Origin of the sequence: Azonexus caeni (assembly GCF_048146105.1) — a bacterium.
In the GTDB taxonomy this organism is placed as follows: domain Bacteria; phylum Pseudomonadota; class Gammaproteobacteria; order Burkholderiales; family Rhodocyclaceae; genus Azonexus; species Azonexus aromaticus_B.
Genome location: NZ_JBKJAD010000006.1, coordinates 110,802 through 166,933, shown reverse-complemented (window position 1 = coordinate 166,933; position 56,132 = coordinate 110,802). Strand labels below are relative to the sequence as shown.

Sequence of the window (56,132 nt, the reverse complement as noted above, 5' to 3'; positions counted from 1 at the left end):
CGTCGCCGACGTAGGGCGCGTACTTGCCGGCGTTGAATTCGGAGCGCTTGATCACGGTCCAGGCGTTGGCGCCGATGACGTTCTTCTTCAGCATCGGATGCGGCGCCGCCTTGAAGTCGGTGACGGTCAGCGTTACCGGCTTGGTGACGCCTTTGATCGTCAGCTGGCCTTCGATTTTGGCCGGCTTGTCGCCGTCGAAGACGACCTTGGTCGACTTGAAGGTGGCGGTCGGGAACTTGGCAGTGTCGAGGAAATCCTCGCCCTGGATGTGTTCGTTGAAGGTGGCGTAGCCGGTATCGACGGATTTTGCGTCGATCACGATGTCGACCGTGCCGGTTTTCGCAGCAGCGTCATAGACGACTTTGCCGCTGGTGCTGTTGAAGCGCGAGAGCTGGGTCGAGTAGCCAAAGTGGCTGTACGAGAAGCGCGGGAAGGTGTGGGTGCCGTCGACCGTGTAGGTTTCCGGCGCGGCGAGGACAGGGCTGGCGGCGGCGAGGGCGAGGACGAGGCTGGCGAGTTGCTTTTTCATGGGTTTTCTCCTTGGGGTTGAGGGTTACTTGCCGCTGGCGGCGATACGGAACTTGAGGCGGACGTCGTTGGCGACGATGTCGAACTTGGCCCAGCTGCCTTCACCGATGGCAAAATCGGCGCGGCGCAGCGTGAAGGCGCCTTCGAAGACGCCGCCGGTGCCCTGCGCGGTGAAGGTGGCGGGGACGATCACATCCTGGGTGCGGCCCTTGATCGTCAGCTTGCCGGCGACTTCGTAGCGGTTGCCACCGATTGCCTTGACGCCGCTGGAAACGAAGCGGGCGACCGGGAAGGCGGCGGTGTTGAACCACGGCTTGCCGGCGACTTCGGCGTCGCCTTCCGGGGCGCCGGTGTCGACGCTGGCCAGCTCGACGTCGAAGCTGACGCGGGCGGCGGTCGGCTTGGCCGGGTCGAAGGAGAGCTGGCCGGAAAACTTGCGGAACTGGCCGTCGACTGCGACGCCCATCTGCTGGTAGGTAAAGGCGACGCTGCTCTTGGCCGGCAGCACCTGGTTGTATTCGACAGCGCTGGCGTTCAGCGGCGACAGCGCTGCGAGCAGGGCGAGGGTGGGGAGGGTGCGTTTCATGTTATTTCTCCGTGGGGCGGGCGGGCAGCATCCGGGTCAGGATGTCGTCGCGGTCGATGAAGTGGTGTTTGAGGGCGGCGGCGACGTGGCCGACGAGGATCAGGACGAAGAGCACAGCCAGCGTTGCATGCACGTTCTGCAGCAGGTCGCCCAGCGCCTTGTCCTTGGCCAGCAGGTCGGGGATCGGCAACAGGCCGAACCAGACGGTCTGGAAACCCTTGGCCGAACTCATCAGCCAGCCGGACAGCGGCATCGCCAGCATCAGCCCGTAGAGCGCCAGGTGGCCGCCGTGCGCCGCCAGTTGCAGCGGCTTCGGCATGCTCGCCGGCAGGGGTGGCGGGCGGTGCCCGGCGCGCCAGGCGAGGCGGACGAGGACGAGCAGGAAGGCGATGACGCCGGCCCACTTGTGCCAGGAATAGAGCTTCAGTTTGTCGGGCGACAGCGGCAGGTCCTGCATGTAGAAGCCGAGGGCGAGCAGGCCGATGATGAGGACTGCCATGACCCAGTGCAGGGATTTGGCGGTGGCGGTGTAGTGGTTTTTCATGGTCAAGCTCCTTGACGGGGCAAAAACTGATAAGCATCCATCGCCAGCACGTAGTCGTCGATGCCGGCATGGAAACGTTCGTAGTCGGCGTCATCGCCGGCGGCGGCGAGGGCGACGAAGAGCGGCAGCAGGTGCTCCTCGGTCGGTTGCGCCTGAACGGCGCCGGGGGCTAGCTGGCGATAGTCGAGCAGGGCGTCGCGATTGCCGGCTGCCAGTTGCGCGTCGAGCCAGTCGGCGAATTCGCGCACGTAAGCCGGCGTCTGGCCGCCAGCGGCGTAGGCGCGCTGGAAGTCGCGCAGGTTGTGGGTGATGTTGCCCGAGGCGACGACCAGGAAGCCGCGCCCGACCAGCGGCGCCAATGCTCGGCCTAGTTGCCAGGCCTGTTGAGGCCCGCCGCGGCTCTGCAGCGACAGCGGAATGACCGGGATCTGTGCGTCCGGGAACATCAGGCGCAGCGGCACCCAGGCGCCGTGGTCGAGGCCACGGTTGCGGTCGATGTCGACCGCCAGGCCGGCGGCCGTCAGTGCGGTGGCGACTTCAGTGGCGGCCTCGGGGCAGCCGCTGGCCGGGTAGTTCAGCGCGTACAGTTCGCGCGGAAAGCCCCAGAAATCGTGGATGGTTTCCAGCCGCTTTGCGCTGCCGACGGTGGCGACGGCGGTATCCCAGTGCGGGCTGACGACGATGATCGCCCGCGGCAAGGGCAGCGTTGCCGCGTGGCGGGCCAGCGCGGCGCCGGCGGCGCCCGGCTGGAGCGCGAAGGTCGGCGCACCGTGCGGAACGAAAAGCGTGGGAAGCGATGTGTTCATGGCGATGACTCCTGTGCGATGGACGTACTTTATTCGCCATCGTTCGAGCGAAATAGCCGACAATGCGCAAATAATTATTGCTGGAGTTGCAACAATGGATCGTCTCGATGCGATGCGCCTGTTCGTCCGGGTCGCCGAACTCGGCAGTTTTTCCGCCGTCGCCCAGCAGCTTGACGTCGCCCGTTCGGTGGTGACGCGCCAGGTTGCCGGGTTGGAGAGTCGCCTCGGCGTCAAGCTGATGGCGCGCAGCACGCGGCGGCTGTCGCTGACCGCCGCCGGCGCCGCCTACCTGGAGAAATGCCGGGTCATTCTCAACCTGGTCGAGGCGGCGGAAAGCGAATTGAGCGATGAAAACCAGGCTCCGCGCGGTCATCTGCGCGTCAGCGTGCCGCTCAGTTTCGGCCTCAATCGGGTGGCACCGCTCCTGCTCGACTTCGCCCGGCGCTACCCGGAGGTGACGCTGGACATGGACTACAGTGACCGCCCGGTGAAACTGATTGAAGAGGGGATTGACCTCTCGCTACGTATCACGCGCCAGTTGGCCGGTGGCGATGTCGCCCGCCGCATCGGCAGCATCCGCCTGCACGCGGTAGCGGCGCCGGATTACCTGGCCCGCCACGGCCGGCCGCGCCATCCGGGCGAATTGTTGCACCACGAATGCCTTGCCTACGCGGCAGGTGGCAATACCCAGCAATGGCTGTTCACGGTTGACGGTCAGTTACGGGCATTTCCCGTGCGCAGCCGGATCCAGGCCAACAATGGCGATGTGCTGGTCGAGGCGGCGGCGCAAGGCCTGGGCATTACGCTGCAGCCGGATTTCATCGTCGAGGCGGCGCTCGCCGCCGGCCGCATCGAGACCGTGCTGGAGGATTTTCCGCAACCGGAACTCGGCATTTACGCACTGCTTCCCGGCAACCGCCATGTGCCGCACCGGGTCCGCGTGCTGATGGACTACCTGGCTGGCGGATTCAGACCGTTGGTGGCGCCTTGATCCCATTGCGCACGAAGCTGACGATCAGCGTGATCACCGTCAGCGGCAATACGTAACCCAGCATCGCCGACGAGAATGCCGGCAGGCTGGCGTGCTGCGTTGCCGAAAGCACCAGATAGAGCGTGTAGGCGATGTAGTAGGCGAGGAAGACGCCGCCTTCCCAGCGTGCGATTTCGCGGCCGGTTACAACGATGGGCAGGCAGGCGAAGGCGACCGCGAGCATGACCCAAAGATCGAAATTGCGCGCCGCTTCCGAGACAACGATGCCGCCGTCGGCGATCAGGCTGGAGAAGCCGAGAACTGCGAAGATGTTGAAGATGTTGCTGCCGACGACGTTGCCGACAGCAATATCGCGTTCGCCGCGCCAGGCGGCGACCAGCGAGGTGGCGATTTCCGGCATCGAGGTGCCGACCGCGACCACGGTCAGGCCGATGACGAGGTCGCTGACGCCGAAGGCTCGGGCGACCGCGACTGCCGCATCGACCAGCCAGTCGGCACCAAGGACAAGCAAACCAAGCCCGCCGGCAACCAGCAGCAACTGGACGCTCCAGTGCGCGTCCCAGCGGCTGGTGGTATCAGGCATTTCGTCGGCGAATTCGGCTTCGACCGCCTTGCTGGCCCGGCGCGACTGGACGACCAGGAAAATCGTGTAGGCAATCACCAGCGCGAACAGTAGCGCACCCTCGCCACGGCTCAGGCCGCCGTCGAGCGCCAGGACCAGGAAGAGCAGGCTGGCGCCGACCATGATCGGGATTTCCTGGCGGATCAGTTGTTCATTCACCGCCAGCGGCACGATCAGCGCCGACAGGCCGAGGATCAGCAGGACGTTGGCGATGTTGCTGCCGACCACGTTGCCGATCGCCAGATCACCGGCACCGCTCAGTGCGGCGCCGGCGGAAACCGCCATTTCGGGGGCGCTGGTGCCGAAGGCGACGATGGTCAGGCCGACGACCAGCGGCGAGATGCCGAAGGTCAGCGCCAGACGGGCGGCGCCGCGAACCATCAGTTCGGCGCCCAGGGTCAGGGCGGCGAGGCCGAGGATGAAAAACAGGAGATGTTCCAACATGGGTCTGGTCTGTGCAAAAAGGCGCCGGAAAGCTGGCGAAGTGGCTGCGGTATACTACGCCCCCGCTTTGCCGCCGCGCCTCGGACAATGACTTCGGAAAATCCTGCTGACTCCTCATTTCCCGCTCTGGGCGACGAATATTTCATGCGCGAGGCGATCTCGCTGGCGCAGGCCGCCGAATGTCTGGGCGAAGTCCCGGTCGGCGCGGTCGTTGTCCTTGATGGAAAGATCGTCGGCCGCGGCTTCAACTCGCCGATCGGCGAACACGACCCGACCGCCCACGCCGAGATTGCTGCTCTGCGCGATGCCGCCCGCAACCTCGGCAACTACCGTCTCCCCGGTTGCGAACTCTATGTGACGCTCGAGCCCTGCGCGATGTGCGCCGGGGCGATCATGCATGCGCGGATCAGCCGGGTCATCTACGGCGCCCGCGATGCCAAGACCGGCGTCCACGGCAGTGTCGTCGACCTGTTCGGCGTCGAGCGCCTGAACCACCATGCGACGGTCGAGGGGGGCGTGCTCGCCGACGAATGCAGCCGCCTGCTGTCCGCCTTCTTTGCCGGTCGCCGCCGGAAAGCGCCATGAAGCTGCTGGTTTCGATTGCCCGCCAGGCGCTGCAGATTCTCGACGAGAATGGCGCTGTGTTGCGCGAATACCCGGTGTCGACCGCCAAGGCCGGGGTCGGTGAAATCTCCGGCAGCTTTCAGACGCCACGCGGTCGCCACATCATCCGCGCCAAGATCGGCGCCGGCATGCCGGCCAACACGGTTTTCGTCCGCCGCCGGCCGACCGGCGAAATCTGGACGCCGCAACTCGCCGAACAATTCCCCGGGCGGGACTGGATCCTCACCCGCATCCTCTGGCTATCCGGCTGCCAACCCGGTCACAACCGCCTCGGCTGCGTCGATACCATGCGCCGCTACGTCTATATCCACGGCTCGCCGGACAACGCGGAAATGGGGGTTCCCGGATCGCATGGCTGCGTGCGCATGCGCAACGCCGACATCGTCGAGTTGTTCGACTACGTGCCCTGCTATTCTGAAGTTGAAATCACTGAAGATTGAATCACTTGTCCGTCAGAGTTAAAGTTTTTCTCGAACATCGTGATTGATCCGTCCTTGCCGCGCAGCAGCACACTCGAGGCGCGCGTGCCGTAATCCGCAGACTGCACGAAGACCGCCGAAAGCAGACGCTCCCAGGGTAGGGGTACGCCGGTGGCGGGCAAGCTTTCATCGGGCTCGATGGCCCGATCGGCGAGCAGCTCGAAGCAGGCATCGGGATCGGGCAGATGGCCGAGCGCTGCGGCAAAGTGCTGGCGGGCCTTGAGTAGTTTGGGCCAGGGCGTGTCGAGGCGATGGTTCGACACGCCGTAGATGCCGGGTGCCAGCGGGCGTGGTTCGGCGTCGCGGTTGGAGAGGTAGAGCAAGCTGTCGTTGTCGGCGAGCAGCAGGTTGAAGCCGGCGTAATCGTCGAGGACGAGGTTGGCCGCGTAGTCGGCGGGCGAGCTGGCCGACCGCAGGAACTCTGCCGTCAGGGCGCCGCGCGAGCGTCGGCCGGACGGTTGGCTTGGTTCGCGAACATTGGTGACGGCGGCGAAGTGGCCGCTGCGCGTTGCGCCCAGCCAGGTGCCACCGGCTTCGAGGTCGCGGCCGCCGAGAATGTCCGGCTCTCCTGGCCAGAAGCCGGCAGCGGCGCTTGGCCGGGCATGAAACTCGTCACGATTGGCGGCGACTACCAGCGGATAATCGGCATGCACCCGCCAGCCGACGACGATCAGGCACATGCCCGGCGCTCAGGCCGGATTGACGGCGATCGCCGAGACCGGTTCCCCTTCGCGCGAGCCGAGCCGCAGGTTGGCCGCGAAATTGGACTGCACGACGGCCAGCGCGACGTGGCCGCCAGTCGCCGACGGCGCCGCGGTCATCACCTTGCCGGCCGCCTGTTCCAGGTTGTCGGGCGAGAACAGGTCGTCGCCGGCTTTGAGCGGCACGTCGGCGCTGAGACGGTAGAGATGGCGCTTGACCTTGCCCAGGTACTGGGTGCGGGCGACGACTTCCTGGCCCGGGTAGCAGCCCTTGTGGAAGCTGACGCCGCCGATCTTCTCGAAGTCGGCCATCTGCGGCACGAATTCTTCCTTGGTCGCCAGCGTCACCAGCGGGAAGGCGGCCTGCACGTCGAGCCAGCGCCAGGCCGGCACGCCGGCCGGTCGCGCCTTGCCGCCGAGCTGCTGCCAGAGCGCCGGGGCGGCAGCGAGCGGGGCGGCGACGATGTAGCGCTGGGGTTCAATTTGCAGGACGGTGACGTTGCCGCTGACGGCGATTGCCAGCGGCGCTTCGGGCAAGGCCAGACCGGCGTCGCCCAGCGCCTCGCCGGCCTGGGCGCCGGCCAGGCCGAGCAGTACCGTGTCGTCGCCGGCAGCGAGTTTGACCTTGTCGCGCAGCACGAACATCTGCAGCCGCTTGCGCGTGGCTTCCAGGAGGTCGGCGGCAAGCACCATGTCGTAGCGGCCGGCACTGTGCCAGACGACGAAACTGGCCTGCATCCGCCCCTTGGCGGTGCACCAGCCGGCGTGCTGCGCCTTGCCGTCGGCCAGGTGGTTGATGTCGTTGGTCAGCTGGTTGTGCAGGAAGCGTTTGGCATCTTCGCCTTCGGCGCTGAGCAGGGCGAGGTGGGTGAGGGGAACGAGAACGGTCTGCCGGCCGGCGGCAAGTAGTTCGCCGGAAGCGTCGCCAAAGTCGAGAACGTCGGTCGCGTCGGCGGCGAAGTTCGCTTCGGCCGATTCGAGAAAGCTGCGCCAGTTGGGATTCATGGGGGGCTCCTTGAGGTTTGGGCTATTATATCGCCCGTTTTGCCAGCCGCCCGATGCGCCTTGCCGTGCGGTTTCCGACCGGCAAGACCCGATTTCCGCCCGCGAGTTCCCATGCGTTTCGTGTTTCGCCTTGTCGCCCTGTTTCTGCTCGCCGCCGCTGCGATTGTTGCCGCCTTCGTCTGGTGGGCGAATCGGCCGCTTGATCTGCCTGGCGAGGCCGTCGAATTCCGGGTGGCGCCCGGTAGCAGCCTGCACGGAACGATCCAGCAGATCAACGCGGCCGGCATCCCGCTGCAGGCCGATCTATTCAAACTGCTGGCCCGCTGGCAGGGCAAGGTCAATGCGATCAAGGCCGGCAGTTATGCTACCGACAGCGGCGAGACGCCGCTCACGCTCCTCGTCAAACTGGTTGAGGGCCGGGTCAGCCAGGCCAGCGTCACGCTGGTCGAAGGTTGGACTTTCCGCCAGTTCCGGGCACGGCTTGACGCCCATCCGGCGCTGCGCCACGACAGCCGCACGCTCGACGAAGCCGCGATCAGTGCCCGCCTCGGTCTGCCCTGGCGGCAGCTCGAAGGCCGGCTGTTGCCGGATACTTACCTGTTCGACAAGGAATCCAGCGATCTCGAGGTGATCGCCCGGGCTGCCGCCGCGATGCAGAAGCAACTCGGCGCCGCCTGGGCCGGGCGGCCCGCCGGCCTGCCTTACCGTTCGCCGGATGAGGCGCTGATCATGGCGTCGATCATCGAAAAGGAAACCGGACGCCCGGAAGACCGTCCCCATGTCGCTGCCGTCTTCATCAACCGTCTGCGCCAAGGCATGCGCCTGCAGACCGATCCGACGGTGATCTACGGCCTGGGCGAGAATTTCGACGGCAATCTGCGCAAGAGCCATCTGCAGACCGACACCCCGTACAATACCTACACCCGCGCCGGCCTGCCGCCGACGCCGATCGCGATGCCAGGCCCGGCCTCGCTGCGTGCCGCGTTCCAGCCGGCGGCCAGCGATGCCTTGTATTTCGTCGCGCGCGGCGACGGCAGCAGCCATTTTTCGCGGACGCTCGACGAGCACAACCGGGCGGTCAACCGTTATCAGCGAGGCGGCAAATGAGGGGCAAGTTCATCACTTTCGAAGGCATCGACGGTGCCGGCAAGAGCAGTCACGTCGAGTGGCTGGCCGAGTACCTGCGTCGCCAGGGGCGCGTCGTCCAGGTGACGCGTGAGCCCGGTGGCACCCCGCTCGGCGAGCGGCTGCGGGAATTGCTGCTCAACGAGACCATGCATCTGGAGACGGAAACCCTGCTGATGTTCGCCGCCCGCCGCGAACACCTGGCTAGCCGTATCGAACCGGCGCTGGCGCGCGGCGAGTGGGTGATCTGTGACCGCTTCAGCGACGCCACCTGGGCCTATCAGGGCGGCGGTCGCGGGCTCGACAAGAGCAAGTTCCTGGCGCTGGAGCACTGGGTCCATGAGCACCTGCAACCCGACCTGACGCTGCTCTTCGACCTGCCGCTGGAAGTGGCGCGCGAGCGCATCGTTCTAGCCAACCGGGTGCTCGACAAATTCGAACAGGAAAGGGCGGACTTCCACGAACGGGTGCGTCAGGCCTATCTCGAGCGGGCACATGCCCATCCTGCTCGGATGCGAGTGATTCAAGCCGACAATACGCTGGAAAATATTCGTGAAAAACTTGAAGAAATCGTTTCAACACTATGTTGATAAATGTTTTTGATCTACACAAAGAGATTTGGTCCAGCCTTTTGGCGCGGCGGGATAGGTTGCCGCACGCCTTGTTGCTGATCGGTCAGAAAGGCCTAGGCAAGTACGCTCTGGCCCGCGAATTTGCCGCCGCGCTGTTGTGCGAGAGCGGCGCGCCGGACGGTCGGGCATGCGGTGGCTGCCTGGCGTGCAACTGGTTCGCCCTGGGCAACCACCCCGACTTCCGCTTGTTGCAACCGGATGCGTTGAGCGAGGAAGTGGCGGCAGAGGAGGGAAAGAAGAAGCCGAGCCAGCAGATCACCATCGACCAAGTGCGCGAGCTCGACGAGTTTCTCGGCGTTGGCAGTCACCGTGGAGGATTGAGTATTGTCCTGGTCAATCCGGCGGAAGCGATGAACCGGAATGCCGCGAACTCGATCTTGAAAACACTTGAAGAACCACCGCCAAATACCTTGTTTTTATTGGTTTCAAGTGATCCATCCCGGCTTTTGCCGACGATCCGCAGCCGTTGTCAGTCGATACCTTTCGTCACGCCGTCACGCGAAACCGCGACACGCATTCTCGGTGCCGCCGGCCTGCGCGACGCCGAACGCTGGCTGGCGATCAGCGGCGGTTCGCCGCGGCTGGCCCTGGAACTGGCGGAATCCGGGCAGGTCGCCTGGCTCGACCGACTGGCGACGAATCTCGCTGCTGGTGGCAAGGCCGATGCGCTGGCTTGTGCAGCCGAACTCGACAAGGCGATCAAGGACAGCAAGGGCGGCTTGCAACTCAAGCAGATTGTCGAGGCCCTGCAGAAATGGACAGTCGATCTGACGCTGGCCGGGAACGGCTTGCCAATCAGATATTTTCTGGCACAGCAGTCCCAAATATCAGCGCTCGCTGCTATGATTCCGCCTGTGCGTCTGATCCATCAGTACCGGGACATGAACCAGCGTCGCCGCGAGGCGGAACAGCCTCTCAACGCACGACTGTTTCTGGAAAGTGTCTTTTTGGACTATCGAGCCATGTTTAGCCGTTGATCCAGGATGAGCGAAGTCAAACCCGTACCGCAACGTCCCAGCGTCCTGTCGCTGAACATCAATTCAAAGTCCGCTCTTTATGCCGCATTCATGCCGCATCTGCGCAATGGCGGCATCTTCATTCCGACGACGCGCGTCTATGCGTTGGGCGATGAAGTCTTCATGCTGCTTTCCCTGATGGATGATCCCACCAAGCTGCCGATCGCCGGCTCGGTAATCTGGGTGACGCCGGCCGGTGCCCAGAACGGTCGGGCGCAAGGTATCGGCGTGCATTTCAATGATGATGAAAGCGGCCAAGAGGCACGGCGCAAGATCGAAGGCCTGCTCGGCGGCGTCCTGCAATCGGCTCGCCCGACGCATACCCTGTAACACGCGATGCTGGTCGATTCCCATTGCCACCTGGATTTTCCGGGGCTGAGCGAACGTCTTCCCGAAGTGCTGGCGACAATGCGCGAGGCCGGAGTTGGCGCGGCAATGACGATCGGCGTCAATCTCGAAGACCTGCCTGCCGTGCTGGCTGTCGCCGAACAAGCCGACAACCTTTATGCCTCGGTCGGCGTACATCCCGAATACACCGATTGTCAGGAGCCCGATGCCGCCACACTGGTGACGCTGGCACAGCATCCGAAGGTGCTGGCGATCGGTGAGACCGGTCTTGATTACTACTGGCACAAGGATCGCCCGGAATGGCAGCGGCGACGCTTCCGCTCCCATATCCAGGCGGCCCGCGCCTGCGGCAAGCCGCTGGTTGTGCATACCAGAGAGTCGGCCGAAGACACCATACGACTCTTGCGCGAAGAAGGTGCGGAAGCGGTTGGCGGCGTCATGCACTGCTTTACCGAAAACTGGGAGATCGCCAGTCAGGCGCTGGATATCGGCTTCCATCTGTCCTTCTCTGGCATCGTCACCTTCAAGAATGCGGCCGTCGTCAAGGAAGTCGCCAGCCGTTGCCCGCTGGATCGCCTGCTGGTCGAAACCGATGCGCCGTATCTGGCGCCGGCGCCCTACCGTGGCAAGCCGAATCAGCCCGCTTACGTCCGTTACGTGGCCGAGGAAATTGCCCGCTTGCGCGACCTTTCTTTCGAGGATGTTGCCGACGCCAGCACCGAGAACTTCATCCGGTTGTTCAAGCCGGGGCTTCCTGAGCGATGGAATTCATGAAAAAACATCTGCTGATCCTGCTCCTTGCCACAGCTCCTTTCCGTGTCGTGGCGGGAACCTATGACGATCTCGTGCATGGCGCACAAATGGGCGATACGGCCGCGATCCGGCCGCTGCTGGCGCGGGGCGCCTCGGTGGATACCACCGACGGCGAAGGCAACACCCTGTTGATGCTGGCGGCGCGGGACGGGCATGAGGAACTGGCCCGGTTGCTGATCGATTACCGCGCCAAATTGAATGCCCGCAATGCGGCGGGCGACACGGCTCTGGCCATGGCGGCCTTGCGCGGTCAGCGTAAGATTGTCGAGATATTGGTTACGGCAGGGGCTTCGCAGACCGTTCCGGGATGGCCGCCGCTGGTATATGCGGCGTTCGGTGGTCACCAGGAAGTCGTGGCTTACCTGCTGGAAAAGGGGGCTGACATCAACGTCAGTAGCGAGGGCGGCATGACGGCCTTGATGGCCGCTGCCCGCAACGGTCACTTGACGGTCGTGCGGGCCTTGCTGGCCAGCGGTGCAGATCTGGAAAGGCGCACCGATCGCGGGGACAGCGCGCTGGATATCGCCCAACGCACCGGCAACAGCGAAATCGCCACCTTGCTCATGGCGGCGCGCAAGCCCCGCTAGCACATTTCAGGGCAGGGTGATGGTCAGGGTTGGCGCTCTTGGCGCCAACTGGACGATGTCCTGGAAGGGGGCCAGTTGTTCCTCGACCTGCTTCCCGGCATGCCAGGCCATGCCGGCATAGGCGGCGACTCCAAAAAGAGCGAGCACGGAGTTGATTACCCAGAGCGGCACATCGCGCTTGATGGTGTTGCTGATGCTGTCGGGGGCCGCCCAATGCGGAGCGAAAGCTGCTGCACGTCCCTTGATGTGGGCGATTTGTTCGCCGAGCTGGGCCACCAGGTACTTCAGTTTCTCCGGCCCCTCAAGCAGGTAGCGCCCTTTGAAACCGGTCAGCAGGCACATGTGAAAGACCTCGAGCGCCTGGATGCGTGCCGCACCGTTATTGCGGGCGATTTCCAGACGATCGAAGAAGTGCTCGCCGGCAAGTTGGTCTCCGAACAATTCCAGTTGCAGCGGACGGCGTTCCCAGGTGTCGCGGATGTTCATCTTGGATGTCAGCACTGCTTCGTCGACCGCCGCGCATAGCGCGTACTTGGCATCGAAGACATCGTCAGCACTGAAGTTCCGCTTGCGCGCCGTGCGCTCGAAATCCTCAAGAAACTGCCGGATACTGGACGAAAACGCGTTCGCATCGGTCGGCACGCTACGGCCGCGGAGCAGGATCAGCAGGTAAAAGCCATCGTAGAGGAGGTCGACGAGATTCTTTCCCTGGCTTTCCTGTTGCAGATACTCTGCTTGTGGGTGGCTGGTTGGTGAGAGCGAGAGCAGGCTGGGGGCTGGATTCATGGCGTGACGGCAATCAGTTCGAGATTCAGTTCTCGGTAGCTTTCCGGTACGTAGATCATCACCGATTGGGCTTTGAGCATTCGTTCATACAAGGCGCCATGGGCATCGAGCGCGAAATAGCAGGCGCCGGGACGAACTGGAATGGGCGCCGGTACTTGCGCCGCGTGGCTCAGACGAACCCCGGACATGGCAGAAAGCACGAGTTTTTCCACATCGTCGGGCGCGCCGACCTTCAAGCGTAGCGGCACCGATTCGATGATTTCCGATTGCGGATGGGCGGCGGAAACCGAAATGTAAAAGGCGGTATCGCTGTTGATGCGTTCCGAATCAAGATGTCCGGCATAAAACGCTGGCTTGGGCTGGCTCAGGGCGATGGCAAAATAACGTGTCGAGATGACGGTGTCGAGCAACTCGCGCACGATCGCGTCGAGGCGCCAGAAAGCCGGGCCGGGCTGCGCATGGTCGTAGGTTGGCAGATCGTTGAGTGTGTGGGTCTTGGAAAATGTCATCAAACCGCCGGCGAGACGCAGCAATTCCTGGAAGAGGCGTTCCGGAGCGGTTTCGGTGTTGCGGAAAAGATGCGTCAGTGCCGCGCAGGCGCTGCTGGCCGTATGCAGCAGCCAGAACGAGGCGATATCGCCGGAGCGGAATTCGATCACATGGCGCGATGGTTCGCGATGAAAACCGTATAGCGCATCGACCTTTGCCAGCAGCGCATCGATCTGCCGACGCAGCATCTGCAGCAGGCTGGGCGCGCTACGCAAACTGAGCGAAGGCGGAAGGAAGGAAGGGTCGATCTCGAAACCGTTGCTGGCGGTGCGCTTGATCCGGGTGGCGGGCAGCGTCTGATACTGGTCGCGCGGTTCGTTGGCTGACTTGACCCGGCAGATTTTGCTCAGGGTAGTGACTTCGGCCTCCGCGGCGTCCGTGAACAGGTCCGCCGCCTCCAGCGGCAGCGAGAGGTAACGGGCCTGACTAGCGTTTTCCTGATTCTCGGCGGTATTGCCGCCATGTGGATTGAGATGATGCAGGGCCAGGTAAAATTCAACGTTTCCATCTTCGGTCACCGCATCGGCGAGCGCCAGCGGGGGCGGTAGCTGATCGATTTCTGGAGCGATCAGCGAATCGCCGTTGGCGAACAACACGTCGACACGATTGAAGCGCAGAACGCCGTTCTTCAAGGCGTCGCGGTCAATTTCCAACTCCCGGATGCCCCAGGCGTAGGGGTTCGCGGAAAGCAGCACTTGTCTTGCCGTGGTATTCCAGTGCAGGTCCTGCAACTGAAAATGTTGGGGGCGAAGGAATAATCCCTCACCCCAGAGCAACTGTGCTCCGTTCATTCCATATCCTTCAGGTCAGCCATTGCAGCGCATTTCGGGCAGCGAGCGAACCGATTCGGCGCTGATGTCGTTGACGAGAATCCCCTCCTTCAAACTCAGGGCGCAAGCATGTGCGGTGGCGATGATGCCGTCGGAAACCGATTCCTGCGCGTCTAGGGCAATTCGCCAGCGGTTCGGGGAGGGCGAGCGATACATGCCGACGATGGCCAGGGTTCTGGCATCGCTGGGTATCTTAAGACTAAGGTCATAAGATTTTCCCGGAATCAGTACCACTTCGCGCGTCGAGATGAGATCGTCGCCGAAAATGGTTGCCTCCGATGTGCTTTCCGATAATTCGGTGTAGCTGAGGCTTCTCAATCGCTCAGGGGAGCGCAGGACGTAAATCTTGGCCACCAGTGACATCGGAACGCCTTCGCTGGTCTGGTTGAGCGTCTTGTCGGCGACCAGTTTTACCGCGATGTCACGCGGGCGACCGTCGCGCTTGATCAATCCGCCGGCTTCAAGGACGGCGCCAATTGCGGCGCCGGCGACCTGAACGCCGGAGGTGGCGCAACCGGTCAGGTTTGTAGCCAGGAGTGCGGCCGCGAGGAGAGCGCCGACTCTTGGCCTCTTCGATAGATGCGATTCATATTTGATGTCAAAAAACAACAATGGCATATATGCATACGTGTTGATTTTTCCGGAGGCGTTAATGTACTATGCCTCCTTGTTTCAGGCAAACCCATCGGCATTACTTGTCATGACAAATACAAAGCCGGCTTTCAGATGGAGCGACCATGACCAGCCCCGCAAGGCTCATTTTTTCTGTAACCCTCTGTGCCACAGTCTTTTTTGGTGGATGCGCGACAGCCCCGACCGCTTCCAGCGACGAGCAGTTTTCCGAGTTGATGATGCAGACCGAGATTCGGGCTTCTGAATCGATCGAGAACGGTAACAAGGACGACGCCGTTCGCATCGTCAGCGAGTTGGTGGCTGCCAATCCAGGGCGCAAGGAACCGTGGATCAGGATTGCCAAGATTCATTTCGACGCGACCGACTATGCCGAAGCCATCGTCGCTGCCGACGAAGCCCTGAAGATCGATAACAACGACCGTACCGCAAAGAGCATCCGTGCGGTATCCGGGCTGCGGGTTGCCGCGCAGTCGCTGGCCGATTTGCGCAATGACGCCGAACTCAAGGGCAATGCCCGCGCCGATGCAGCCGGTCTGGCGATGACCATGCGCGACATTCTTGGCGAAGACGTCCTGGTTCCCCCAGCTGAGCTCGAAGCCAGAAAGCGTCGTGAAGCCCGGGCCAGAAGAGAAGCAGCGATTGCTTCGCGTCAGAGGAACGTTCGGGCCGAGCCGCAACAACCGGCCAGAGAAACGCAGGCGACCGCGACTGGCAATCCTTTTGGGAATCTGAAGTAGAGGGTAGGGGGGCGCCGGTCGCCACGGACCGGTAAGCCGAGGCATTTTTCGATCCATCGGGAGAAATTTGTGGCAAAGAAAGAAAGCGTCCAGAAGCGTCTGCAAAAGGTCAGGCCGCCGCGTGTACAACTCACTTACGATGTCGAAATCGGCGACGCCGTCGAGGTCAAGGAGATTCCCTTCGTTGTTGGGGTGCTGGGCGATTTTGCCGCTCAGAGCAAGACCCCACAGGGGCGGGTGCGCGACCGCAAGTTCGTCAATATCGATCTCGACAACTTCGATGACGTGATGACTGGCATGGCACCGCGGGCGGCCTATCGGGTCAAGAATCGTCTGTCCCCGGAAGGCGGGGAGATTGGTGTCGATCTCGAATTCCAGAAGTTCGAGGACTTTCGTCCAGAAGCTGTAGTGCAGCAGGTTGAGCCCCTGCGCAAGTTGCAGGAAGCACGCTCCAAGTTGGCCGATCTGCGCAACAAGCTGGCCGGCAACGAGAAACTCGAGGATCTGCTCAGCGACGTCCTGAGCAATACCGAACAACTGCACGAACTGGACAACGACGGGGGCGAAAAATGAGCATGCAGCAGGCAGTAGCCCAACCGGCCGCCCAGGTGCAGCCGGGAATTCTCGATCAGATCATCGCCGAAAGTCGTGTCGCCCAATCCGACCAGGAGCGTCATCGGGCCCGCGACATCATCAGCGAACTGGTTCGCCAGGTCTTGCAGGGCGAAGTGGTCGTCTCGGAAAACCTCGCCGCGTCGCTCGACGCGCGGGTTGCCGAACTTGATCGGCTGATTTCCGAACAGCTCAGCGAGGTCATGCACGCGCCGGAATTCCAGGCACTGGAAAGCGCCTGGACCGGCTTGCACTACCTGTGCAAGCAAACCTCGACCGGGGAGATGATGAAAATCAAACTTCTCAACGTCGGCAAGCGGGAACTGGTCAAAGATTTCAAGACGGCGATCGACTTCGATCAGAGCGCGTTGTTCAAGAAGGTCTACGAAGAAGAATTCGGTACTTTCGGCGGTGCTCCTTTTGGCGCCCTAGTAGGTCAATACGAACTGAATCGCCAGGCCGAGGACATGTACTTCATCGAGCAGATGTCGCATATCGCGGCGGCAGCTCACGCGCCTTTTGTCGCGGCCGCCTCGCCGCAGCTCTTTGGTCTGGACAGTTTCACCGACCTGAGCAAGCCGCGCGACATGTCGAAGGTATTCGATACTGTCGAATACGCCAAATGGAAGTCGTTCCGGGAATCCGAGGATTCGCGTTATGTCGGGCTGGCGCTGCCGCGCTTCCTCGGGCGCCTGCCGTTCAATCCGATCGACGGTGAAGTGACCGAGGGCTTCAACTTCGTCGAGGAAGTCGATGGCACGAATCACGACAAGTACCTCTGGTGCAATGCCGCCTTTGCCTTTGCCGCAAGGCTGACCTCGGCTTTTGAAAACTACGGCTGGTGCGCAGCCATCCGTGGTGTCGAAGGCGGTGGCCTGGTCGAGGATCTGCCGACGCACACCTTCCGGACTGACGATGGCGAGGTCGCGCTGAAGTGCCCGACCGAGGTTTCGATCACCGACCGCCGGGAAAAGGAGTTGAGTGATCTCGGGTTCATTCCGCTGGTGCATTGCAAGAATACCGATTATGCGGCCTTCTTCGGGGCTCAGTCGACGCAGAGGCCCAGAAAGTACGATACCGACTCTGCCAACGCCAATGCTTCGCTCTCGGCACAGTTGCAGTACATGTTTGCGGTTTCACGCATCGCCCACTACATGAAGGCAATGATGCGCGACAAGATTGGTAGCTTCGCCTCAGCGGCGAACGTGCAGAACTATCTGCAGCGCTGGGTCGATCAGTACGTGACCGCGGACGATTCCGCGTCGCAGGAAACCAAGGCGCAATTTCCGTTGCGCGAAGCTTCGATCGAGGTTGCAGAAGTTCCGGGTCGCCCCGGCGTCTACCGGGCAGTAGCGTTCATCAGGCCGCATTTCCAGCTTGATGAGCTTTCCGTTTCATTGCGTTTGGTCGCCGAGTTGCCGCAGTCTGGCAAGGCCTGATCTTGTCTTTGTTTTTAACCAAGGAGAAAGTAGGAAATGAAGGATATATACGTTGAGTTCAAGGGTAGCGACATCAAGGGGGATTCCCGCGATGCCCGACACAAGGATCAGGTTGAAGTTTCGACCTGGAGCCACACGATGCGCCAGCCGAAGTCGGCGACCGCCTCGGGTGCCGGCGGCCATACTGCCGAGCGCGTCGAGCACGGCGAAATGTTCTTCACCAAGAACATCGACGGTTCCAGCCCGAAGCTCTACCAGGCCTGCTCGTCCGGCCTCGTCGTCAACGACGTGGTGATCTACTTCTACCGCGCCTTCGGCGGTAAGAACACGACCGGCACCCCGTCGGGTACGCAGAACCGCCATCAGTACATGAAGATCGAACTGAAGAACGTGATCATCGCGTCCGTTTCGCCGTCGGTCGATAGCGAGGACATTCCGTCCGAAACCTTCTCGCTCAAGTATTCGGCGATCAAGTGGACCTACGACGAACTGAACATCGACGGCAACAAGTCCGGCAAGGTCAATATCCAGGGTGCCTGGAACCTCGCTACCAACACGCCGAGCCTGACCTGATCCCTGATTCGTGCACGAAATGGCGGAACTCGTTTCCGCCTTTTTTATGAACAAAGGTTTCGAGCCGTCCCTGTTTGACAAATTGTTCGACGACCGACCTGTCGCCGCGGCGCGGCGGCGGCTGTCGATCGAGCAGTTGAAGGACACTGTCGCTCGCGACCTCGAGTCGCTGCTCAATACCCGCAGCCTGATCGACGAAGCACAAGGCGCCGACTTTCCGCTGTCCAGTCGCTCGGTGGCGGCGTTTGGCATGGGCGATTTCGCCGGACTGAGCTTGGCCAGCGTCTATGACCGCAAGCGCATCTGCAGCGCCATTGAGCAGGCGATTTCCGCGCACGAACCGCGTCTGCGGGATGTCCGGGTGACTCTGGAGCTGCATCGCAAGACGATCAATGCGCTGTACTTTTCGATCACTGCCGTGCTGCAAGTGAAACCCGCGCAGGAGCCGGTCGCCTTCGATGCCCTGTTGCAACCGACCAGTCTGCAGTATTCGGTTCAACGTCAGAAGCCCCGCCCAGGAATGTAATTGGAAGACCTGCTTCCCTACTACGAACGAGAACTGGCATTTCTCCGCCAGCATTCCCGGCAGTTTGCCGAGCGTTATCCGAAGCTGGCGGCACAGTTGCTGCTGTCCGGAGAAGGCTGCGATGACCCGCACGTCGAACGGATGATCGAATCCTTTGCGCTGCTGACCGCGCGCGTCTCGAAAAAACTAGAGGACAGCTATCCGCAGTTTACCGAGGCCCTGTTGAATGTTCTCTATCCGCACTATCTGCGCCCCTTCCCGAGTTGTTCGATCGCCCATTTCGACGATACCGGCAACACCGATACGACAACCATCGTTCCCCGCCATACCGAACTGCATTCGCGGCCAATCCGCGGTGCCGTCTGCAAGTTCCGCACCGCTTGGGCGCTCAAGCTGGCGGCGGTCGACCTCGACCAGCTCGTCTTCAATCCGATTGCCAGCGCACCGAGCGACATTCGGCTGCCGGTTGGCAGCAACGCGCTTTTTTCCTTCTCGCTCGGCGTGCGCGGACACCATGGCGACGAGGGTTTCCAGCGCATCGGCAAGCTGCGTTTCTACATCGATGCTGAACCATCGGTCGCTTCGGCACTGCGCGACGCTCTGTTCCTGCGCACGCTGAAAGTCTATGCGGCCGGTGCCGACGAGCGCTGGCATGCCGTCGACCGGGGAATGATCGGCGAAGTCGGTTTCGCCGCCGACGAGGCGCTGATCGAGATGCCCGACACCGCACACGACGCCTATCGCTATCTCACCGAGTATTTCTGCTTTCCCGAGAAATTCAATTTTTTCGAACTCGATCTTGGCAAATTGCCAGCGCGCCTGCGCGGCGAGCGCAAGGTCCGCCTGCACGTCGTTTTCGGCAACCTGCGCGCGGACAGCGATGCCTCGCGCCTGATGCAGACGCTGACCACGAAGAACCTGCGCCTGGGCTGCGTGCCGGTGGTCAATCTGTTTCCCCAACGTGGCGATCCGATCCGCGTCAGCCATCGACTGTCGTCCTACCCGGTCGTTGCCGACGGGCGCCGCGCTTACGCCTACGAAGTCTATGCCATCGACTCGGTACGCCGTGTCCGGCAGACGCCGCAGGGTGAGGCCATCACCGAGTTCCGTCCCTTCTTTGCCCTGCGTCACGGCGAAACGCCGGAGCAGAACGGCTATTACTGGTATGCCCAACGTGATCCGATCGTCGCTGAAAGCAGCCCCGGCTACGAAACCTCGCTTGCCATCGTCGATGCCGATTTCGATCCGGTGCAGCCGAAGACCGATGTGCTCAGCCTACAGCTGACCTGTACCAACCGTGAATTGCCGACCATGATGTCGGTCGGCCTGCCTTCCGGCGACCTTTTCCTCGAAGGCGGTTCCGGCGTGCGCTCGATCCGCCTGCTGCGCAAGCCGAGCGCGCCGCACCGCTTCGACCACCGGCGCGACGGGCAGTGGCGGATCATTTCGCATCTGTCGCTCAACCAGTTGTCGCTCACCGGCAACGGGCTGAAAGCCCTGCAGGAAATGCTGGCGCTCTACGACCTGCCGCGCACGGCCGGCACCCGGCGGCAGATCGAAGGCGTGCTCGGCGTCGAACACCTGCAGCGTACCGTCTGGATGCCGGGCAAACCTTTCGCCTGCTTCATCCGCGGCCTGGAAATCCGCCTGACCATCGACGAATCAAGTTTCGCCGGCAGCGGTCTCGATGTCTTCACCCGCTGTGCCGACCGCTTCTTCGGGCTTTACGTCAGCCTCAACAGCTTCATTCAACTGGTTGTTGTTTCCAAACGAACCGGAGAGGAGTTGATCCGATGCGCACCCCGCAACGGCGAATCGATCCTGGGCTGATCGAGCAGACGCGCGAGGCGCCCGAGCGCTTCGAGTTCTTCCAGCTCGTGCGCCTGTACGAGATCGTCTTCGCCCGGCAAGGCGGTGATGCCGTCAGCGAGCGCATCCGTTTCCGCAACTCGCTGCGTCTCGGCTTTGCCCCCAGCCAGGTCGACGCGATGCAGAGTCATGAGCGCCTCGACGAGGACGGCAACGCGACCGGCGAACTGGAGCAGGTCGAGATCACGCCCAGCTTCATGGGCATGCTCGGCGTCAACGGCACCTTGCCCGTTCATTACACCGAGCAGGTCATCGACCACGAACGTTTCAAGCGCGATACCTCGGGGCGCGCTTTCCTAGACCTGTTCACCAACCGTGCCGTCGGCCATTTCTACCGCGCCTGGAAAAAATACCGCCTGCCCATCCAGTACGAAACCAATCGCCGCAACCGCTTCCTGCCGCTGATCCTGGCCCTCGGTGGGGTTGGCTTCGATGCCCTGCGCGACCGGCTGAACGACGCGCCGGGCGCCATCGAAGACGAATCGATCGCCTATTTCACCACCTTGCTGCGGCAGCGGCCGGTTTCCGGCGAAGCGATGGCGCGGGTGCTTGCCGCCTATTTCCGGACCCCGGTTCGTGTCGAACAGTTCGTTGGTCGCTGGTACGTCGTGCCGCGCGCTCAATGGACCACGCTTGGTGGCCAGAACTGCGCGCTGGGTGTCGATTCCCTGGTCGGCGAACGCGTCTGGCAGCGCAACCTGCGCATCCGCCTGCACATCGGGCCGATGGCGCACGAGCAGTACATGGGCTTCATGCCGCGCGGCGAACTCGCCCATGCCCTGGAAAAGCTGCTCGAGCTGGCCACCGGCGGCCAGTTCGAATACGAAATCCGTCCCATCCTGCGCGCCCCCGACGTCAGACCGGTCTCCCTGAGCAGCGGTCGCCTCGGCTACGACAGCTTCCTGATCAGCCGCCCCGAAACCCGCGACCGCAGCGATTGCCGCTACCTGACCCAGACCATTCATTAGCGATTTCCAGCGAAAGAAGCACCGATGAGCACCTCCCTGAAAACCCTGATCAGCAAACTCAACACCACCTGCCGCCAAGCCACCGAACGCGCTGCCGGCCTGTGCATGGCGCGCGGCAACTACGAAGTCGATTTCGAGCACCTGTTGCTGGCCCTGCTCGAACAGCAGGACAGCGACCTGACGGCGATCCTGCGCCGCTGCAAGATCAGCCCGAGCGGCCTGGAGCGCGAACTGCACGACGAGGTCGGCCGCTTCCGCAACGGCAACACGCGCACGCCGGTGTTTTCCACGCACATCATCAAGCTGTTCGAGCAAGCCTGGCTGATCGCCTCGCTCGACACCCGCCTGCCGCGCATCCGCTCCGGGCACCTGTTGCTGGCCTTGCTCACCGAACCTGAACTCGCCCAACTGGCGACCCGCGGCGCGCATCTGCTGGCCAAGGTCCGGCTCGACGAACTCAAGCACAAGTTCGACGAATTCACCGAAGGTTCCGCCGAAGCCGCCGAAGTGACCGGCCTGTCCGGCAAGCCGGCCGAGGAGGAGGGCGGCGACCCGTTGCAGGGCAGCGCGCCGCAGGCCGGCAAGACGCCGGCGCTTGACCAGTTCACCACCAACCTGACGCAGCGCGCGCGCGACGGCAAGGTCGACCCGGTGATCGGCCGCGACGCCGAAATCCGCCAGGCCATCGACATCCTGATGCGCCGCCGCCAGAACAACCCGATCCTCACCGGTGAAGCCGGCGTCGGCAAGACCGCCGTGGTCGAAGGCCTGGCCCTGCGCATCGCCGCCGGCGACGTGCCGCCGCCGCTTGCCGAGGTCGAACTGCACAGCCTCGACATGGGCCTGCTGCAGGCCGGCGCCAGCGTCAAGGGCGAGTTCGAGAACCGCCTGAAGAACGTCATCGACGAGGTCAAGAAAAGCCCGAAGCCGATCATCCTGTTCATCGACGAAGCCCACACCATGATCGGCGCCGGCGGCCAGTCCGGCCAGAACGACGCCGCCAACCTGCTCAAGCCGGCGCTGGCGCGCGGCGAACTGCGCACGGTGGCGGCCACCACCTGGGCCGAATACAAGAAGTACTTCGAGAAGGACGCGGCGCTCGCCCGCCGCTTCCAGGTGGTCAAGGTCGAAGAGCCGTCCGAACCGCTCGCCGCCGCCATGCTGCGCGGCATGGTGCCGTTGATGGAAAAGCACTTCGGCATCCGCGTCATGGACGAAGCCGTCACCGAAGCCGTCCGCCTCTCGCACCGCTACATCAGCGGCCGGCAACTGCCGGACAAGGCGATCGGCGTCCTCGATACCGCCTGCGCCAAGGTTGCCCTCGGTCAGAGCGCCAACCCGGCGCTGATCGACGAAACCGAGAAGCGCCTGCTGCGCGAGCGCGCCGAACTCGCCGCGCTCGAACGCGAAGCCGCCAGCGGCGCCTGGCACGACACGCGGATTGGCGAACTGAAGGCGCAGATTGCCGCGCTGGAAAGCGATCTGGCCATCCACCGCGCCCGCTTCGACGAGGAAAAGGCGCTTGTCGCCCGCATTCTCGAACTGCGCGCCGCGCTCGAAGCCGGCGAGCCGTCGCCCGCGGCCGACGCGGAAAAGGCCAGGAAACCCGCGCGCCGCAGCAAGAAGGCCGGTTCGCCGACCTCCGGCAATGCCGAACTCGACCAGGCGATGGCCCGCCTGCGCGAAGTGCAGGGCGAGACGCCGATGGTGCCGCTGCAGGTCGACGGCCATGTCGTGGCCGAAATCGTCGCCGCGTGGACGGGGATTCCGCTCGGCAAGATGGTCAAGGACGAGATCAAGACCGTGCTCAACCTGCAGCCGCTGCTGCAGGAACGGGTGATCGGCCAGGACCATGCGCTGGCGGCGATTGTGCAGCGGGTGCGCACGGCGCGGGCGAACCTGGAGGATCCGAACAAGCCCAAGGGCGTCTTCCTGTTCGTCGGGCCGTCCGGTGTCGGCAAGACCGAAACCGCGCTGGCGCTGGCCGACATCCTCTACGGCGGCGAACGGAAGCTGGTCACCATCAACATGAGCGAGTACCAGGAAGCGCACAGCGTCTCCGGCCTCAAGGGCTCGCCGCCGGGCTACGTCGGCTACGGCGAGGGCGGGGTGCTGACCGAGGCGGTGCGCCGCAACCCGTACAGCGTCGTGCTGCTCGACGAAGTCGAGAAGGCGCACCCGGACGTGCTCGAACTCTTCTTCCAGGTCTTCGACAAGGGCGTGCTCGACGACGCCGAAGGGCGCGAGATCGATTTCCGCAACACGCTGATCATCCTGACCAGCAACGTCGGCTCCAGCCAGATCATGCAGGCCTGCCTGAACAAGCCGGCGGAAGAACTGCCGGCTGCCGACGCGCTGGCCGATGCGCTGCGCCCGATCCTCTTCAAGTCGTTCAAGCCGGCCTTCCTCGGCCGCCTGAAGGTGGTGCCGTACTACCCGATTTCCGACGAGGTGCTGCTGCAGATCATCGAACTCAAGCTGCGCCGCATCCAGGCACGCATCGCCGCCAACCACAAGGCCGAGTTCAGCTGGGACGACAAGCTGGTCGAAGCAGTGCTGGCGCGCTGCACGGAAGTCGATTCCGGCGCCCGCAACGTCGATCACATCCTCAACGGCACGCTGCTGCCGGAGATTGCCGAAGCGGTGCTGACGCGCATGGCGGAAGGCACGGCGATCGGCCGTATCCGTGTCAGCGCGGCGAAGAACGGCAACTTCAAGTACAGCCTGGCGTCATGAACCGGCTCCTCGACCTGATCGGCGGCGCGGCGGGTTGGCGGCAAACCGACCGCCTGCTGACGCTGACCACCCCGGCCGGCCCCGACGCGCTGCTGGCCGAGATAGCGCACATCGACGAAGCGCTCGGCCCGGTCGCCGGCCATGCCGGCTTTCGCATCGACCTCACCGTGCTCACCGCCGACGCCCACCAGTCGCTGACCGCGCTGCAGGGGCAGCCGGCGCGCCTGGAACTGCAGACCGCGCTGTCGCGTACCGAACACCGGCCTTTCCACGGCCACATCAGCGGCGTCGAACGGCTCGGCGCCAACGGCGGTTTTGCCCGCTACCGGCTGCGCATCGAACCCTGGCTCGCCTTCCTCGACCACAACACCGACAACTACCTGTTCCAGGACAAAAGCGTCATCGAGATCGTCGATGAACTCCTCGGCGACTGGCACGGCCGCGGCAAGCTGGTGCCGGCCTGGCGCTGGGACCTGGCCGACGCGGCCGTCTACCCGAAGCGCGGGATGACCGTGCAGTACCAGGAAAGCGATCTCGCTTTCCTCAAACGCCTGCTGATCGAAGAAGGTCTGTTCTGCTGGTTCGAGCACGCCCAGGAAGAGGGCGAGACGCTCGGCAAGCACACGCTGGTCATCGCCGACCACAACGGCGCCTTCACCGACAACGCCCAGCCGCGCATCCGCTACACCCAGCCCGGCGCCACCTTGCCGGAAGACAGCGTGGACCGTTGGCTGGCGCGCGAGCGCATCGACACCGCGGAAAGCCTGAGCCAGAGCTGGGACTACCGCAGCCTCGCCGGCCGTCCGCAAAGCGCCTTGAGCGAGCGCGCCGCCGGCGCGCTGCCAGCCGCCGCCGCCTGGCACGACCCCGGCCAGTACGCCTGGCAAAGCCAGGCCGACGGCGAGCGCATGCTCGGCAATCTGCGCCAGGCGCTCGACGCCCGGCTCGCCCGGCAGAGCGCCGAAGGCAGCGTGCGCACGGCCATGCCCGGCAGCTTCTTCACCCTCGCCGATCATCCGGCCGGCGACGGCCGCTACCTGATCACCGCCGTCAGCCACCGCGCCCGCAACAACCTCAACGAGCGGGTGCCGCAACTCAGCGAACTGCTCGGCCCGGCGCCGGACGACACCCCGGACGACACCCCGGACTACTTCGCCAAGCCGGCCGACCTCTACCGCAACCGCCTCGAAACCGTCGCCGCCGACCAGCCCTGGCGGGCGCTGATCGCCGACGCCCACGGCCGCCACATCGCCCCGCGGCCGACCGGGCGCGGCATGCTGACCGGCGTCGTCGTCGGCCCCGGCGACCCCACGCACACCGACCGCGACCTGCGCGTGCGCGTCCAGTTTCCCTGGCAGCGCGGCAGCCAGGCCGGCGGCCGGCACAGCCACCCGACCGGCGCCGACAACGCCCCGGCCAGCGACGCGCTCGGCGTCTGGCTGCGCGTCGCCACCCCGGTCGCCGGCGCCAACTGGGGCGGCCACCTGACGCCGCGTCCCGGCCAGGAAGTCGTCGTCGCCTTCCAGAACGGCAACATCGACCGCCCGGTCATCGTCGGCACCGTCTACAACGGCCAGGGACAGGGCGACGCCCAGGGCAACCGGATCGCCGGCAGCACGCTCAACGCCAGCGCCAACGCGCCGACCTTCTTCGCCGGCGAACAAGCCGAACCGCACAGCCACGGCGCCAGCCTGTCCGGGCTCAAGACCCAGCAACTGGCCAACACGCGCGACGGGCAGGGCGGCTACAACCAGCTCGTCTTCGACGACACCCCGGGCCAGGCGCGCATCGAACTATCCACCACCGAATACCAGAGCCTCCTGCAACTCGGTCACCTGCGCGAACAGGACGACAACGCCCGCCTCAACCACCGCGGCCACGGCGCCGACCTCGCCACCCAGGCGAGCGCCGCGCTGCGCGCCGGCAGCGGCCTGCTGATCAGCGCCGACGCCCGGAACAACGCCAGCAGCAGCCACCTCGACAGCCGCGAACCGATCGCCCAGACGGAAAACGCGCTGAGCCTCTCGCGCAGCCTGGCCGAGGTCGCCGCCAAACAGAACGCCGCCCTCAAAGGCGACCCCGCCGCCGAGCAACTCCCGGCCCTCGACGCCCTCAAGCACAGCATCGAAGTCCTCGAAACCACCGACACCCGCGGCCCCGCCCAAGCCGCCGACGGCCCGATCAAGACCACGCGCGGCGGCGACGGCACCGTCCCGGCCTGGAGCGAACCGCGACTGCACTACGCCGCCCCGGCCGGCATCGCCCAGCTGACGCCGAACAACCACTTCCTGTTCGCTGGCAAGAACCTGTCGATCGCCAGCGGCCAGGACAGCAACCTGATCGCCCAGGGCAACCAGAGCATCGCCGTCAAGGACGGCATCGCCCTCTTCACCGTCGGCAAGGCCGGCAACCCCAAGAAGCCCAACCAGGAAACCGGCACCCATCTGCACGCCGCCAGCGGCAAGGTCAGCCTGCAAAGCCAGAGCGGGAAGACGATGGCCGCCGCCGACAAGAAAGTCACCTTCGCCAGCACCCACGCCAGCCTCATGGTCGGCGCCCCCAAACACGTCCTCGCCACCGCCCAGGGCGCCTACCTCAAGCTCGAAGGCAGCAACATCCAGCTCCACGCCCCGGGCAAGGTGGAATTCAAGGCCAGCAGCAAGAACTGGACAGGGCCGAAGAGCGATTCGAGTAGTTTGAGTTTGCCGAAGGCGGGGGAGGTGAAGGGATGCGCGCAAAAGCTAGTCAATGCGGCAGGTTCGGGTAGCGCCTTCGTGAAAGCTTGATTCATGATCAACCGGCAGCCTGATGAGCGGATTCTCAACGCCTTGCATTGCGAAATCTTCGGTGCCTCGGAGGAGAACTGGCCTGCGTTCCTCTTGATTGATCCTTCCTTGAGAGATCCTCTCGGAGAAAACTCTGACTTTGCCTCGTGCTGGAATGATGTCCCCAGGCAGCTAGTTCAGGTTCAGGGCTGGCCTGACGAGAAACGCCCCTATCTCTTGCCGCTGGCCGGGTGTTCTCCGCAAGACCAAGCTGTTGCACTGCGATTTGCTTATGAGGAAACGCTCGGCACATACGATGATGAGAGAGGACAACGAAGATCATTTTGTGCATGGTTGTTCCCCTACGACTTGAATATCAAGCGTTTGGGAAATCGTCTGGCTCAACGCGCCGTCGCATTCCCGCCGAACCATTCGACTAGCGTTGTTTTTCGCTATTGGGACCCGCGTTTGAGCGCAGATATTCCAAGAGTGCTGGGTCAGGAAACATGGCAGGCCCACCTCGGCTTGCTTGGATTGCGGCGCTGGATCAGTTTGCTACCGCGAAACAACGATGTTGCAATAGCTAATTTGCCTGAAACTCGCAGCGAAACGACGGGTGCCGCAGAAACGTTGGCCTGGCGCCTCGATGTAAAGCAATGGCGCGACCTGGAAATCCTGAGTATGCGCAATCGATTGATTCAATGTTCCGCTGCCTGGGACTTGAAAACACAACACGGTTCCGATGACCTCGAAGCCGTTGCCCGCCGTGCGTTTGAGCATGGCTTATCCGAAGAGTACGACATATTGCGATTTGCCTACTGCGCGTTGAACATCCATCCCGAGTTCGATAGCCACCCGGAGGTTGCGGAGGCTATCTCCTCAGTAGGGAAAACGGGGTTCGCAGAAATGGTGAGCGATTGGCCGGAAGACTTTATTGCTGAACTTGCATCAGGTCGCTGGCTTGATCATACGACCGCTGAAATACACACGAGTTGACCATGACGACACCCCCGAAAAAGAATGCGGACTGCAACCGTTGCAAACGCTCTGGCCTGGCGATTCTGCCTTTGATTTACTCGGTCGCCCCGAAAGAAAAAGACGTCCCCGTCGTAGGTGGAAATTTTGGTGGGAACGTGATTTCAGCAACGCTGACCGAAAGTAAATACACCTTGCGTCGCCCGGACCCCGGCTATATCTACCTGCTCTACCCCAACAAGCACTGGCGAGGCTACCACATTGATAGCGCTGGCTATCCGCGTTATTACCCTGATCTCCTCACGGAAGACATGCCGTCAGCGATACCGCTCGAATCAGAGGTACCTGCCTGTGAGCGACTGGGAAAAACACATACCGGGATCGAAGCGATCTGCATAGAGCCTTCGGGGACGGTGAAAGTGCCTGTATGGATCGCCTACAGTCGGCACAAATGGACGAAATCTGTACGCGATGCGCACGCCAAAGCGCCACAGAACCGGATGCAAGCCATCATGCTCGTCGATGGCGGCACGTTTAGTCATGCCGAAGAGGCCAGTGCGGAGGCCTTCAAAAAATGGGCGGTGGATTTCAACCCACAAGCAGTCAAGGCGTTTAACGAGATTCGCAGCAGCGCGACACCAATTCAGGACATCTCGGTACGCGCGGAATCCCTTGCCAAAGCCATGCTCGGCATGAGCGGGGCACTCGGCAAGCCGGGCTTGATCATGGCGCTGCACGACCCGATCGGGATCGCTGCTTCGCTCAACGACTATCGTAATCAACAAGTCGAAAAGGTACTGGCGCAGGACAAGAACACCACAGAACGGGACCAGGAAGATTTCACTGTCGTCACCGTCATTGAAAACCTACGCGACAATCTCACCAAGAACGAGGGGGACTGGCCGCGCCACGAAAAGCATCTGGACAGCGCCAAATACGATGCGGCGAAAAAGAAGCTGGAAGCGCACCTGAGTGAAGCCCAGCGCGTCGAAGCGATGTCTGCCGATTACGAAAAATGGATGAATGGCAAAGCAACGCAACTGGTTTTTGCCAGCGATTTTGAAAACAAGGATCTGGCTTGCCGCAGAGCGCTTGAAGACGGCTTTACGGTATGCGTTCAGGGCTCCGGTGTAACCAAAATCGAACGGGAAAAGATTTGGGAACCCTGGTTCAGCGATGAACAGAGCCTGCTCTGGAAAGCTGCAACCGCCAACGACAAGAACATCCTTGACGAGTTGAGCGCTGGGAAGATCGACAAGACCTACGATGCCGGCAAAGGCGCCATCGGCGCTTTCAAGGAAACCGAATGGTTCGCCCATCTGCACCAGGTCTGGGGAAAAATTAAGCAACAGCGTGCACAACTTGTTGAATACCGGCAGGCAACGCATACCCTGGCGCTGACGCTGGGCGGTCAACTCAGCTGGCTGCAGAAAAAGAACAACAAGCTCTACCTGCAGACGATGGCCCGTTTTGCCACCGTTCTGGTAACCCGTGACGACCTTCTGGTCGTACCGCAGAACGTCACCAGCAGCGCGCGAAACTTCGTGCGTTGGGCGCAAGAAGCCTTTCTCGGCAAACCGAATGTCGACGTGCCCATGGCCGCGGTCGGCGGAGCCAACAGCAGTCATGGCCGGCCACGCATCATCAAACCTGGCGAGATTCCCGATGAAGAAGTCCGGCGCGCCGCCAAAGCGCTCGATGATGTTCTGGTCGTTGATCTCTCGGGCAACAATGGCATGCTCGGCTTCACCACCTGGGTGGCTAGCAAGCTTGAGCCCGGCAAACCCATGCCGGACACCCTCGATGACTTGTTCAAGCGCCTGAAGCTTGATCGGCAGCAATTCGTGCTGCCCGAGAAGTTCAAGTTCAACCCGCTGTCCGAACATGCTCGCGGCTTGAAAACAGCCCGCTTCGTCGACAAGCCGCTGTCAGCCATCAGTGGCATCTTCGCCATGACTTCGTTCATATCCGCCAGCAATGCCTTGACCGACGAGTTGAAGAAAGGGAAGAGCGCGGATGAGGAAAAGCAACTCGCAGCGATGGCGGGAATGGCAACCGCCGTCACGTCGGCAATTGCGGCAACGCTCGAATTCAAGGCAGCCAATTTGATGATTGCGCAAAAGGGGGCAACGACATTTGGGGTGCGGGTGCTGGGTGGTGTGGCGGCTGGGTTGGGAGCAGCGGTAACAGCGACTGATGCTTATTTTGCTTGGAGAAATGCGAGCAAATTGTCTTCAGAAGGGGATGATGATGCGGCGATGAGTGCATTTAAGGGAGCGAAGGCAGGAACCGCAGGGGCAATTTCCGGCGCAGTTGTCGCGTGGATGATTTTTGTCGGCACAGGCGGTATTGCCCTAGCCATCGCGATTGGTGCTACGGTCATCACTGTTGGTGCCAGTGTGATTTTTGGCATACAGGCCGACGATAAAACCGACACCGAACTCGAAAAATGGCTCAACCGCTGCCGTTTCGGCACGCATTCGCGTCCCGACTGCAAAGCCCCGTTCTCCAATCTCGAGGAAGAAATGACGGTCCTGCGCCAGGCCATCTATGCCGTCCAAATCGTAACGCGTACCTGGGCCGAATCCGCGACGCTTCGCAACTACCTGACCCTGGGGGTACCGTTCTATGCTACCGATAGCGAACTGGAAATCCAGTGGTGGGGAACAAGTCCCGACGGTCAGCCCAGACAGATCGAGCAGGCGATATTCTCCAAGGGGGCGCTCAAAGCGGCTTCGGTCAGGCAACCGCAGGCCGTGGTCGGCGGTGAACTGACCCCAACGCAGAAAGGCAAAGCATTGGCGGTAGAAGGCGAACTCCTCGTTCGCCGGCCACCGTTGAATCTGCAACGCAATCCACAAGGCACGGGTTGGGTAATACAAGTGGGTAGCGTTTTGCGGGATGTCAGTACGGTTCCATATTTCACCGAGATCGTCGTCAAGGTTCGCTACAAACCCGACACCAAAACCTGGCCGGAACTCGTCGTGGAGGCCCAGACATGATCAAGTGGCTCAAGCTCTTGTACACGTTCAAGCTGCCTGCGAACTATTTCAGGATTGATGGGAGTGTCAAGGCAGAACCGAGTAGCCGGGGAACGCAGGTATTGCGGCTGGATGAGAATGCAGCGCTGATCGATACCCGGCAACAGGCGCATCCGATGGTGGCGGGTATGGCGCCATGGATTATCGCGGGTATTTTTTTCATGTGTTACTTCTTGGTCACGGGGATAAATGATCTTTTGTTCCCTCGCCCCACTAACGAACCCCCAGCTAGTTTGGTATCTCATATAGTAGATTGGGTGATGCTCGCAATGTTCTTTTACGTCCTTGCAACCGCCTGCTGGCTGGTCCACATGCTCATCATCCAACCCTCACCCTCCCCACTCCTCCTCGACCGCAAGGCACGCAAGGTTTACGGTTCCTACCGGGGGAAACTGGTCGAAATGGACTGGAACCGGGTCAAGCCGGCGATTACGCGTGGCGCCATGGCGAATCGGGGTGGGGTGATGACGCTCTACAACTTCAGTCTTGCCCAGTTCGCCGCAGGGCAGGAGCCGAGCAACAAGACGGTCGAATGCGGCATTCTGTTGAGTTCGGCCAATATCGGTATGGAACCCTGTGTGGCCTTGTGGGAGTTCATCCGCATCTACATGGATGAAGCGCCGGAGAAGTTGCCTGCCACCGAAGTGTCGCCCGAGACCAGCGACTGGACGCAAAAATGGCTGGAGCGTGGCCCCTATGGCAGCATTTACCTCGGGCAGCCGATCATCACGCTATTGCGTGAGAACAATGGCGTGCCACGCTTTGATTTCTGGATTTCCGTCGCCGTCTGGTTCATGGCCCCCGGCATGTTCTTCTCGCTCTACGACACCTGGCTGCGACCGCAAATCCGCCTCAAGCCAGAATGGATTCCAGCGCTGCCCACAGACAGCAATCCCTACGCCATCACCCTAGCGGACGACAGCGACCGCCCCTTGCGGGAAAAGGGCGCTCGGCTCGTCATACTCTGGACCGTAGCGCTTATGGTCAGCGGCTGCGCTAGCTGGTGGTGGGTCATTTCGGCTTTGGTCAGTGCATGAGGTTCCCTCGGTTTTTCGTCTGCCAAAGGGTGGATTTCATGCTACCAGTTTTTCCTGATGTTGCCTGGAGAGCCAATCTGCCAGGAACTGCATAGGCGACTTGTAGCCGAGGGTTGAATGCTGCCGCTTCCGGTTGTAGAAGACCTCAATGTATTCGAAGCTGGCGGCCTTCATGTCGGTATGAGTGGCATAACGAATCCCATGCACCCGCTCGTTCTTGAAGCTGTTGAACCAGCTCTCCGTCGGCGCATTATCCCAACAATTCCCCTTTCGACTCATCGAGCAGGTCATGCCGTATTCCCTGAGCTTGTCCTGAAACGCATGGCTGGCGTACTGGCTGCCCCGGTCGGAGTGGTGCAACAAGCCCGGCGCTGGTTTCTTGCGGAACCAGGCCATGGTCAGCGCATCCGTCACGATGTCCGCCGTCATGCGCGGCTTGAGCGACCAGCCGACAACTTCGCGATTGAACAGGTCGAGCACGATGGCCAGGTAGAGCCAGCCTTCATCGGTCCACAGATAGGTGATGTCTGACGTCCATACTTGATTCGGCGCCACCGGGGTAAAGTTTCTGGCGAGCAGGTTTTCCCCTACGGGCAGTCCGTGTTTCGAGTCCGTCGTCACTTTGTAGCGCCGCTTGTGACGGGCGTAGATCTCGTTCTCACGCATCAGTCGTTCCACCCGTTCCTTGCTGGCCGAGAAGCCTCTGGTACGCAACTCGCGGACCATTCGCGGGCTGCCGTAGGCGCCTTTGAGTTCGGCATGAATGGTACGGATAAGCGCCAGCATCTGGCTCTCCGACAGGCGCTTTCGGTCCGGCTTGCCGCCTCGCTTCCAGGCCCGATAACCACTGATACTGACCTCGAGCACCTCGCACATTTCGGCGAGCGCAAACGCATTTCCCTGCTCGGCAATCCAGGCGTACTTCACAGAACATCCTTTGCGAAGTACGCCGCCGCTTTTTTTATGATTTCAAGCTCCCGCTTGAGCCGGAGATTCTCGGCTCGTAGCCGCGACAACTCCATTTCTTCCGGTGTCACCACCTCAAGCTTCCCCCGAGATGGCGTTTCCCAAGGGCGAACCAAATTGGGGGGCTTTTCGGTGACAACCACCAGGAAGTACTTCAAGAAGAAGGCTGCACTCGTCTGAGCTTCCCCCGCAATGCCGTCCGCAAGGGAATGGCGCGATTAGCGCATGATCGCCGTGATGATATCGACGTCCCTGCGCAGGGGCGGGTCTTCCGGTGACTTCTGCTGACGCTTCGCCGATTTATTCATGGCGAGTTTTTTTGGCGACGCCTTGCGCGCCATTTTGTTTTTTTGGGGTTTGACCGGGCGTTTTGCGGTTTTCGCCTTTACCGGCCCAGCCGATGGGGGTTCTTCCAGGACGAGCAGGGGATTGCTCTGTGCCTTGGTGAGATCTTCGGCGGAAATATTCGGCGAGATTTCGGGAGGCGCTGCCTTTGTTGCGCTTGCCGTGGGCAGCACTTCGGTTTTGCTGACGGTGATTGGCGCAGGAGTACTGGCGGCAGCAAGGGGGGGCGGTGCTTCGGACTTCGGCAGGAGTTGCGGGCCGTAGAAAAGGGCGAGCAGGAGGAGCAGGGTGCTCAGGCTGAGCAGCGCGGTCGCTATGGCAAGGTCCATGCCTTCGCGCTTTTTCCCGGCTGGATTGCTGACCAGGCGGGCGTATTCGGGATCGAGATCTTTCAGGATGCTCATGAAAATCGATTCATCATTTAATGAATTGGATGCGGACTTTGAAAAAATCCTGTTTCAAAGTTGCAAGATGCAGCCATTATATGAAAAACGCAAGTTCACGGCTGCATTCGTTTGTACTAAAATCCCGACTCCCCAATGGCATGTCGCTGGCAGCCTGGCGGAAAATTCCATCTATACATAGACCAACGGGCGGAGTCGGGCTTGGTTGTTGCAACGATCGCTGCATATTTCTTTCTGGTTGCGTTTGCCGCCGTACTTGTCGCATTTCCCGCCTACCGTAGCCGCGTGACGGCGCTTTTCTGGGGAGTGCTCGACGCCGGGGCCGTGCCGACGCAGCGTTTCGCCCGTGGCGCCTGGGATGCGCTCCTTGCTTCGGGCCGGGCATTGAGCCTGGCGCGTCGGCGCGTGGTGGCCTTTGTTGCCGGCAATCGCTTGCTGGTGTCCTTGACCGGCGTGGCCTTCGTGTTGCCGACGCTGATTGCCTGGTGGTTTGGCGGCTTGAGCCTGTTTTCGTTCAGCGACGCGGATCAGCAATTTTCGGTAGGCCGGCAGATCGCCCTGCTGCTTGAGGGGGAGCAACTGGTGCCGCCGGCGCCATTGCCGCCGGAAGCTTTCACGACCCGGGAAGTGGAGATGGTCCGTCCCGATGCGGCGCACGCGAGCCGGGACTGGCTGCGTCTTGACGAGGAATTCCGGCAGCGCTTGCTGGTGGCGTTCAAGCTGATGAAGGAGCGCCACGGTTACGAAATGGTGCTGATCGAGGGCTATCGCTCGCCGGAGCGGCAGGCCCAGTTGGCGGCGCAAGGGAGTCACGTGACGCATGCTGGCGCCTACAGGAGTTATCACCAGTACGGTCTGGCCGCCGATTCGGCTTTTCTGAAGGACGGACGGATCGTCATTTCGGAACGCGATCCCTGGGCGATGCGCGGCTATGCGCTGTACGGGGAAGTCGCCGAACAACTTGGGCTGACCTGGGGCGGACGCTGGAAACTGCTGGATTACGGACATGTCGAGTTGCGCCGGGCCGGTGTGCTCGGGCGGACGACTGAATGATGTCAGTTCGGAAAAATCACGGAAGGAGGGGCTGATGAGCCGACCATTCATCTTGCTGGGTGACAAGACGGACCATGGTGGCGTCGTCATTTCGGCGTCGGGGACGAGCGACTGGAACGGGCGCGGGATCGCCCGCATCGGCGACAAGGTGACCTGTCCGAAAAAGGGGCATGGCAGCGTGACGACCATCGTCACCGGCGATCCGACGGCGATCATCGACGGCCAACCGGCCGCCCGGCATGGCGACAAGACCGCCTGCGGCGCGACCTTGCTGGCCAGCCAGTGGCAGACGACGGATTGAGACAAGACTGGCTGGCATGCGCTCCGTTGTAGTCAAAACGCTGTTGGGCAGCTTTCTGGTTCTGGCGATCATCTGGGCGCTGATCCTGGGCTGGTGGCAGTCGAACGATTTTTCCCCGTCGCCGGGGGAGATGCTGCTTTATCTGCTGGGGGTTCCGCTGGCGTTGATCGTCGGCTATCTCCTGCTGCAGGGTTTCATCGAGCATCTGAAAAAACCGCTGGAGGTGGCGGCGCCAGGCGCGCCTGCCGCGCGTGACGACGATCCGCTGGCCAGAGCGGGCGCGGCGAGCGATGCGGCGGAGCGGAACTGGTCGCTGTCCTTGCTGGCGAGCCATGTTTCGCTGGCGAGCGGCAAATCGGCGGCAGAGGCGCTGGCTGCAGTCGCCGAAGGCCGCCGGCCGGCGCCGAGTTCGCGGCTGCAGGACGACGAGGGCTTCCCGGCCTTCGTCGCCGAAGTGGCAGATCTCGATGTCGACGAGCTGACGGAGCAACTGCAGGCAACGCAGCCGGCGCTCGTGCAGGTGGACGAATCCCCCGCTTTCGTGCGCGCGCTGGGCTTGCTCGACAGCGTCATCGATGCCGTCCGCAACGATATCGATCCGCTGCGTGAGGCGAACCCGGAGAGTTTTCATCTGAGCGTGCTCTGCCTGTTGCCGGAAACCTGGGAGCCGGCGCTGATGCCGATGCTGCGCCAGTACCTCGGCGATCGTCTGGCCAACGATGTGCCGGGCGTTGCCGCAGAAATCATGGTCTTGCAGGCGAAGAACGAGGTGGACGCGTTGCGCCAGCTCGATGCGGCCATCGTCCGTTGCAACCGCGACCCGCTCGATGACGAGTTCCTGCTCGTGCTGGGCACGGTGTCGGCGGTCGACGAGGACTGCATCGCGCAGTGGGCGGGGCAGGGCAGGTTATTCACCGCCGCGTGCCAGGACGGCTCGATTCCCGGCGAAGGCGCCGTTGCGCTGCTGCTGACCCGGCAGGCGACGGTCGACCGGCTGCAGCGCGACAATGTGCTGACCGTCAGCCGCCTCGTCCATGGCAGCCGGGACAAGCGCCTTGATGCCGGTGGGCGGATCGGCGGCAAACTGATCGCCGGGCTGTTCGGCAGCCTGCTCGAAACGACGGCGACCGATCCGGCGAACCTCAATGCCGTCCTGCTCGATACCGATCACCGGGCGGCGTACATGACCGAAGCTCTGGAAGGACTGGGCGAAGGCATCGCTCATCTTGATCCGCTCAAGGATGTTCTGGCGATCGGTCTGGTTGCCGGCAGCCTGTCCCCGGTCGGTGGTTTGCTGGCGCTTGCCGCCGCCAGTGCCAGAAGTCTTGCCGAAAATGCCCCCGTGCTCTGTCTGAGTAACCACCACCCGCTCGAAAGAGCCATGCTGCTCGTTCGCCCGGCCCCCGCCAGCGACACCGAAACCTCCGCCTCCTGAATGCCTGAACGATGTATCGACTCCGATCCCTCCTGACCGATTCCCGCTTTCTTTCGATCGTCGGCATCGCCGCCCTGACGGCGTTTTTCTTTCTCGGCGCCAGTACGCTGAAGGTGGCCCTGATCTGGGCGGCAATCGCCAGCGGCGTGCTCCTGGCGATCTGGGGTGTCGTCTGGTGGATTCGGCGGCGCCGCGCCCGGCAAGCCGGAGAGGCGATCGGCACCATGCTCGAGACGCCGGACGAGAAGCTGCAGAAGAAAGGCGCCTCGGCTTCCGCCGTCGAGATCGAGGCGCTCAAGAAACGCATGCACGAAGCCATCCGGACGATCCGCACGTCCAAGCTCGGGCAGGTCTCGGGGGCTGAGGCTCTGTACGAACTGCCGTGGTACATCACGATCGGCAACCCGGCCGCCGGCAAGAGTACGGCGATCGTCAACTCCGGGCTGAAATTTCCCTTCGACGACGGCGGCAACGCGATCATCAAGGGCATCGGCGGCACCCGCAACTGCGACTGGTTCTTCACCACCGAAGGCATCCTGCTCGACACCGCCGGCCGCTATTCGGTGCATGAGGAAGACCGCGAGGAATGGCTGGGTTTCCTGCAACTGCTCAAGAAGAACCGGCCGCATGCGCCGATCAACGGCATCATCGTCACCGTCAGCATCGGCGAACTGATCGGCAATTCGCCTGCCTTCGCCATCAGCCTGGCCAAGAACCTGCGCCAGCGCGTGCAGGAGCTGACCGAAAAGCTGGAAGTCTTCGCGCCGGTCTACGTGCTGTTCACCAAGGCCGACCTGATTCCCGGCTTCCACGATTTCTTCCTCGACCTGGAATGGACCGAGCGCGACCGCGTCTGGGGCGCGACGATTCCCTACGAGCAATCGACCGGCAACGAGCTGATCGCGCTCTTCGACCGCCATTTCGACGAGCTTTACGAAGGCCTGCGCGCGATGAGCGTGGCGCAGCTGTCGCGGGTCCAGGGCGAGAACACGATGCCGGGCTTGCTCATCTTCCCCTCCGAATTCGCGGCGATCAAGAACGCCCTGCGCGCTTTCGTGGCCACCCTGTTCGAGGACAATCCCTTCCAGTTCAAGCCGGTCTTCCGCGGTTTCTACATCACCTCGGCGACGCAGAGCAACGACATCACGCCGATTTCCAGCGAGCGCGTGCAGAAGAAATTCGCCCTCCAGGGCGGTGGCAGTAGCGGGGTGCGCACCGCGATGACCCATGGCTACTTCCTCAAGGAACTGTTTTCCAAGGTCATTTTCCCGGACCGCAACCTGGTCCGGCGCCACACCACCCGCTTCAAGATGCGTTTGCGTCAGGTTGCCGTGCTTGGGGCGCTGGGGGTGCTCGGTCTGACGCTAGGCGGCTGGAGCTGGTCCTACCTCAACAACCGCAGTCTGCTGGAGAATGTCCAGCAGGACATCACCCAGGCAATCCGCCTGCAGGAAGGCCGGATCGACCTGCAATCCCGCCTCGAAGCAATGGCGATCCTGCAGGACCGACTGGTCCAACTCGAACGCTTCAACGAGGAACACCCGTTGTCGATCGGCCTCGGCCTCTACCAGGGCAGGGAAATGGCCGACAAGCTGCGGATTGAGTATTTCCACGGCATCAACAGCATCATGCTGACGCCGGTGAAGGAAAACCTCGAAGCCTTCCTCATCGAGGTCAACCTGCCGGGCAATCAGCTCAAGCGCAAGGAAGCGGGCAATGCCGAGGCGATCCAGCGTACCGCCGCCAGCGGCCCCTATCGCGATGCCATCCCGTCGGACGTCGAGGACGGCTACAACGCATTGAAGACTTACCTGATGCTGTCCAGCCGCGAGCATGTGGATGCCGGCCATCTTTCCGACCAGATCACCCGTTTCTGGCGCGGCTGGCTGGAGGCCAACCGGGGAACGATGAGCCGCGAACAGATGATCCGTTCGGCGGGCAGCATCCTGTCCTTCCATCTCGAACACGCGAGCGACCCGCAATGGCCGTTGATCACGACCAACCTGGCGCTGGTCGACGAAGTCCGCGACAAGCTGCGCCGCGTCGTCCGCGGCATGCCGGCGGCGGAGCGGGTCTATGCCGAGATCAAGGCGCGGGCGTCCACGCGCTTTGCCCCGGTGACCGTCGCCAACATCGTCGGCCCCGACAATGCCACTCTGGTCACCGGCAGCAGCGTGGTCTCCGGCGCCTTCACCGCCGAGGCCTGGCGTGATTACGTGCAGGGCGCGATCAAGGAAGCGGCGACCAACGCCCAGAAGAACGCCGACTGGGTGCTGATGACCTCGACCAGCGACGACCTGACGCTCGAGGGAAGCCCGGAACAGATCCAGAAAACGCTGGTCGCGATGTACAAGCAGGATTACGTCGAGGAGTGGAAACGTTTCGTCCAGGGCGTCAGCGTCGCCTCGTTTGCCTCCTTCCCGGAAGCGGTGGCGGCAATGGGGCGGATCGGCGACCCGCAGAATTCGCCGATCGGCACTCTGGTGAAGGTGATTTTCGACCAGACCGCCTGGGACAATCCGTCAGTCGCCAACCTGGGGCTGGAACGCGCCCAGAAGGGCTTCATCGAATGGTTCAAGCGTTCGATCCTGCGCATGTCGCCGAGCCGGGTCCAGGTGGACGTCAATGTCGCGGCAGCCAAGGGCATCCCGATGGGGCCGGTCGGCCAGGAATTTGCCGGGGTGGCACGCCTGGTCGTGCCGCGCGATGGCGGCGATCCGCTGATCGATACCTATCTCAGCCAGTTGTCGAAGCTGCGGACGCGTCTGAACCAGTTGAAGAACCAGGGCGATCCTGGTGCCGGGGCGCTGCGCCTGATGCGCGACACGCTCAGCGGCAGCAATTCGGAACTGGCGGAAACCCTGCGTTACGTCGACGAGCAGATGCTCACCGGCATCCCGGACAATCAGCGCAACGTGCTGCGTCCCTTGCTGCTGCGGCCCCTGCTGCAGACCTACGCGGCAATCATCCGGCCGGCGTCGGAAGAACTGAACAAGACCTGGGTCGCCCAGGTCCAGGAACCGTTCAGCCGCAAGCTGGCGATCAAGTATCCGTTCTCGCCGCAAGCGGGGATCGAGGCTGGTCCGGCGGAAATCGCCCAGATTTTCGGGCCGGAAGGGGCGGTCGCGAAGTTCGCCGAAAGCGCGCTCGGCGGTCTGGTCGAGCGCCGGGGCAACACGATCACGCCGCGCACCTGGGGCGACCTCGGTCTGGCGCTGCAGGCGGATTTCATGAACGGCTTCTCGCGCTGGGTGGCACCGCTGGAAGGTGGCGTCGCCGCCGACAACCAGGGCGCCAGCCAGGCGCAGACCGTCTTCATGCTGCGCCCGCAGCCGGCGGCGGGGACGATTGCGTATGTCGTCGAAGTCGACGGGCAGAAACTCAACTATCGCAACGGCGCGTCGCAGTGGGCCAACTTCATCTGGCCCAATCCGGCGGAAACGCCCGGCGCGCGCATCATGGCCACCACCTTCGACGGCGAGACGATCGACATCATCAATTTTCCGGGGCGTTTCGGCCTGGAGAAGATGATCAACTCGGCTGCGCGGACCCGCCAGCCCGATGGTTCCTTCCGCCTGAAGTGGGCGAACCGCGGGGTTGAGGTAAGCATTGATCTGCGCCTGCTGAGCAGCCCGCAGGCGCAGTCGGGGCGCTCGAACGATGGAGGAGGGGAGCGCAGCTGGAACGGCATGAGCCTGCCGCTGGCGATCGCCCAGGTCGAGCCGGCTGCTGCGCCCGTGGCAAGCGAGCCGGCTGCGACTTCGCCGGCGGCGCCGCCTCCCACCTCACCAGCGCCTGCCACGGCAGGAGGTGCGCAATGAATACTGGTGGCAAGGGCGCGGTCTGCTTCGGCAAGATTCCGTCACGCGGCGATTTCATCAAGGGCGGTGGCCAGCACCAGTTGATCCAGGTGCTCGACAAATGGGTCACCCAGGCGATGGAGCAGTTGTCCGAGGACCCGCGCTGGAAAACCGCCTACGACAATGCGGTCGGCATCGATTTCGTCTTTGCCGGAGCGCGCAGCCGGATTTCCGTGGTCGGTCACATCCGGCCGAGCGGCGATGCCTCGGGCCGGCGTTTTCCCTTCATCACAGCCGGCACCATCGAGCGCGACGATGCGCTGGTCTTCCGTTGCGCGCCGGTGGCGCTGGTGCAGATTTTCGGCGAACTGGCCGGCGTCTGCGAAGCCGGCCTGCAAGGCGCCGAAGTTGCCAGCCTGCTGGCAACGCTGGAAGGTATCGATGCGGCCGGCGAGTTCGCCCGATCATTGCAAAACGACCCCCTGGGGAACTTCGTGCGCCGCACGACCCTTGAAATCCTGGCGGCGATGCTTGGTTCTCCGGACTGCTCGGCAGTACGCCGGACCATCCTTGCCATCGGCCTGCTGATGCGTCCCTTGCTGGGGCAGGGCAATGCCGTGGTCGACAAGGAACTGGTCTTCGCCTTGCCCAGGGACGAGCGCAACCGCAATCTGGTCGCCGGCTTGTGGATCTACCTGGTGACCGCTTTCCTGCGCAAATCCGGTGTCGAAGCGCAGTTCCTCATTCAGCGGGCGCCACAGGCCCCGCGGCTGGTCATCGGTTTCAACGGCAGCTCGGCCGCGGCCCTGGCTGCTGCGATAGCGCCGGAGTCGGGCAGCGAGCGGGTGATTTCCCTGGTCGATCCGGAATGGGTCGATCAGCAGCTTGCCGCCAATCGGGAGTACGGCGTTGCCAAGCTTTCCGCCTATCTCGAACAGCCCGCCATCACGCTGGAACTGGCGATTCAGACGTTCCGCGAAGTCTACCTGGGAGAATGAGCATGAAATTCCGAACCATCGCGGCAAGCCTGGCTCTGCTTGCCTGCCTGCTGCCTTCGGCCCAGGCCAATCCTCCTGGAGCCGTCATCGCCAGCGGCGTGGTCCCCGACGAAGCCGCGCGGGCGGCGATTCTGAGCCGGCTACGCGAGGTTTTCGGTGCCGCCAACATCGTCGACCGGCTGGAAGTCGGCGGCGTCGTGCCGCCGCCCAACTGGGCGGATTACATGGGCAAGCTGCTGACCGAAAACCTCAAGGAAGTGCACAAGGGGCAGATGCAGGTCACCGGCACCCGCGTCGCGCTGAAAGGCACGGTTGCCAACGAGGCGTTGCGGCAGCAGGTGGTGAGCAAGATCGCCCTCGCGCTGAATCCGACCTATACCGTCGACAACGCCCTGGTGGTTGCCGGTCCGGCCGCCCAGGAAGTGCTCGACCGGACGCTGTCGAACCGCATCGTCGAGTTTGAAAGCGGGTCGGCGACGCTCACTGCCAAAGGAATCGTCATCCTTGATGAGATGGTGGCAGCGATGAAACAGATCGGCATGCCCAAGGTGCAGATCATCGGCCACACCGACAGCTCCGGTAACCGCCAGGCCAATGTCAGCCTCAGCCTGGCCCGTGCCAACAGCGTGCGCGACTATCTGGTCAGCAAGGGGATTCCGGCCGAATCGCTGACTGCGATGGGTTCCGGGCCGGATCATCCGGTCACCAGCAACGCGACGGCGGAGGGCAGGGCACGCAACCGCCGCATCGAGTTCCGGCAAACTGGCTAGGCGGCGCTCGCTCGAAGAGCGCCGGGTATTCAGGAAGCGCTGTCGGTGTCGTCCGGTAACATGGCGTTGACGCCGAGCAATTCCTCGACGTGAGACAGCGAGGCGTCGTCCTTGACGACGCTGCGCAGCCACTGGTGTAGCGGCATCGTTCCCCATTTGGCGGCCTTCTGCGCCAGATAGGCAACCGGGCTGTGCGGTTCGGTGCGGCGGAAATAGCCGGCGATTTCCTGCAGCAGATAGATCGCGTGCTCGCGGGAGCGAATCGGCCCGGCCTGTTTTTCACCGGCAAGCTCGCCGATTCTTGGCTCCATCCTGCCTGGCATTGAAAACATGGCTTCCTTGTCCTCCGTCTCGGAAACGATTCCGGCTTCCGGCTGGTTAACGGGAAGATCGCCACCCGCCTGGCGCCGGAAGAAATGCATGATTTCCTGCAATGCTTCGAGGCTCGCTCCGAAAGCAGGCGATTGCTCGCCCAGCAGAGGATCGACGACTTCCTGCAAGCGCTTGATCGCGCCCTGCAGGCGTTCGGCAGACTGCAGTTGGGTGAGGAAGTAGGCGCGCGGCGTATCCTTGAGCGCAGCCTCGAATACTTCCATCGTCAGCATGCCGTTGCGCGCCGCTTCCTCGGCATAGGACGAGTTGAGTTCGACATTCTTCGCCACGTTGCGGGCGGCTTCCCGGTCAATGCTGGAATATTGCCCCTTCTTCGACTTGGTCAGCGGAATTTCGCGGATCAAGCGGGCGGATTGGTTGACCAGCCAGTCGAGCACGCCGACCCGGACATCGTCGTCGGCGTCTTCCGGCAGCGGATGTATCGCCGCCCAGAAATTTTCCGCCAACCCCGCCAGTAGCCAATAGCCTTCGGCCAGACCGTCGAGACCGGCGGTCTTGGCACGCGCCTCAATCATCCATGCCGCCAGCCGCAAGTCCTTGGTTTTCGTAGTGAGCAGGCGTTCGCCGAGACGAATCACTGCCGGCCAATCCGCCTCCTTGATCGTTGTTACCCATTCGCCTTGGGAAATCGACGGATCGTCAAAGCGCCGGGCTTCCTGAATCTCGTCGAACTCGGAAGAAAAGATCATGTCTTCGCCGCAAGGACCGGCGCTACCTACCAGGGGACGCAACAAGTTTCTAACTCCTGAGGTTTTAACATGCAGGCGATCCCAAGGAGATGGCTGCATATGGCTAATTCATACAAAGATGCCATTCTAATAAATTGGGACTCGGTTGTCAGAAGCGCATCGCGAATCCGGTTATAAAACGCGCATAATTTGTATTATGTTAAATAATGTGTGCAAAAGGGATCTGCTCAGCGCGCCAACCTCATGCCTGATGTCAAACCTCCGACTACAATGATCGCGATGTTCGCCGCTCCCCCTCCGCCGCAACGTGCCTTTTACCTGGCCTGCCTGCTCTCCATCGCCCTGCACCTGATGGTCCTGTTCGTGCCGCGCCATGAGCCAGCGGCCGGGCAGCGCCTGCCGTCGCGGCTCGAGGCCAGGCTGCAGCCGCGTCCGGCGAGCGTGCCCGAGGCCCCGGCCAGCATCGCTGCTCCACCGCCGCCCGCCGCCGCCAGGCCGGCAGCGCGCCGCCCGGTCCTGAGCAGCAAGCGGCCCGGCGCGACCAGCGCGCCGACCTGGAGCGCCGCCGAAAAGGCCGAGATGAACGATTTCCTCGACGAACTGGCGCGCGCCCCGCGGCCGACGCTGGCCCAGCGCTCGCGGGCGATGGCGCGCGAGGAAGGCCGGCGGCTGGCGGCGCAGGACGAGGCCGAGGAAGCGCTGCTCGAATTGCGCCCGAACGCGCCGCCGATCCATCCGTTCAGCCTCGAAAGCTATCTCGACGGCATGATCCGCCGGCTCAACCGCAGCGCCCGCTACGTCAGCAACGACAAGCGCGCGCTCGGCGTGCAGACGGCGGCGATCCAGTTCCGCCTCAACCCGGACGGCACGCTGAAGAGCTTCGTCGTGCTCAAGGCCGGCGACCAGGGCGCGGAAATCGCCTTCATCAAGGCGATCATCGAGCGCTCGCTGCCGTTTTCACCCTTTCCGCCGGACATCGACCGCGCCGCGCGCTCGCTCGGGATCACCATCTGCATCCGGCCGGGCAGCGGTGACGGCGATTTCGGCTTCTCGCGGATGCAGGGCAGCCGCTGCTGAGCATTGACGCTGCCGCGGCAATGTCAGACAATGAGAACTATTCTTAAAAACTGACGCAAGCCACGCCCATCGGGCCAGCCAGCATTCCTTTCCGGAGCTTCCCTTGGCCTGCGCTGCCCCGTCCGATTCCCTGTCGACGCTCTACCGCGACCACCACGGCTGGCTGGCCGGCTGGCTGCGACGCAAGCTCGGCAACGGCCACGACGCCGCCGATCTCGCCCACGACACCTTCCTGCGCATCCTCGCGGCGCGCAACGCGGCGGCGATCGAGGAGCCACGCAAATACCTGGCGACGATCGCCAAGGGCCTGGTGGTCGACCGCTTCCGCCGCCAGAGCATCGAGACCGCCTGGCTGGAAACGCTGGCGGCGCGGCCGGAGCCGCTGGCTGTTTCGCCGGAGACGCGGGCCCTGATCCTGGAAACCCTGCTCGCCATCGATCGCATGCTCGACGAACTCGGCCCGCGCGCCCGCGAGATCTTCCTCCTTGCCCAGTTCGAGGGTCTCACCTACGCCGCCATCGGCGAACGCCTCGGCGTTTCGGTGACGACCGTCAAGAAGCACCTGGCGCGGGCGCTGGCGCACTGCCTGATCCTTGCCGAGGGCTGCTGAGATGGCCGGTCGCGAACTGCCGCGGGCAACCCTGGAGGCCGCAGCGCACTGGTACGTGCAGTTGAACGACGCGACGACCGCGGCCGCCGAGCGCGCCGCCTGGGAACGCTGGCTCGCCGCCGACGCCAGCCACCGCCAGGCCTGGGCGCGGATGCAGGCGCTCAGCCAGCGGCTGCACGCGGTGCCCGGCGAGCTTGCCGGGCCGACGCTGAGCGGCGCCCGCGAGCGCCGCCGGCGCACGCTCAAATTGCTCACGCTGCTGCTCTCGGGCGGCGGCACGCTCGCCCTGCTGCCCGAACTCGAGGCCGGCTGGCAGGTCGCCGCCGCCGACCTGCGTACCGCCACCGGCGAGCGGCGCCGCGTCGTCCTCGCCGACGGCGGCAGCCTCGACCTCAACAGCGCTTCCGCGGTCGACGTCGATTACGGTGCCAATTTGCGCCGGCTGCGCCTGCTCGCCGGGGAAATTTTCGTCAGCACCGCCGCCGATCCGCGCCCCTTCGAAGTGCACACCGGGCACGGCGCAATCCGCGCCCTCGGCACCCGTTTCGGCGTCCGCCTCGACGGCGCGACGACGCGGGTGGCGGTGCACCAGCACGCGGTCGAGATCCGCCCGCTCGCCGGCCCGCCGCGCCGGCTGGCGGCGGGCGAAGAGGTCGATTTCGACGCCGCCGGCGTCAGCCCGAGCCAGCCCCTGACGGCCGGCAGCGGCGCCTGGCGCGACGGCCGCCTGATCGCCATCGACCGCCGCCTCGACGATTTCCTCGGCGAACTCGCCCGCCACCGCCGCGGCCATCTCGCCTGGTCGCCCGCGGTCGCCGGACTGCGCCTGTCCGGCGTCTTCCGCCTGGCCGACAGCGATGCCGTGCTCGACAACCTGGCGGCATCGCTGCCGATCCGGCTGCATTTCCTGACCCGTTACTGGGTTCGCGTCGACGCCGCTTGAGAATTATTTGCATCCCGGGGTTGCTCTTTTTTTCCGCCATCCGGCCAACCAGTAGAGAGGCGCGCCCGCGCCCGTCCACGGTCAACCCGGAAAAAAGAGGAATTTTCACCATGACGCCACCCTTCCCGTCGCGCCCGCGACCCATCGCCGGCGCCCTGCGCGCCGCCCTGCTCGGCCTGGCCCTGGCCGCCCCGCTGACGCTGGCGACGATCGCGCCGGCACAGGCGCAGAGCGCCGCGCGCAGCTACCAGATCGCCGCCGGCCGGCTCGACGCGACGCTCACCGCCTTCGCTGCCGCCGCCGACATCACCCTCTCGTTCGACGCCGCCCAGACGCGCGGCCTGCGCAGCGCCGGCCTCAACGGCGCCTACACCACCGCCGGCGGCCTCGCCCGGCTGCTCGAAGGCAGCGGCCTGGAGGCCGTGCACCGCGGCCAGGGCAACTACGTGCTGCGCCCGGCCGGCGCGCCGCCGGCCGGCGAAACGACGCTCAAGGCGATGACCGTCTCGGCCAACCAGCTCGGCGAGATCACCGAAGGCAGCGGCAGCTACACGCCGGGGACGATCGCCACCGCCACCCGGCTAGTGCTGACGCCGCGCGAGACACCGCAGACCATCAGCGTCGTCACCCGCCAGGAGATGGACGACTTCAACCTGACCTCGATCGACGCGGTGATGGCGCATACGCCGGGCATCAGCATCGTCACCATGGACAGCGAACGGACCGCCTACTACGCGCGCGGTTTCCCGATCAACAACTTCCAGTACGACGGCATTCCGATGACCCGGAACGCCTCCTACTCGGCCGGCAACACGCTCAGCGACATGGCCATCTACGACCGCGTCGAGGTGCTCAAGGGTGCCACCGGCCTGCTCACCGGCAGCGGCGACCCGGGCGCGACGATCAACCTGATCCGCAAGAAGCCGACCAAGGATTTCCACGGCGAAATCAGCCTCGGCGCCGGCACCAACGACACCTACCGCGGCCAGCTCGACTTCAGCGGCGACCTCAACCCGGCCGGCAGCCTGCGCGGCCGCGCCGTCGCCGCCTACGAGGACAAAAACTCGCACCTCGACGGCTACGAACGCCAGACGGCGACCTTCTACGGCATCCTCGAAGCCGATCTCGGCCCGACGACGCTGCTCACCGTTGGCGCCGACGCCCAGGACAACGACCCGACGCGCTCGACCTGGGGCGGCATCCCGATCTACGACGCCAACGGCAACTTCAACAAGATGCCGCGCTCGTTCAACAACGGCGCCGACTGGAGCAGCTGGCAGCAATACACGCGCACCGCCTTCGCCACGCTCGAACACACCTTCGCCAACGACTGGCTGGTCAAGGCCCAGTTCAACCACCAGATCAACGGCTACGACGCGACGCTCGGCTCGGCCGGCTCGGGCAACCCCGACCCGGCGACCGGCGGCGGCATCACCACCTGGGAAGGCAAGTACGTCGGCAAGACCGTCGCCGACGCCGTCGACCTCTACGCCAGCGGGCCGTTCGAACTGCTCGGGCGCAAGCACGAACTGGTGCTTGGCGCCAGCGAGGCCAAACGGGTGTGGACCAACCGCAGCTACTGGGCCGGCAGCAACAACATCGCCGATTACTACCACTGGAACGGCAAGCTGCCGGAGCCGGACTGGGCCAACGCCGGCTGGCAAGGCAGGGACCGCGAAACCATCCGCGAGAGCGGCGCCTACGCCGCCGCCCGCCTCAACCTGCGCGACGACCTCAAGCTGATCGCCGGCAGCCGCGTGCTCAATTACGAAAACGAGACGATGAAGAAATCCGGCGTCATCGTTCCCTATCTCGGCGCCGTCTACGACCTCAACGACCGCTATTCGGTCTACGCCAGCTATACCAGCATCTACCAGCCGCAGAGCGCGCAGGACGCCCAGGGCAAGACGCTCGACCCGCTCGAAGGCCTCAACTACGAGGCCGGGATCAAGGGCAGCTTCTTCAACGGTCGCCTCAACGCCAGCCTCGCCTACTTCATCCTCGAGCAGGACAACTACGCCGAAGCCACCGGCGGCCTGACGCCGAGCGGCGGCACCGCCTACCGGGCGATCAGCGGCGTCCGCACCAAGGGTTTCGAGGCCGAGATCTCCGGCCAGCTGACGCCGCAATGGCAGGTGCACGCCGGCTTAAACCACAAGATCTCGCGCCAGCAGGGCAACAAGGTGGCCACGCTGACGCCTGAAAACCAGGTCACGCTGAGCACGACTTACAAGCCAGCGTTCGTTCCCGGCCTAAGCATCGGTGGCGGAGCACGCTGGCAGGACAAGACCTGGGGTAACGTCTCCGATCACAACTCGAACACCGTCAAGCACACCGTCAAAGACTACTGAGGGTCGGCCGGGATTCGTGTGAAATCCTCGAAAAACTCTGCTAACCGTTGGATTTAGCGTAGAAATCTGGCATCAACGATTTCGACTGATGGTGCCAACCGGACTTGTGGCTCAACTGTGGCGGATATCCCCCCTGATTACTTCTCCGGGTCAAAGAGCGGCTCTTGGTTTTCGGCATCCCCCTTGCGATGCCCGCCGCCTTTTGTTGCTGGTGCCTGACTGACGGTGAGCCTTTGCAGGATTTGTTCGTGGCTGGCCAATACTGCCTTTGCTGCGGACAACTCTGTCGCCAGGCGGAGCCCGGCTTGATTCGCATCCTGTAACTTTTCTGCGTGGCTTTGGTTTTCCACGAGTAATTCATCAATGCGTGCGGCACGCTGGGCCAGACGCTCTTCCTGTTGTTGATTCTTCAGTTCGGAAACAGCCAGATGTTCCCGGGCTGTACGCAGCGGACGAATCTCAGATTCCAAACGATGTAACTCGCTACGAAGATGGGCCTGCTCGCTGGAAAGACGGGCATTATCCTGATGGCTATGGATGAGTTCCTGCTGTTTCGCGTTCACCGTTTCCTTGGCTGCACGCAGTTCGCCCTGCAAGAACTGAATCTGCTGCTCGAACTGCCGCTGGTCCTGCTCCCGTTGTTCCTTCGCCGCCGTGCGGAAATGCTCCAGTGCCTCTCTGGCATGCTGGTGCTTTTCTTCCAACGAGATACGGTGCGCTTCCTCTTTCGTCTGTTGCCCTTCCATGTCCTGGATGTGCTGAGCCATTTGTGCTCGAAGAACTCTCTCCTCCTGAAGCGTGGCCAGGGTTTCGGCATGAGCCGATTTTTCTGCCGCAAACTCTACGGCTAGACGCTCAGATTGGCTGCGGAAGGATTCCACTTCATTACGTAACGCAGAGATGGTGTCGTTCTGCCCGGTAGTTTCCGCCTTGTGCTTTTCGGTCAGCGCCGCCAAACGCTGATCAGCTTCCTCATGCAAGCGTTCGGCCAGCCTGGCGGCCAGATCCTGGATGGCTTCGCTGACCGCGACCTGGTTGCCGGCGCTGCCGCCTTCCTCTTCCTCGATTTCCTTCAGGTAGCGGTGGATCGTGCCTTTCGAGCCGGTATCGCCCAACTCGCTGCGAATGGCGTCGATCGATGGATAGCGCCCCATCGCCAACAGGTTGTTACGCGCTCTGACGACTTCTGATTTGTAGATTCCGGCTCTGGCCATGGCATCCTCGAATTTCATACCGTATTACGTAATACGATAATACATACTAAATATTCGAAATTCAAGGTGGCTGAAATACGATTTATAAGACGTGATAATGGTTGATTATTTGTTGTGATAAGCAATCGAGCGGAAAACTCATGTAAGAGTGGAACGAAATAAACGGTTTGCTTCCTGACAATTTTCGTACGAAAACTTTCAAAAACGTAACGCAGGGGTCAGCTTCTTGTTGGTATCGGAATCCTAAGATGGCATCACGGTTGGACGAGATGAGTCCGACACGATTAACCCGATTTCACAAGGAGAGAACCATGAAAACGAAATTTTCCCAACTGGCCCTGATTGCAGCGATTAGCTTTGCTGCAGCTGGAACGAGCTACGCTCACGAGGATTATTCCGAGGCTGGCACCAATCATTGGCTGAGTCATGTTTCAGAAGCCAAGGGCGCGCCCACAGCCAATCAACTGGCCCCGTATGGCTACGCTGCGTCGAGAAATGCCGATCGCGAAGTCACGCTGTCTAGCGGAAGCAAGTATCTGAACGTCACCCGCTTGGAGACCATCAAGATCAATCTTGGTGGCAAGAGTGTCGTTTGGACCTTCGATACGTTGGGTACCGCCTCCTTCCCGCTCTCCAAGATCGTATCGGGCGCTGATGGTATCACCGTGTATGTGACCGAAAACCCTGCCTACCAGGGCGGTTGATTAACCTGACTGCTGGGTGACGGAATCGTCATCCAGCAGTTGGCAAATTGTCAGGAGCCCCCCCCTACTATTCACATTGCAGTACAACACTTTCTAAGGAGATGAACATGTTGAAGAAAATGCTCGCAATCCTAGCCCTGAGTTCTCTGGGTGTTTCCGCCTATGCCGTTGATGCATCCCAAGTTGAGAAGTCCATCGAACTCAAAGACGGCTCGACGGTTTATATCTTCAAAGACGGCAAGATGGGGATGGAAGACAAGTATGGTCGCGCAACCTACATGGAGTCCGGCCACGTAATGGAAACCAAGGATGGCAAAAAAATCATCATGAACGGTAACGAAATTTGGCGCGTTGACGAATTGCTGCACAAATACCATCGCGGCTAAAAGACGCCATTTGCCTCATCCTTTAGCGGCTCCTTCGGGAGTCGTTCTCATTTTGAAATACCGTTCAAGCATCGCCTTCAATTCCTGACTCCATTGGGCATGATCTCTGGATTGGCCTTGTGCGTATAGCACCGGAGCAACTTGCCGGAAGACGGCATGAATCTTGGGGTCGAAATGCTGGGCATCTTCCCGTTCCATGATGCTCAACGTCTCTTCCAATGACAAGGCTGGCTTGTACGGGCGAACGGATGTCAATGCGTCAAACACGTCGACCAGGGCAAAAATCCGTGCGGCTAGCGGGATCGCCTCGCCAATGAGACCATCCGGATAGCCCTTTCCGTCGAAGCGTTCGTGATGATGCCGGATGGTCTTCTCTGCGCCAGCCAGCCACGGATTGCCAGCGACGATCTCGATGCCCAGCATGGCGTGGGTCTGCATGATCTGAAATTCTTCGCTGGTCAGCCGTCCCGGTTTCAACAGAATCTGATCCGGAATGCCGATTTTTCCAACGTCGTGCAGAAAGGCACCCAGCACCAGTTCGGCAATGGTTTCTTTGCCAACGCCCAGCGCTTCGGCAAGTGTGACCGCATAGCAGGTAACCCGGTAGTTATGGGCGTCGGTGTCCGCATCACGCTTGGCGATGGCGTTTCCAAGGGAACGCAGCAACGAAAGATTGGACTCCAGGAGACGAGACGACAATGCCACCGTTTGGCCCAGCAGTCCTGACATTAACGGGTAAAGCAACAGCGCTGCTGCGAATACAGATATCGAGGCCGTCAGCACAGCCCCGCGAATCTGCTGTTCTCTCTCGTGCAGCGCCGAGCGGGACACCAGGGTGATTCCCTCAACATAGCCGGCAAGTCGGCCATCATTGGTGCTCATCGGCAGAATGACCTGAACCAGTTCTTCGCCCGCCACCGAAAATCGTTTGCTATGGCTGCCGGGAGGTGTCGGCCATGGATGGCGCTGTTGTCGGGCGATCTCTTTCAGTGCCTCGGGGATTGGCCGCCAAGCATCAAACACCATCTCCGTATTGGGCGCAAAAACTCGAATCCCGACAAACTCATCGGTCAGCAACTGAGTTATCGCGGAATGGCCATCACCTTTCTCTCCGCTGACCGTCATCTGCATGGCGGGCGACTCGAAATGCCTGACCCCCGCTATGGCGCGCTCAAGGGTGCGCTGTTCTACGCGATACGATTCGACCCAGTAGGCAAGACCTCCCGCGAGACTGCCAACCAGAAGCGCACCGATACCGAGGCGCCGCGCCAACATGCGGCGCAATTGCCGGGGGGTTTCAGGAAGCGCCAAGGTTCTCATCTTAAATTCTGCAGCAATTCCATGAAGTGTTTGAAATGCCCGCTGACGCGATCCAGGGAAAACTGGTACATCAGCGAATTTTCCGAGAATTTCTGTCGCTCGGTATCCATTTCCACCGTATTGCCATCGGCAGCAGTTTGATACGGTACATGGTACTTCAGGGGGAATGGTGGTGCCTGCACTCCCCCTGACAGATGGCTAGTAGCGGTGGTAGCCAATGGCAGCGATCCCGATACACCTTTGACGATTTGGGCGGCTTCTTCGATGTCAATATCGACGGCCTTGTAGCCAGGCGTATCGGCGTTGGCGATGTTCGAGGCCAGAAGCTGCTGCCGATAGACACGGACCCCCAGCATTTTCTGCTGAAAATCATGGCCGGCATGACCCCCTTGCCCGACTGAGAAGTGGTTCGGATGGGCAGATGCCGTGTTGGATGCCATTCCGGGAAATTGTCCGCCATGAGCACCGTGGCCGGCACCGGGGGTGTTGGCTTTTTGGGCAATCGCCTGATTTAATGCTTCGGAGAACACTCCGTTGTCAATGTTGCCCGGCGCTCCTCCATGCCCCTCATGTCCACCTTGAACCGAAGGTAACGGAGTGTTGGCGGACGGGGGAATGGATGGGAGTCCCGCCATGGCAGCGATTACTCGTTCATGATCAGGATGGCCTTCACCGGATCGATCTGGCCGCCGTCATGCCATTTCAGATCGCTGGCCGCCACGGCCGGCTCTGCAAGGCATCCATGATTGCATTCGACAATCCAGCGTTTCTGAAGCACTGTTCGACAATAGTTGTAGGTCAGCATCTTCGGGTCACTGCCGACCGCAAGCGCAAGCGTGCGACATACACATCGATCGCCGTGCTCTGCCGGCTTGCGGATATCCATGGCTGAAATACCGAGGCCCCGATTTCGGGGCCTTTGCGGGACGGTTACTTGCCATCTCGCGGATGGTAGTGCTTGCTCTGATCCTTGGCCGCCTTGGGTTTCTCGGCTTTGGCATCTGGCATGCTTTGCGGCATGCCGGTTTTTTCCTGGACATGGGAATGCGGCTTGGCAGCAGCCTTGTCAGCCTGTCCTTCGGCGGCTTTCGGGGCACCTGCCTTGTCATCGGCATAAGCGGCACCAGACATGGCGGCACCGGCGAAAAGAACGGCGGCGATGAGGGAAGAGATTTTCATGATCTTGACTCCTGAGTTTTGGGGATTTCAACGGTCCGAATCGAGTGGACAGATACAGTTTGTGCTTCTGTCACTGTCAACAAGGTGACTTGTCGATTACATTGTTCTCAGGAAGCATGGCCAAATACGGATTCACCAAATGCACGATTGCGTCGGCAAGCGCATCGCGCAATTGCCGTTCGCAACACCCCATCAAAATTCCGTCCTCCAGCGCATCCTGGGCCATCTGGCGAAGTTCATCCAGGTTCTCATTGAGCACCTTGATTTTTTCCGTACAGGCAATGGCCTTGCCGGAAGAATCTTGCCAGCGCACCGACCCCGACGAACTCATCATCGAGTTCACTTTGTCGAATGTTGGGCCAGCGCCTGCAAAACCCGGTGCTGGTATTCCAAACTATCGAGGGTGTATGTCTTCCAATACTCGATGGAGGAATAGCCGACAGCAGCCCACCATGCCCTGCTTTGCCCTGAATCATCCAGAGAAAGCAATGAGGTTCGCTCAATGAGTTCCTTGAGCGGAAAAAACTGCGTGGAAACCATCTTTTCCAAACAGTCGAGATTCACGCGAAGTAACTGGGAAAGCAAATCCAAATGGAAGTCGGGGGATGTGTTGAAAATTGCGAACGAATTGGGTACGGACATGATTTTCTCCCTGTGGCACGATCAAGGCCCATTGCCTCACGAGGAGAAGTTTGCCTGTTGGTAGCTGTCGCGCCCATAACGGGAGCATTACAACCCGGTCACTATTCCGTCAGCTTGTTGCCGTGCTGCTCACAGAGAGCGATTATTTCTTGAGTCTGGGCGCTTAGCCCCTGAAAGACTTGTTGCCTCCGCCTCTCAAATTCTGCTGCAGAAACCTGCCACTGAGAGTCATGGGGGCCGTTCAGTTCGGCAGCGACAATCCGACGCACATAAGCCAGCGCGGATGCCTTGCCTTGCGTCAGTCGCAACAGATCTGCCCTTGCCGCATCGAAGGCATCGCGATGATGGTCTCTCAGACCGGTGGTGAGCACCACAAGAATGGCAACGGCATCCTCAAACGGTCGCATTGAATTGTCTTCTTTGGACAATTTCCCCCCTGATAGTGCTTTGTTCGAACCATCCGCTATTGGATGCCAACCTTCCGCTGCTCAGCCCGCACATAGGCGGTGATATGGGCGACGTCGTCTGGCGTCACACCTTTCACGGGGGCCATGTCACCAAACTTCCAGTGATGGGCCCGCACACCGTTGGCCACGGCCAACTGGAAGGCCGCATCTGCATGATGTGACGGCTCGTAGATCTTGTGCAGCAAGGGCGGTCCCTTTTCCGATCCCTTCAAGTCGCCGCCATGACAGCCCGCACAGTGATTGGCGAACAGCGCCTTGCCCATGACGGGATTGGGCATTAGGCCGGGGCCAGGTTTGGGAATGCTCCAGCCTTGAGCCAGGGCAAGGCTGGGCAGCAGCACAAGAAGCGATGCAGGAATCCAAAACAAACGCTTGCGCCTCATTGCTCCATCCCCTGTTTCATTCGCCACTGCTTGACCAAGGCGTAGATGGCGGGGATGACCGCGAGCGTCAGCACCGTCGATGAAATCATCCCTCCAACCATCGGCGCCGCAATACGACTCATGACTTCGGAACCGGTGCCGGTACCCCACATGATGGGCAGCAGGCCGGCCATGATGGCGACGACGGTCATCACCTTCGGCCGTACCCGTTCGACGGCGCCTTCCATGATGGCCTCGTAGAGATCATGCAGCGTTGGCGCCTGGTTTTCAGTGCGGCGCTTGGCCTTTAGTTCTTCCCAAGCATGATCGAGGTAAATCAACATGATGACCCCGGTTTCCGCCGCAACCCCGGCAAGGGCGATGAAGCCGACGGCGACGGCGACGGACAGGTTGTAACCGAGCAACCACATCAACCAGACGCCGCCGACCAGCGCGAAGGGCACCGACAGCATGACGATTAGGGTTTCGGTCAGTCGCTTGAAATTCAGGTAAAGCAGCAAGAAGATGATCAACAGCGTCACCGGGACGACGATCTTCATTTTCTCGATCGCACGCTCCATGGATTCGAACTGGCCGCTCCAGGTCGCGTAGTAACCCGGTGGGAATTTGACGTTTTCTGCCACTGCCTTCTTGGCATCCGCGACATAGCCACCGATGTCGCGTTCGCGAATGTCCACGAAGATATAAGCGGAAAGCAACGCGTTTTCAGTCCGGATGCCGGGCGTTCCCTTGGCCACCTCGACGCGGGCCAATTGGCCGAGCGGAATCATTGCCCCCTCCATGGTCGGCACCAGCACCTCACGGGCAATCTGCTGCGGATCGGAACGAAGTTCACGCGGATAGCGCACGGTGACGCCAAACCGTTCGCGCCCCTCGACGGTCGTGGTGACCATCTCGCCGCCCAAGGCCTGGCCGATGACATCCTGCAAATCGCCGACCGCCAACCCGTAGCGGGCCAACTGCGTGCGGTCCGGTTCAATGTTCAAGTAAAAACCGCCGGTAATCCGTTCCGCGAAAGCCGAGGTTGTCCCCGGAACCGTCTTGACGACCGTCTCGATTTCACGGGCCAGCCGCTCCATCTCGTTGAGATCCTTGCCGAACACCTTGATCCCGATCGGCGTCCGGATGCCAGTCGAAAGCATATCGATACGCGCCTTGATCGGCATCGTCCAGGAATTCGAGACACCGGGGAACTGCAGTGCCTTGTCCATTTCAGCGATCAGCTTGTCGGTCGTCATGCCCGGGCGCCACTCGGATTCCGGCTTCAGGTTGATCACCGTCTCGAACATTTCCGTCGGCGCTGGGTCCGTTGCCGTGTTGGCACGTCCTGCCTTGCCATAAACCGAGGAGACTTCCGGGAAACTCTTGATGATTTTGTTTTGGGTCTGCAACAGTTCCGCTGCTTTGGTGATCGACATTCCGGGCAAGGAGGCCGGCATGTAGAACAACGTGCCTTCATTCAGCGTCGGCATGAACTCGGAACCCAGTTTGCTGGCCGGGTAAATCGAGACCACCAGAGCAAGCAGCGCAGCAACAATGGTGGTCTTTTTCCATTGCATGACGCCGGCGATGATCGGACGATAAGCCCAGATCAGGAAACGATTCACCGGGTTCTTCGATTCCGGCATGATTTTGCCGCGAATGAACAGCATCATCAGCACCGGCACCAAGGTCACCGAAAGCAAAGCCGCGCCCGCCATCGAGAAGGTCTTGGTGTAGGCCAAGGGCGAGAACAGACGTCCTTCCTGGGATTCCAGCGTAAAGACGGGCAGGAA

At 62.2% G+C, this 56,132-nt stretch carries 55 protein-coding genes and 1 pseudogene (2 of these 56 cut by a window edge); 33 read left to right on the top strand and 23 right to left on the bottom strand.

Annotated elements, in window-relative coordinates; genetic code table 11:
- The 4 genes in view from ACLIIZ_RS09180 to ACLIIZ_RS09165 are tightly spaced (at most 24 nt apart) and all read right to left on the bottom strand, a layout consistent with a single transcriptional unit that may run on beyond the window.
- Positions 1–529, bottom strand: partial view of a YceI family protein gene (locus ACLIIZ_RS09180; RefSeq protein WP_416691789.1) — the 5' portion only. 41 nt of this gene lie to the left of the window's left edge; only the first 529 of its 570 coding nucleotides appear in the window; the start codon lies at positions 527–529; its stop codon lies beyond the left edge, outside the window.
- Positions 530–553: 24 nt separating this feature from the next.
- The gene (locus tag ACLIIZ_RS09175) at positions 554–1,114 is read right to left on the bottom strand and encodes a YceI family protein (RefSeq protein ID WP_416691788.1); all 561 of its coding nucleotides are present in this window, start codon (positions 1,112–1,114) and stop codon (positions 554–556) included.
- A 1-nt stretch (position 1,115) separates the two neighbouring features.
- On the bottom strand, positions 1,116–1,658 hold the full coding sequence (locus ACLIIZ_RS09170; protein WP_416691786.1) for a cytochrome b: 543 nt from the start codon (positions 1,656–1,658) through the stop codon (positions 1,116–1,118).
- Between the two features lie 2 nt (positions 1,659–1,660).
- Complete coding sequence (locus ACLIIZ_RS09165; RefSeq protein ID WP_416691785.1) at positions 1,661–2,464, bottom strand: DODA-type extradiol aromatic ring-opening family dioxygenase; 804 nt, start codon at positions 2,462–2,464, stop codon at positions 1,661–1,663.
- Between the two features lie 94 nt (positions 2,465–2,558).
- On the opposite strand from ACLIIZ_RS09165, the gene ACLIIZ_RS09160 reads away from it, so the two are divergent.
- A complete protein-coding gene (locus tag ACLIIZ_RS09160; RefSeq protein ID WP_416691784.1) occupies positions 2,559–3,455 on the top strand; it encodes a LysR family transcriptional regulator in 897 nt (298 codons plus the stop codon).
- Here the strand turns inward: ACLIIZ_RS09160 and ACLIIZ_RS09155 are convergent.
- Positions 3,433–4,521: a calcium/sodium antiporter gene (locus ACLIIZ_RS09155; protein ID WP_416691783.1), complete on the bottom strand. Its 1,089-nt coding sequence runs from the start codon at positions 4,519–4,521 to the stop codon at positions 3,433–3,435. The two genes, ACLIIZ_RS09160 and ACLIIZ_RS09155, sit on opposite strands and share 23 nt — an antisense overlap.
- 126 nt (positions 4,522–4,647) lie before the next feature.
- Between ACLIIZ_RS09155 and tadA the strand changes: the two genes are divergently transcribed.
- Together tadA and ACLIIZ_RS09145 are read left to right on the top strand one after the other, a co-directional pair.
- On the top strand, positions 4,648–5,106 hold the full coding sequence (gene tadA / locus ACLIIZ_RS09150) for a tRNA adenosine(34) deaminase TadA (protein ID WP_416691798.1): 459 nt from the start codon (positions 4,648–4,650) through the stop codon (positions 5,104–5,106).
- Positions 5,103–5,585 (top strand): L,D-transpeptidase family protein, encoded by a 483-nt coding sequence (locus tag ACLIIZ_RS09145; protein WP_416691782.1) that lies wholly within the window; start codon positions 5,103–5,105, stop codon positions 5,583–5,585. Before tadA ends, ACLIIZ_RS09145 begins: the two co-directional genes overlap by 4 nt.
- Here ACLIIZ_RS09145 and ACLIIZ_RS09140 read toward each other — a convergent pair.
- Positions 5,555–6,304, bottom strand: a complete 750-nt coding sequence (locus ACLIIZ_RS09140; RefSeq protein WP_416691781.1) for an NRDE family protein — start codon at positions 6,302–6,304, stop codon at positions 5,555–5,557. The genes ACLIIZ_RS09145 and ACLIIZ_RS09140 overlap by 31 nt on opposite strands.
- A gap of 9 nt (positions 6,305–6,313) precedes the next feature.
- Positions 6,314–7,330 carry a CAF17-like 4Fe-4S cluster assembly/insertion protein YgfZ gene (gene ygfZ, locus ACLIIZ_RS09135; RefSeq protein ID WP_416691780.1) on the bottom strand — a complete coding sequence of 339 codons (1,017 nt, stop codon included), beginning with the start codon at positions 7,328–7,330 and terminating at the stop codon, positions 6,314–6,316.
- 111 nt (positions 7,331–7,441) lie between these two features.
- Between ygfZ and mltG the strand changes: the two genes are divergently transcribed.
- From mltG to ACLIIZ_RS09105, 6 genes are read left to right on the top strand one after another with little or no spacing between them, the layout of a single operon-like run.
- Positions 7,442–8,437 carry an endolytic transglycosylase MltG gene (mltG, locus tag ACLIIZ_RS09130; protein ID WP_416691779.1) on the top strand — a complete coding sequence of 332 codons (996 nt, stop codon included), beginning with the start codon at positions 7,442–7,444 and terminating at the stop codon, positions 8,435–8,437.
- On the top strand, positions 8,434–9,045 hold the full coding sequence (gene tmk, locus ACLIIZ_RS09125; RefSeq protein WP_416691778.1) for a dTMP kinase: 612 nt from the start codon (positions 8,434–8,436) through the stop codon (positions 9,043–9,045). The genes mltG and tmk overlap by 4 nt, the downstream gene beginning before the upstream one ends.
- Positions 9,039–10,064: a DNA polymerase III subunit delta' gene (gene holB / locus ACLIIZ_RS09120; RefSeq protein WP_416691777.1), complete on the top strand. Its 1,026-nt coding sequence runs from the start codon at positions 9,039–9,041 to the stop codon at positions 10,062–10,064. Before tmk ends, holB begins: the two co-directional genes overlap by 7 nt.
- A gap of 6 nt (positions 10,065–10,070) precedes the next feature.
- Positions 10,071–10,433, top strand: a complete 363-nt coding sequence (locus ACLIIZ_RS09115; protein ID WP_374328503.1) for a PilZ domain-containing protein — start codon at positions 10,071–10,073, stop codon at positions 10,431–10,433.
- 6 nt (positions 10,434–10,439) lie between these two features.
- A complete protein-coding gene (locus ACLIIZ_RS09110; protein WP_416691776.1) occupies positions 10,440–11,225 on the top strand; it encodes a TatD family hydrolase in 786 nt (261 codons plus the stop codon).
- On the top strand, positions 11,222–11,851 hold the full coding sequence (locus ACLIIZ_RS09105; protein ID WP_416691775.1) for an ankyrin repeat domain-containing protein: 630 nt from the start codon (positions 11,222–11,224) through the stop codon (positions 11,849–11,851). The genes ACLIIZ_RS09110 and ACLIIZ_RS09105 overlap by 4 nt, the downstream gene beginning before the upstream one ends.
- 6 nt (positions 11,852–11,857) lie before the next feature.
- On the opposite strand, the gene icmH is transcribed toward ACLIIZ_RS09105, so the two are convergent.
- Genes icmH through tssJ form a run of 3 tightly spaced genes read right to left on the bottom strand, consistent with a single transcriptional unit; the run spans position 11,858 to position 14,634 of the window.
- A complete protein-coding gene (gene icmH, locus ACLIIZ_RS09100) occupies positions 11,858–12,637 on the bottom strand; it encodes a type IVB secretion system protein IcmH/DotU (RefSeq protein ID WP_416691774.1) in 780 nt (259 codons plus the stop codon).
- Positions 12,634–13,977: a type VI secretion system baseplate subunit TssK gene (tssK, locus tag ACLIIZ_RS09095; RefSeq protein WP_416691773.1), complete on the bottom strand. Its 1,344-nt coding sequence runs from the start codon at positions 13,975–13,977 to the stop codon at positions 12,634–12,636. Before tssK ends, icmH begins: the two co-directional genes overlap by 4 nt.
- A 15-nt stretch (positions 13,978–13,992) precedes the next feature.
- Positions 13,993–14,634 (bottom strand): type VI secretion system lipoprotein TssJ, encoded by a 642-nt coding sequence (gene tssJ, locus ACLIIZ_RS09090; RefSeq protein ID WP_416691772.1) that lies wholly within the window; start codon positions 14,632–14,634, stop codon positions 13,993–13,995.
- Between the two features lie 119 nt (positions 14,635–14,753).
- Between tssJ and ACLIIZ_RS09085 the strand changes: the two genes are divergently transcribed.
- From ACLIIZ_RS09085 to ACLIIZ_RS09030, 12 genes are all read left to right on the top strand, one after another.
- Positions 14,754–15,386 carry a tetratricopeptide repeat protein gene (locus tag ACLIIZ_RS09085; protein ID WP_416691771.1) on the top strand — a complete coding sequence of 211 codons (633 nt, stop codon included), beginning with the start codon at positions 14,754–14,756 and terminating at the stop codon, positions 15,384–15,386.
- Positions 15,387–15,455: 69 nt separating this feature from the next.
- Positions 15,456–15,959 (top strand): type VI secretion system contractile sheath small subunit, encoded by a 504-nt coding sequence (tssB, locus tag ACLIIZ_RS09080; protein ID WP_416691770.1) that lies wholly within the window; start codon positions 15,456–15,458, stop codon positions 15,957–15,959.
- The gene (tssC, locus tag ACLIIZ_RS09075) at positions 15,956–17,437 is read left to right on the top strand and encodes a type VI secretion system contractile sheath large subunit (protein WP_416691769.1); all 1,482 of its coding nucleotides are present in this window, start codon (positions 15,956–15,958) and stop codon (positions 17,435–17,437) included. Before tssB ends, tssC begins: the two co-directional genes overlap by 4 nt.
- 36 nt (positions 17,438–17,473) lie before the next feature.
- Positions 17,474–18,010 (top strand): Hcp family type VI secretion system effector, encoded by a 537-nt coding sequence (locus ACLIIZ_RS09070; RefSeq protein WP_416691768.1) that lies wholly within the window; start codon positions 17,474–17,476, stop codon positions 18,008–18,010.
- 19 nt (positions 18,011–18,029) lie between these two features.
- Positions 18,030–18,536 (top strand): type VI secretion system baseplate subunit TssE, encoded by a 507-nt coding sequence (gene tssE, locus ACLIIZ_RS09065; protein ID WP_416691767.1) that lies wholly within the window; start codon positions 18,030–18,032, stop codon positions 18,534–18,536.
- Positions 18,537–20,366, top strand: coding sequence for a type VI secretion system baseplate subunit TssF (gene tssF, locus ACLIIZ_RS09060; RefSeq protein ID WP_416691766.1), 1,830 nt, complete (start codon positions 18,537–18,539; stop codon positions 20,364–20,366). It abuts the gene before it with no gap.
- Positions 20,330–21,373 carry a type VI secretion system baseplate subunit TssG gene (gene tssG / locus ACLIIZ_RS09055; RefSeq protein WP_416691765.1) on the top strand — a complete coding sequence of 348 codons (1,044 nt, stop codon included), beginning with the start codon at positions 20,330–20,332 and terminating at the stop codon, positions 21,371–21,373. Before tssF ends, tssG begins: the two co-directional genes overlap by 37 nt.
- Before the next feature lie 24 nt (positions 21,374–21,397).
- Positions 21,398–24,109 (top strand): type VI secretion system ATPase TssH, encoded by a 2,712-nt coding sequence (gene tssH / locus ACLIIZ_RS09050; RefSeq protein ID WP_416691764.1) that lies wholly within the window; start codon positions 21,398–21,400, stop codon positions 24,107–24,109.
- Entirely contained in the window at positions 24,106–26,895 is a 2,790-nt protein-coding gene (locus tag ACLIIZ_RS09045) for a type VI secretion system Vgr family protein (RefSeq protein WP_416691763.1), read from the top strand. The genes tssH and ACLIIZ_RS09045 overlap by 4 nt, the downstream gene beginning before the upstream one ends.
- A 3-nt stretch (positions 26,896–26,898) precedes the next feature.
- Positions 26,899–27,870, top strand: coding sequence for a hypothetical protein (locus ACLIIZ_RS09040; protein WP_416691762.1), 972 nt, complete (start codon positions 26,899–26,901; stop codon positions 27,868–27,870).
- A gap of 2 nt (positions 27,871–27,872) precedes the next feature.
- A complete protein-coding gene (locus tag ACLIIZ_RS09035; RefSeq protein WP_416691761.1) occupies positions 27,873–30,851 on the top strand; it encodes a toxin VasX in 2,979 nt (992 codons plus the stop codon).
- On the top strand, positions 30,848–31,927 hold the full coding sequence (locus tag ACLIIZ_RS09030) for a DUF6708 domain-containing protein (protein WP_416691760.1): 1,080 nt from the start codon (positions 30,848–30,850) through the stop codon (positions 31,925–31,927). Before ACLIIZ_RS09035 ends, ACLIIZ_RS09030 begins: the two co-directional genes overlap by 4 nt.
- Before the next feature lie 36 nt (positions 31,928–31,963).
- Here ACLIIZ_RS09030 and ACLIIZ_RS09025 read toward each other — a convergent pair.
- Positions 31,964–32,967: pseudogene (locus ACLIIZ_RS09025) on the bottom strand (IS3 family transposase); the annotation flags it as partial.
- A gap of 144 nt (positions 32,968–33,111) precedes the next feature.
- Positions 33,112–33,642, bottom strand: coding sequence for a hypothetical protein (locus ACLIIZ_RS09020; protein ID WP_416691759.1), 531 nt, complete (start codon positions 33,640–33,642; stop codon positions 33,112–33,114).
- A 135-nt stretch (positions 33,643–33,777) separates the two neighbouring features.
- On the opposite strand from ACLIIZ_RS09020, the gene ACLIIZ_RS09015 reads away from it, so the two are divergent.
- From ACLIIZ_RS09015 to ACLIIZ_RS08990, 6 genes are read left to right on the top strand one after another with little or no spacing between them, the layout of a single operon-like run.
- Positions 33,778–34,695 (top strand): M15 family metallopeptidase, encoded by a 918-nt coding sequence (locus ACLIIZ_RS09015; RefSeq protein WP_416691758.1) that lies wholly within the window; start codon positions 33,778–33,780, stop codon positions 34,693–34,695.
- 34 nt (positions 34,696–34,729) lie between these two features.
- Positions 34,730–34,996, top strand: coding sequence for a PAAR domain-containing protein (locus tag ACLIIZ_RS09010; RefSeq protein ID WP_416691757.1), 267 nt, complete (start codon positions 34,730–34,732; stop codon positions 34,994–34,996).
- A gap of 16 nt (positions 34,997–35,012) precedes the next feature.
- Entirely contained in the window at positions 35,013–36,431 is a 1,419-nt protein-coding gene (locus ACLIIZ_RS09005; RefSeq protein WP_416691756.1) for a hypothetical protein, read from the top strand.
- 11 nt (positions 36,432–36,442) lie between these two features.
- Entirely contained in the window at positions 36,443–40,252 is a 3,810-nt protein-coding gene (gene tssM, locus ACLIIZ_RS09000; RefSeq protein ID WP_416691755.1) for a type VI secretion system membrane subunit TssM, read from the top strand.
- Positions 40,249–41,229, top strand: a complete 981-nt coding sequence (gene tagF, locus ACLIIZ_RS08995; RefSeq protein WP_416691754.1) for a type VI secretion system-associated protein TagF — start codon at positions 40,249–40,251, stop codon at positions 41,227–41,229. Before tssM ends, tagF begins: the two co-directional genes overlap by 4 nt.
- Before the next feature lie 2 nt (positions 41,230–41,231).
- Positions 41,232–41,999, top strand: a complete 768-nt coding sequence (locus ACLIIZ_RS08990; protein WP_416691753.1) for an OmpA family protein — start codon at positions 41,232–41,234, stop codon at positions 41,997–41,999.
- Positions 42,000–42,028: 29 nt separating this feature from the next.
- On the opposite strand, the gene tssA is transcribed toward ACLIIZ_RS08990, so the two are convergent.
- Positions 42,029–43,180, bottom strand: coding sequence for a type VI secretion system protein TssA (tssA, locus tag ACLIIZ_RS08985; protein ID WP_416691752.1), 1,152 nt, complete (start codon positions 43,178–43,180; stop codon positions 42,029–42,031).
- A gap of 180 nt (positions 43,181–43,360) precedes the next feature.
- Between tssA and ACLIIZ_RS08980 the strand changes: the two genes are divergently transcribed.
- The 4 genes from ACLIIZ_RS08980 (at position 43,361) to ACLIIZ_RS08965 (ending at position 48,062) form a co-directional block, all read left to right on the top strand.
- Positions 43,361–44,158: a hypothetical protein gene (locus tag ACLIIZ_RS08980; RefSeq protein ID WP_416691751.1), complete on the top strand. Its 798-nt coding sequence runs from the start codon at positions 43,361–43,363 to the stop codon at positions 44,156–44,158.
- A 103-nt stretch (positions 44,159–44,261) separates the two neighbouring features.
- Complete coding sequence (locus tag ACLIIZ_RS08975; protein WP_416691750.1) at positions 44,262–44,768, top strand: sigma-70 family RNA polymerase sigma factor; 507 nt, start codon at positions 44,262–44,264, stop codon at positions 44,766–44,768.
- 1 nt (position 44,769) lies between these two features.
- Positions 44,770–45,711: a FecR domain-containing protein gene (locus ACLIIZ_RS08970; RefSeq protein ID WP_416691749.1), complete on the top strand. Its 942-nt coding sequence runs from the start codon at positions 44,770–44,772 to the stop codon at positions 45,709–45,711.
- 110 nt (positions 45,712–45,821) lie between these two features.
- Positions 45,822–48,062, top strand: coding sequence for a TonB-dependent siderophore receptor (locus tag ACLIIZ_RS08965; protein ID WP_416691748.1), 2,241 nt, complete (start codon positions 45,822–45,824; stop codon positions 48,060–48,062).
- Between the two features lie 137 nt (positions 48,063–48,199).
- Here ACLIIZ_RS08965 and ACLIIZ_RS08960 read toward each other — a convergent pair whose 3' ends face one another.
- Complete coding sequence (locus ACLIIZ_RS08960; RefSeq protein ID WP_416691747.1) at positions 48,200–49,294, bottom strand: DNA-binding protein; 1,095 nt, start codon at positions 49,292–49,294, stop codon at positions 48,200–48,202.
- A 293-nt stretch (positions 49,295–49,587) separates the two neighbouring features.
- On the opposite strand from ACLIIZ_RS08960, the gene ACLIIZ_RS08955 reads away from it, so the two are divergent.
- On the top strand, positions 49,588–49,980 hold the full coding sequence (locus ACLIIZ_RS08955; RefSeq protein ID WP_014237658.1) for a CzcE family metal-binding protein: 393 nt from the start codon (positions 49,588–49,590) through the stop codon (positions 49,978–49,980).
- Between the two features lie 107 nt (positions 49,981–50,087).
- Entirely contained in the window at positions 50,088–50,366 is a 279-nt protein-coding gene (gene copK, locus ACLIIZ_RS08950) for a periplasmic Cu(I)/Cu(II)-binding protein CopK (protein WP_295008758.1), read from the top strand.
- 15 nt (positions 50,367–50,381) lie between these two features.
- On the opposite strand, the gene ACLIIZ_RS08945 is transcribed toward copK, so the two are convergent.
- The 9 genes from ACLIIZ_RS08945 to ACLIIZ_RS08905 form a co-directional block, all read right to left on the bottom strand.
- The gene (locus ACLIIZ_RS08945; protein ID WP_416691746.1) at positions 50,382–51,686 is read right to left on the bottom strand and encodes an HD-GYP domain-containing protein; all 1,305 of its coding nucleotides are present in this window, start codon (positions 51,684–51,686) and stop codon (positions 50,382–50,384) included.
- Complete coding sequence (flgB, locus tag ACLIIZ_RS08940; RefSeq protein WP_014237661.1) at positions 51,683–52,321, bottom strand: flagellar basal body rod protein FlgB; 639 nt, start codon at positions 52,319–52,321, stop codon at positions 51,683–51,685. Before flgB ends, ACLIIZ_RS08945 begins: the two co-directional genes overlap by 4 nt.
- 8 nt (positions 52,322–52,329) lie before the next feature.
- The gene (locus ACLIIZ_RS08935; protein ID WP_014237662.1) at positions 52,330–52,572 is read right to left on the bottom strand and encodes a hypothetical protein; all 243 of its coding nucleotides are present in this window, start codon (positions 52,570–52,572) and stop codon (positions 52,330–52,332) included.
- A 44-nt stretch (positions 52,573–52,616) separates the two neighbouring features.
- A complete protein-coding gene (locus tag ACLIIZ_RS08930; RefSeq protein ID WP_226444022.1) occupies positions 52,617–52,865 on the bottom strand; it encodes a hypothetical protein in 249 nt (82 codons plus the stop codon).
- Between the two features lie 76 nt (positions 52,866–52,941).
- Positions 52,942–53,199 (bottom strand): hypothetical protein, encoded by a 258-nt coding sequence (locus ACLIIZ_RS08925; protein ID WP_341744103.1) that lies wholly within the window; start codon positions 53,197–53,199, stop codon positions 52,942–52,944.
- Positions 53,200–53,204: 5 nt separating this feature from the next.
- Positions 53,205–53,507, bottom strand: a complete 303-nt coding sequence (locus tag ACLIIZ_RS08920) for a hypothetical protein (protein WP_226444026.1) — start codon at positions 53,505–53,507, stop codon at positions 53,205–53,207.
- 101 nt (positions 53,508–53,608) lie between these two features.
- Entirely contained in the window at positions 53,609–53,935 is a 327-nt protein-coding gene (locus ACLIIZ_RS08915; protein WP_157870639.1) for a hypothetical protein, read from the bottom strand.
- 35 nt (positions 53,936–53,970) lie between these two features.
- A complete protein-coding gene (locus ACLIIZ_RS08910; RefSeq protein WP_014237665.1) occupies positions 53,971–54,357 on the bottom strand; it encodes a c-type cytochrome in 387 nt (128 codons plus the stop codon).
- Positions 54,354–56,132, bottom strand: partial view of an efflux RND transporter permease subunit gene (locus tag ACLIIZ_RS08905; protein ID WP_416691745.1) — the 3' portion only. 1,356 nt of this gene lie beyond the right edge of the window; the window shows 1,779 of its 3,135 coding nt (coding positions 1,357–3,135); the start codon falls outside the window, past its right edge; its stop codon occupies positions 54,354–54,356. The genes ACLIIZ_RS08910 and ACLIIZ_RS08905 overlap by 4 nt, the downstream gene beginning before the upstream one ends.

Bases quoted from the DNA above. Each gene is read 5' to 3' on its own strand.
- ACLIIZ_RS08945 (WP_416691746.1), bottom strand. From the start codon at position 51,686: ATGAGAACCTTGGCGCTTCCTGAAACCCCCCGGCAATTGCGCCGCATG.
- ACLIIZ_RS08990 (WP_416691753.1), top strand. From the start codon at position 41,232: ATGAAATTCCGAACCATCGCGGCAAGCCTGGCTCTGCTTGCCTGCCTG.
- ACLIIZ_RS08970 (WP_416691749.1), top strand. From the start codon at position 44,770: ATGGCCGGTCGCGAACTGCCGCGGGCAACCCTGGAGGCCGCAGCGCAC.
- ACLIIZ_RS08980 (WP_416691751.1), top strand. From the start codon at position 43,361: ATGTTCGCCGCTCCCCCTCCGCCGCAACGTGCCTTTTACCTGGCCTGC.
- ACLIIZ_RS09115 (WP_374328503.1), top strand. From the start codon at position 10,071: ATGAGCGAAGTCAAACCCGTACCGCAACGTCCCAGCGTCCTGTCGCTG.
- tssG (WP_416691765.1), top strand. From the start codon at position 20,330: ATGCGCACCCCGCAACGGCGAATCGATCCTGGGCTGATCGAGCAGACG.
- ACLIIZ_RS08935 (WP_014237662.1), bottom strand. From the start codon at position 52,572: ATGGATATCCGCAAGCCGGCAGAGCACGGCGATCGATGTGTATGTCGC.
- ACLIIZ_RS09070 (WP_416691768.1), top strand. From the start codon at position 17,474: ATGAAGGATATATACGTTGAGTTCAAGGGTAGCGACATCAAGGGGGAT.
- ygfZ (WP_416691780.1), bottom strand. From the start codon at position 7,330: ATGAATCCCAACTGGCGCAGCTTTCTCGAATCGGCCGAAGCGAACTTC.
- ACLIIZ_RS09155 (WP_416691783.1), bottom strand. From the start codon at position 4,521: ATGTTGGAACATCTCCTGTTTTTCATCCTCGGCCTCGCCGCCCTGACC.
- ACLIIZ_RS09170 (WP_416691786.1), bottom strand. From the start codon at position 1,658: ATGAAAAACCACTACACCGCCACCGCCAAATCCCTGCACTGGGTCATG.
- ACLIIZ_RS09030 (WP_416691760.1), top strand. From the start codon at position 30,848: ATGATCAAGTGGCTCAAGCTCTTGTACACGTTCAAGCTGCCTGCGAAC.
- tssA (WP_416691752.1), bottom strand. From the start codon at position 43,180: ATGCAGCCATCTCCTTGGGATCGCCTGCATGTTAAAACCTCAGGAGTT.
- icmH (WP_416691774.1), bottom strand. From the start codon at position 12,637: ATGAATCCAGCCCCCAGCCTGCTCTCGCTCTCACCAACCAGCCACCCA.
- tssH (WP_416691764.1), top strand. From the start codon at position 21,398: ATGAGCACCTCCCTGAAAACCCTGATCAGCAAACTCAACACCACCTGC.
- mltG (WP_416691779.1), top strand. From the start codon at position 7,442: ATGCGTTTCGTGTTTCGCCTTGTCGCCCTGTTTCTGCTCGCCGCCGCT.
- ACLIIZ_RS09145 (WP_416691782.1), top strand. From the start codon at position 5,103: ATGAAGCTGCTGGTTTCGATTGCCCGCCAGGCGCTGCAGATTCTCGAC.
- ACLIIZ_RS08925 (WP_341744103.1), bottom strand. From the start codon at position 53,199: ATGATGAGTTCGTCGGGGTCGGTGCGCTGGCAAGATTCTTCCGGCAAG.
- ACLIIZ_RS09105 (WP_416691775.1), top strand. From the start codon at position 11,222: ATGAAAAAACATCTGCTGATCCTGCTCCTTGCCACAGCTCCTTTCCGT.
- tssM (WP_416691755.1), top strand. From the start codon at position 36,443: ATGTATCGACTCCGATCCCTCCTGACCGATTCCCGCTTTCTTTCGATC.
- holB (WP_416691777.1), top strand. From the start codon at position 9,039: ATGTTGATAAATGTTTTTGATCTACACAAAGAGATTTGGTCCAGCCTT.
- ACLIIZ_RS08955 (WP_014237658.1), top strand. From the start codon at position 49,588: ATGAAAACGAAATTTTCCCAACTGGCCCTGATTGCAGCGATTAGCTTT.
- tssK (WP_416691773.1), bottom strand. From the start codon at position 13,977: ATGAACGGAGCACAGTTGCTCTGGGGTGAGGGATTATTCCTTCGCCCC.
- ACLIIZ_RS09140 (WP_416691781.1), bottom strand. From the start codon at position 6,304: ATGTGCCTGATCGTCGTCGGCTGGCGGGTGCATGCCGATTATCCGCTG.
- ACLIIZ_RS08960 (WP_416691747.1), bottom strand. From the start codon at position 49,294: ATGAAATTCGAGGATGCCATGGCCAGAGCCGGAATCTACAAATCAGAA.
- ACLIIZ_RS09165 (WP_416691785.1), bottom strand. From the start codon at position 2,464: ATGAACACATCGCTTCCCACGCTTTTCGTTCCGCACGGTGCGCCGACC.
- flgB (WP_014237661.1), bottom strand. From the start codon at position 52,321: ATGGCGGGACTCCCATCCATTCCCCCGTCCGCCAACACTCCGTTACCT.
- ACLIIZ_RS09175 (WP_416691788.1), bottom strand. From the start codon at position 1,114: ATGAAACGCACCCTCCCCACCCTCGCCCTGCTCGCAGCGCTGTCGCCG.
- ACLIIZ_RS09005 (WP_416691756.1), top strand. From the start codon at position 35,013: ATGCGCTCCGTTGTAGTCAAAACGCTGTTGGGCAGCTTTCTGGTTCTG.
- ACLIIZ_RS09020 (WP_416691759.1), bottom strand. From the start codon at position 33,642: ATGAGCATCCTGAAAGATCTCGATCCCGAATACGCCCGCCTGGTCAGC.
- ACLIIZ_RS09040 (WP_416691762.1), top strand. From the start codon at position 26,899: ATGATCAACCGGCAGCCTGATGAGCGGATTCTCAACGCCTTGCATTGC.
- ACLIIZ_RS08930 (WP_226444022.1), bottom strand. From the start codon at position 52,865: ATGAAAATCTCTTCCCTCATCGCCGCCGTTCTTTTCGCCGGTGCCGCC.
- ACLIIZ_RS09010 (WP_416691757.1), top strand. From the start codon at position 34,730: ATGAGCCGACCATTCATCTTGCTGGGTGACAAGACGGACCATGGTGGC.
- ACLIIZ_RS08965 (WP_416691748.1), top strand. From the start codon at position 45,822: ATGACGCCACCCTTCCCGTCGCGCCCGCGACCCATCGCCGGCGCCCTG.
- ACLIIZ_RS08920 (WP_226444026.1), bottom strand. From the start codon at position 53,507: ATGTCCGTACCCAATTCGTTCGCAATTTTCAACACATCCCCCGACTTC.
- tmk (WP_416691778.1), top strand. From the start codon at position 8,434: ATGAGGGGCAAGTTCATCACTTTCGAAGGCATCGACGGTGCCGGCAAG.
- tagF (WP_416691754.1), top strand. From the start codon at position 40,249: ATGAATACTGGTGGCAAGGGCGCGGTCTGCTTCGGCAAGATTCCGTCA.
- copK (WP_295008758.1), top strand. From the start codon at position 50,088: ATGTTGAAGAAAATGCTCGCAATCCTAGCCCTGAGTTCTCTGGGTGTT.
- tssJ (WP_416691772.1), bottom strand. From the start codon at position 14,634: ATGCCATTGTTGTTTTTTGACATCAAATATGAATCGCATCTATCGAAG.
- ACLIIZ_RS09085 (WP_416691771.1), top strand. From the start codon at position 14,754: ATGACCAGCCCCGCAAGGCTCATTTTTTCTGTAACCCTCTGTGCCACA.
- ACLIIZ_RS09110 (WP_416691776.1), top strand. From the start codon at position 10,440: ATGCTGGTCGATTCCCATTGCCACCTGGATTTTCCGGGGCTGAGCGAA.
- tssE (WP_416691767.1), top strand. From the start codon at position 18,030: ATGGCGGAACTCGTTTCCGCCTTTTTTATGAACAAAGGTTTCGAGCCG.
- tssC (WP_416691769.1), top strand. From the start codon at position 15,956: ATGAGCATGCAGCAGGCAGTAGCCCAACCGGCCGCCCAGGTGCAGCCG.
- ACLIIZ_RS09035 (WP_416691761.1), top strand. From the start codon at position 27,873: ATGACGACACCCCCGAAAAAGAATGCGGACTGCAACCGTTGCAAACGC.
- ACLIIZ_RS09160 (WP_416691784.1), top strand. From the start codon at position 2,559: ATGGATCGTCTCGATGCGATGCGCCTGTTCGTCCGGGTCGCCGAACTC.
- ACLIIZ_RS09045 (WP_416691763.1), top strand. From the start codon at position 24,106: ATGAACCGGCTCCTCGACCTGATCGGCGGCGCGGCGGGTTGGCGGCAA.
- ACLIIZ_RS09015 (WP_416691758.1), top strand. From the start codon at position 33,778: ATGGCATGTCGCTGGCAGCCTGGCGGAAAATTCCATCTATACATAGAC.
- ACLIIZ_RS08910 (WP_014237665.1), bottom strand. From the start codon at position 54,357: ATGAGGCGCAAGCGTTTGTTTTGGATTCCTGCATCGCTTCTTGTGCTG.